Genomic DNA, 43,305 nt, shown 5'->3' with positions numbered 1-43,305 from the left:
GGTGACGCGCACCCCCGCGTGCACCCCCCAGTTGCCCGTTGGGGGGCCGGCGGGGGGGAGGGCCAGTCACCGGGGGAGCAGCTCCCGGTGATGCCGGGGGGGCGCGACGGACGGTTGTCCGTCGCGCCACCGAAAGGGGTGAACCGTCGTAACTTTCCCGCTCCAGTGGCGTTCAGTCGCGCTATGGGAGTGATCGGTTACGGAGAGTCGGGCCGGGGCCAGCTCCTTGCGAGCTGCGCGGCGGACCGCCGCGAGCGACGGCGACCCGGTCGCTGGGCCCGGAGGCCGCCGAGGAATTTCCGCGCAGGCAGCAACACGAGAGCGAGTGCATACAACCGGTCGGCACATGGGAAGAGATGGCCGGAACTCACTGACACCCCCGAGCCGTGCCCCTTCCGATTCAACTGGTGGGGTACACCCAGGCGTTGGGCCGGCATGCGATCCCGTCGATGTTCAGGGACTTGGTCTGCTGCTGCATCACCGGAGCGAGCGCTCCCGGCGTGCTGCACCTCACATGGTCATGGCCCAGCCGGTGACCGACCTCATGGTTGATCAGCATCCGGCGGTAGGCGAAGAGTTTGTCCGGACCGAACGTCGACGACCCCTGCGCCCAGCGGTAGGCGTTGATCATCACGCGTTCGGTCGCGGCGGAGTCGCACGAGACGTTGTCCTCCGTCGTGTCCAGGCCCGACTTCCGGCACCAGTCCCCGGTGGTCCCGGGACTGGCCAGGGTTATCACGAAATCGGGGTCGCCGGAGGAGATCCGCTCGAACGTCATGGCGCCGTCGTGCGCCCAGCTGCGGTCGTCGTTGAGCGTCTCCTGGACGGCTCGGGCGAAGAGCCCCGCGTCGAGCCCGAGGCCCTTCTCGACATCTATGCGGTAGCGGTACTTGTGCCCCCGGCCCGGGGCCTTCGCCGAGCCCGGAACCACCTCGAACTTCCCGGAGCCGTGGAGCTTCGGCGCGAGCGGATAGGCCTTGGCCATCTTCTCCGCGTACGAAAGGGGCTTGACCTGCGCCGGCTTCGGGGTCGACCGGTCGTCCGAGCGGGATGCGCCCTCGGTGCCGTCCCGGTCGGCGCCCGCGGACCGCGCGGTATCGGTGCCACCGTCGTCGTGGGCGACCTGTCCGGCCACGACCACCGCGAGCACGGTGGTCACCGCGGCGGCCGCGATGCCGGTGAACGTGCGGCCCCTGGTGCTCCTGGCGGACGCCGGTGCGCCGGTGTCACCGCTCGACGGCTGCTCGTCGTGCTCGCCGACCGAGCCGTTCGGATCGGCGGGCGGGGCGGGCGGGGCGGAGGGCCCCCGGGGCGCGGGCGGAGCGGGTGGCGCGTCGAAGGCCTCGACGAACTCGCGCCGCGGCCCGGGCACCAGCGGCCGGGCACCCGTCTGCTGAGCGCGCCGGGGCACCGTCTGCTGCGGGCCGGTCCCCCAGCCGCCACCGGGTTCACGCTGTTCGGGGTGGCCGCCGCGGACATGGCCGGTGTGCTGGAACGGGGCGTGCCCGTCCGTACCGGCCGGCGCATCGGCCGACTTCCGGCGCCGCCCGCTGCCGGGCCCCGGGCGGACGCCTTCCCGGCCGGCGCCCGCGTCCGCGAGGGCCTCGGTATCGCCCCCCGTGGTCGCGGGGCCCTTTCGGCTGTGTCGTCCCACGCCCCGGATCAGCTCCCGCCGAGTTCGTCGAGCAGATCCCGGAACGCCTGGGCGACCGCCTCCGGGTACTCCATCATCGCCACGTGCCCCGCGTCGGGCAGTGTCAGCAGTCGCGAATCCCGGAAGGCCGCGGACGCCCTGCGTGCCATCCGGTACGAGACGAGCTGGTCCCGTCCGCCGTACACGAGCTGGGTCGGTGCGAGCACCCGCTCGGCCTGGCGCCACAGCCCGTGCTGGCCGCCCAGCGTGTACGCGTCGACGATGCCACGTGCCGAGCGCGCCATCGCGTCCCAGAAGTACGGCAGTTCCAGCCGACGCTCCATTTCGGCCACCGCTTCGCGGAAGCCCGACTCGGAGACGCGCGCCGGATCGCCGTAACAGAGCGCCATGACACCGCGCGTGCGTTCTTCGGCGGTCCAGTCCCTGGTCATACGGGCGAACAGCTTGGCGACACCCGGAAGGGCGAGCAGTCCGGTCGGCGCGGCGGAACGCTGCACCCGGATCTCGGGCAATGCGGGCGAGACGAGAGTGAGGGTGCGTACCAGGTCGGGACGGACCGCGGCGACCCGGGTGGCCACGGCACCGCCGAGCGAATTACCGAAGAGATGAACCGGTCCGCGCTCCGCCGCGTCGAGGAGGCGGATCACGGCGCGGGCATGTCCGGTGACCGAGTAGTTGCCGTCGTCCGGCGGCGGCGAGTCCCCGAAACCGGGCAGGTCGACCGCCTCCCCGTCCACCAGGTCCTGGAGCAGTGGCATCAGCGCCGACCAGTTCTGGGAGGAGCCGCCGAGCCCGTGCACGTAGAGCGCGGGCGGCAGCCCGGTCCGCTCCGGCGGCCGGGTCCGGACGGTCAGCGTCAGACCGGGCAGCGCGACGGAGCGCAGCTCCTCACCCTCCGCGACCCTGACGGTGCTCACCGTGGGGGCCACCGCGGCGGCGGCGGCGCGCAGGCCCGGCAGCTCGGTCGAAGACATGCGGCAATGTTACGAGACGATCACACCACGATTCATGTGTTCGCTGTCACAGATCGCATAGCGGCTCGCAGGGGTAGCTCCTACGCTCGTAGCAAGGAAGGGAGTCACCATGACGGTCGACCCCAGCGACCCGGAGACCTTCGAGAACATCCAGCCGGACGAACCGGACCAGGAGACGCCCCGGGCGGACGCCGCCGAGCAGCGGACCGATCTCCAGCAGCGGCGCGACGAACCGCTCACGAGCATCGACCGGGACAGCGCCAATGAGGCGGATGCGGTGGAACAGGCTCGTGTGGTCGCACAGGATGAAGACGATTACCGCTGATTCGCCCCGCTTTGCCCTGGCAGTCGACGAATCTGCGGCTACCGCAGCCGTCCGGTCCGTGAAATTCTGCGTCCGCGCCGCGCGCACCCGGGTTACCCAAAAGTACGATGGCGGTACGGCGCAGCGTGCACGGAAAGGCTGTGTCCGATCACATATTTGGGAGGCGGCGTGACAGCCATCGAGCAGACCGAGGCGGCGCGTCCGCGAGGCACTCGACTGCCTCGCCGCGCCCGACGCAACCAGCTGCTGGGCGCCGCGCAGGAAGTATTCGTGGCGCAGGGGTACCACTCCGCGGCCATGGACGACATCGCGGAACGGGCCGGGGTCAGCAAGCCGGTGCTCTACCAGCACTTCCCGGGCAAGCTGGAGCTGTACCTGGCCCTGCTGGACCAGCACTGCGAGTCATTGCTCCAGGCGGTCCGTACGGCGCTGGCGTCGACGACCGACAACAAGCTCAGGGTCGCCGCGACGATGGACGCGTACTTCGCGTACGTGGAGGACGAGGGCGGCGCCTTCCGGCTGGTCTTCGAGTCGGACCTGACCAACGAGCCCGCCGTCCGCGAGCGCGTCGACCGGGTCTCGTTGCAGTGCGCGGAGGCGATCTCCGACGTCATCGCCGGGGACACGGGACTGTCCAAGGACGAGTCCATGCTGCTCGCGGTCGGTCTGGGCGGCGTCTCCCAGGTGGTCGCCCGCTACTGGCTCTCCAGCCGGTCCGCCATCCCGCGCGACACCGCGGTTCAGCTGCTCACCTCGCTGGCCTGGCGGGGCATCGCGGGCTTCCCGCTGCACGGCATCGAGCAGCACTGACGGCGGCGGCCGGGCCCGACCGCCGCCCGTGTTCGCTGCGGGCGTTGCCCACCGGCCCCTGACGGCTCCCCTCAGCGGGCTAATGTGTGCTGCGTACGGCGCGGTTCACCGCGCAGGGACTGACCGTCGGAGGGACATAGCCGTGGAGGTCAAGATCGGGGTGCAGCACGCGCCCCGGGAGATCGTTCTGGAGAGCGGGCTTTCCGCCGAAGAGGTCGAGAGCACGGTCGCCGAGGCTCTCACCGGTAAGGCGCAGCTGCTCAGCCTCACGGACGAGAAGGGCCGCAAGGTCCTGGTGCCGGCCGACCGGATCGCGTACGTGGAGATCGGCGAGCCCAGCACGCGCCGCGTGGGGTTCGGCGCGCTGTAGGGCGGCGCGCTCAGTGGTCGTGACAGCGGCCCGGTGGGGATCCCCCCGCCGGGCCGCTGTCCGTTCCGGCCCGCGCTCCGGTCCGCGGCTCCGTCCGTGCGCACCGCCCGCGTTTCCGCCCGTCGGGGCGATTCTGTGTGCGAACCCCGTACGAGGAGGGTTGCGTTCCGCCACCCTCGGGTAGTACCGCTAACGACCGATTTACCCGCCCCGCAACACGCGAGGTGATCATCTGTGATTCTGGAACCTCTCGGCTCCGTCGTGCTCGGACTCGCCCTGGCCTGGCTGGGGCTCCATTCGCTGTCCGATCGGCTCCCGTCCCGCCGTGCCGTCTTCACCACCGGCGCTCTGGGGGCCCTGTTCGGCGCGTTTCTCATGCACTCGGTGCTGGGACCTGGCCACTCGGTGGCCACACTGGTCGGCGCGGCACTGGTCGGGGCCGTGACGCTCTCGCTGCTGATCCGCCCCCGAGCCCACCGTCTGAGCCGCTCAGCGGCGGCCTGAGAGCGTCCGGCACCCGTGCGGACGGACGCCGGACTGCCCCGGGTGAAGGTGCTACGCGGCCAGGCCCAGCGCGGCCATCCGCCTGGTGTGCGCCTCGGTGATCCGCGAGAACATCCGCCCGACCTCCGCCAGGTCGAACCCGTCCGCCACGCCGCCCACGAGCATCGTCGACAGCGCGTCACGGTCGGCCACCACCCGCTGCGCCTGCGAGAGCGCCTCGCCCATCAGCCGGCGCGCCCAGAGCGCCAGGCGGCCGCCCACACGCGGGTCGGCCTCGATCGCGGCGCGCACCTTCTCCACGGCGAAGTTGCCGTGTCCCGTGTCGTCGAGCACGGCGAGGACGAGGGAGCGGGTGTCCGAGTCGAGCCGGGCGGCGACCTCGCGGTAGAAGTCACTGGCGATCGAGTCGCCGACGTAGGCCTTGACCAGGCCCTCCAGCCAGTCGGACGGAGCGGTCTGGCGGTGGAAGTCGTCGAGCGCCTTGGCGAACGGCTCCATCGCGCCGGTCGGCTCCACCTCGATCGCGGTCAGCCGGTCCGTCAGCCGCTCAAAGTGATGGAATTCGGCGGAGGCCATCTTCGCCAGCTCCGCCTTGTCGGCCAGCGTCGGCGCGAGCTTGGCGTCCTCGGCGAGCCGCTCGAAGGCCGCCAACTCCCCGTAAGCGAGTGCTCCCAGCAGGTCCACGACCGCTGCGCGGTACTGCGGCTCCACGGATGCGGTGGCCCAGTCCTGGGCGGCGATTCCGGTGAGCACGGGTGCTTCGTTGGCATTGTCAGGCGTCTCCATGAAGCGCAGAATAGCCCGCCCGACGGGGGGCGGAAGGGCCCGGCCGGCCAGTGACATCACACCGTTCCGATGAATTCGCCCGACACACATGCGCAAATCCGGGGTACAGTGGTATTGCGTCTACTCAGTATTTTGGGTTGTGACGCGAAATTGAATGAGGATGCCCGGTCGGTGGCCCGATCGGCTCCGACCCGACAGCCCTCCGCGCGGGGCGTACGACTCGTACGACCGCAGATGAGGGGCCCCCTCAGCGGCACGAGCGCTCGAGCGACGGCAGTGGTCCCGCGCCACCCGGCCCATCCACGGCCGGATGACCAACCCCGGCACGGTACGACCCCCAGCGTTCGCCTCGGACCGCGTCTCACAGAAGAGGCAGCACCCTGACTACGTTCCGAGAACTCGGGATTCTCCCCGAGACGGCCGAGGCCCTTGAGGCAGTCGGCATCGTGTCCCCGTTCCCCATCCAGGAGATGACGCTCCCCGTCGCGCTCTCCGGTTCCGATGTCATCGGCCAGGCCAAGACCGGCACCGGCAAGACCCTCGGTTTCGGTCTTCCGCTGCTGGAGCGCGTCACCGTCCTCGCGGACGTCGAGGCCGGCCGGGCCCGGCCGGAGGAGCTGACCGAGGCGCCGCAGGCACTGGTCGTCGTCCCCACCCGCGAGCTCTGCCAGCAGGTCACCAACGACCTGCTGACCGCCGGCAAGGTGCGTAACGTCCGTGTTCTCGCGATCTACGGCGGCCGCGCGTACGAGCCGCAGGTAGAAGCCCTGAAGAAGGGCGTCGACGTGATCGTCGGCACCCCGGGCCGACTGCTCGACCTGGCCGGACAGCGCAAGCTCGACCTCTCGCACGTGCGTGCGCTCGTGCTCGACGAGGCCGACGAGATGCTCGACCTCGGCTTCCTGCCCGACGTCGAGAAGATCATCACCATGCTTCCGGCGAAGCGCCAGACGATGCTTTTCTCCGCGACCATGCCCGGCGCCGTCATCGGTCTCGCACGCCGCTACATGTCGCAGCCGACGCACATCCGCGCCACGTCGCCCGACGACGAGGGCGCGACCGTCGCGAACATCTCGCAGCATGTCTTCCGGGCCCACTCGATGGACAAGCCGGAGATGGTCTCCCGCATCCTGCAGGCCAACGGCCGCGGACTCGCGATGATCTTCTGCCGCACGAAGCGCACGGCTGCCGACATCGCCGAGCAGTTGGAGAAGCGCGGTTTCGCTTCCGGCGCCGTCCACGGCGACCTCGGGCAGGGCGCGCGCGAGCAGGCGCTGCGCGCGTTCCGCAACGGCAAGGTGGACGTGCTCGTCTGCACCGACGTGGCGGCCCGCGGCATCGATGTCGAGGGTGTGACCCACGTCATCAACTACCAGTCGCCGGAGGACGAGAAGACGTACCTCCACCGCATCGGCCGGACCGGTCGGGCCGGTGCCAAGGGCATCGCGATCACGCTGGTCGACTGGGACGACATCCCGCGCTGGCAGCTGATCAACAAGGCGCTGGACCTGGACTTCAACGATCCGGTCGAGACGTACTCCACCTCGCCGCACCTCTTCGAGGAGCTCGACATCCCGGCCGGCACCAAGGGTGTCCTGCCGCGCGCCGAGCGGACCCGCGCGGGTCTGCGTGCCGAGGAGATCGAGGACCTCGGCGAGACGGGCGGCCGCGGCCGCAAGTCCTCCGCCGCCTCCGCGGCGCCCGCCGCCCGCGAGGAGCGTGCGCCGCGCACGCCGCGCCAGCGTCGTCGTACGCGGGGCGGTTCGGCCGTCCCCGCCGTCGGGGAGACCGCCGGCACCGCGGCCGTGGTACCGGCCCCGTCCGCCGAGGTGACCGACGCCCCGTCCGAGCCGCGTACGCCGCGCCGTCGGCGCCGCACCCGCGTCGGAGCCGCGGACGTCGCGGCCGAGGCCGCGGTGACCACGGTCGACGCTCCGGCCGCCGAGGCCGGGGACGAGCCGGAGGCCAAGCCGCGCCGTCGCCGCACCCGGGCCGCCGTCGTGAAGCCGGTGGCGGAGGAGGTCGACTTCCAGATCGCCCCCATCGCCGAGCCGGTGCCCGCGAAGACGGTGACCAAGCCGCGCCGCCGCACCCGTGTGGTCAAGCCGGCCGAGGACGAGGTCGATTTCCAGATCGCGCCCATCGCCGAGCCGGTGCCCGCGAAGACGCCGCGCCGTCGCACGCGTGCGGCCGCCAAGCCGAAGACGGAGGTCGTGGCGGAGGCCCCGGCCGCCGAGGGCGAGACGAAGCCGCGCAGGCGCCGGGCGCCGCGTGCGACTGCCGCCAAGGCCGAGGGCTGAGCGCGCGGCACCGCCTCCTCCGGGCTCGCCCCGGACCCCGCTCCTCCGCCGACCGGAGGTGCCTGATTTCGCCGGACGGGCTTGAGGGTTCCCTCAAGCCCGTCCGGCGTTCGAGGACCTGCTCTTCTGCCCGTCCGGCGTTGCAGGACATAACCTCGTCCCATGAGCCGGCCGCACACCTTCACCCCGCCCCCCTGCGCCCACGCCCACCAGCTCCGCACCGCGCGCGGGGACTTCGCCGTGCTGGACGCCCCGCCGCGCACCGCGCACCGCGGCACGGCCCTCCTGCTGCCCGGATACACGGGCAGCAAGGAGGACTTCATCGCACTGCTGGAACCACTCTCCGCCGCCGGGTACCGGATCGTCTCCGTGGACGGTCGCGGGCAGTACGAAACCGAGGGGACGGACCGTCAGGACCAGTACACACAGGTCGAGTTGGCCCGCGATGTGCTGGCGCAGGCGGCAGCACTCGACGTCGCCGACGAGGGCTCCGTACATCTGGTCGGGCATTCGCTCGGCGGGCAGATCGCCCGCGCCGCCGTGCTGCTCGACGCCTCGCCGTTCCGTTCACTGACGCTCATGTCCTCCGGCCCCGCCCAGGTCGCCGAGGCCCAGCGGCTCAAGGTGAAGATGCTGAGCGACGCGCTCGCGACGCTGAGCATGGCCGAGGTGTGGGAGGCGATGCGCGCCCTCGACCCGCCCGAGGACGCGACGACCGACGGCGAGGCGCTGCGCCGGCGCTGGCTGCGCCACCGGCCCGCCCAGCTGATCGCCACCGGCCGTCAACTGGCGACCGAACCGGACCGGGTGGCCGAACTCGCCGCCGTGGCGCTGCCGGTCCATGTGCTCTCCGGTGAGCGCGACGACACCTGGCCGGTGCCGCTCCTCGACGAGATGGCCCGGCGACTGGGGGCGCACCGCACCCGGATCGCGGGCGCCGAGCACTCCCCCAACACGGACCGTCCCGAGCAGACGGCGGCCGCGCTCGTCTCCTTCTGGGAAAGCCTGTAGGCGCCACCGTCGGAACTCGACGAGGCCGGGGGCGGGCGCCGTCACCGGAACTCAGTACTGGGCCTGCAGGTGCTGCCAGAAGCCGTCTCGCAGCGCCCGGCGCAGATGCGCATGGCCGCGCAGCGAGTGCTGCAGCAGCCGTTCGGCCTCGACCAGCAGGTCCTGGTCGACCGAGCCCGGCAGATACGGGTGGCCGGGCAGCAGATCGGCGAGGGACTCCCGGCCCCGGGCGGCCAGCCAGGCCGCGGCGATCTGCGCACCGACGAAGCGGACGTCTTCGCGCGAGGGCGCGGGGGTGTCCTCCTCGTAGGTGGTGACGGGGCGTCTGGTGACGTACGGGCGGCAGAAGTCCAGGTCGAAGGTGCGCTGGCTGTCGACCTCCCAGAGCAGCGGTTCGGCCTGATTGCGCCCCTCCCCGGCCTCGATGCCCCACAGGTGCACGCGGGCCCCGTACCCCTGCGCCGCCTCGACCGCGGACACCAGGTCCTCGTCGCCGCCGACGAGCGCCGCGTCGCTGATGGCGCGGTGCCGGGCGAGCGATTCGAGGTCGGTGCGGATGAGTGAGTCGACGCCCTTCTGCTGGTTGTTGGCATTGAGGTTGCCGAGTCTGACCTTGACGTCGGGCAGTTCGGCGATGGACTGCTGCTCGACGGTGTGAATGCGCCTCCTGGCTCCGTCGTACCAGTACACGCGCAGCAGTCTGCTGTCCGCGAAGATCGTGCGGGCCTTGTCGATGAAGGCCTCGATCAGCCCTTCCGCGTCGAGGTCGAAGGAGCGGCGGTCCTCGGTGCCGGTGACGAGCAGTCCGGCCGCGGCGTACACATAACCCGCGTCCACGAAGATCGCGTGGGTCGAGGGGGTCTTCGACACCTCGGCGAGCACGCGCTGGAGCAGCTCGTTGGTGCGGTCCAGGCGCTCGCCGATCTCTGCCTCGTTCATACGAGCCTCGTCGTGGACCTCGTCACCGGCGCGTGCTGGGTGACCTGCTGATACTTAGACATCCAAAAAATTTCCTTAGCGTAGGGAATGTTTGCCGGAGGCAAGCCGTTGTACACGTCGTGGAGCGCGGGACATCGCTGTCGAGCGCTCCCATCCTTGCGGACGGGTCATCCGTCCTCCCAGTAGTTCTCCAGCAGGAGGATCAGACGAAGGGAAGCCTTATGCGCTTCGAGATCATGCGACTCGACGATGTCGACGGTACCGCCGTGGACAGCACCGTCGTGGACGCCGCCTCCGTCAACCGGATCGTGCAGCAGGCCGCAGCCATGGGCCAGCGCATCTACATCCGCCCGGCCGAATCCTCGGCTTCGTAACGCACAACGACGTACAAAGACGAAGCGCCCTCGTACGGACGGTCCGTACGGGGGCGCTGTGGTGTCCGCGGGCGCCTCAGGAGTTCTGGATGACCTGGGTGACCCCGTTGATGATCTGCTGCACGGCGATCGCGGAGAGCATCATTCCGGCGAGCCTGGTCACCAGCACGACGCCGCCGTCCTTGATGACCCGGATGATCAGCAGCGAGTAACGCATGGTCAGCCAGAGCACGATGTGCATGGCGATGATCGCCGACCAGACCGAGATCTGGCTCCCCACGCTGTCGGCGTGCTGCACCGCCAGGATCACCGAGACGATCGCACCGGGCCCGGCGAGCAGCGGCATGCCCAGCGGCACGAGCGCCACATTGACGTCCTTCGTCTGCGTCGGCTCGTCGGTCTTGCCGGTGAGCAGATCGAGCGCGATCAGCAGCAGGAGGAGCCCGCCCGCGATCATCAGGGCGGGTACGGAGACATGCAGATAGTCGAGGATCTGCTGGCCGAGCACCCCGAAGACGGCGATCACGCCGAAGGCGACGGCCACGGCCTGCAACGCCATCCTGCGCTGCATCTTGGCGGGGCGGCCCGCGGTGAGGGCGAGGAAGATCGGGGTGATTCCGGGGGGATCCATAATCACAAAAAGCGTGAGAAAAAGGGATCCGAAGACAGCGACGTCGAACACAGTGAGCCTTGCGCGAGAAGAACGAGAAACGGTCTGGAGGAGCGCACCCCGAAACCGGGGCGGCGGCCCGGAGGCCGCGGGTGCGCGATGGAATGCGGAAGAGGGACGAGCGGCGGTACGCGTCGGACCGCCGGTGCCGGCCGCGGGGCTTCGGCCCCGGCCGGGACGCGTGCGGCGTTAGACGGGGCGGGGTCCGCCCGCGCCCGGCACCGGGAAGGCCCCCGTGGCGCGCCGGGTGATCTCGCCGTAGATCTCGGGGTCGGTGGTGCACTCGCCGAGCGCGACGGTCTTGCGGGTGCCGTGGTAGTCGCTGGAGCCGGTCGTCAGCAGCCCCAGCTCCCGGGCGAGGCCGCGCAGCCTGGCCCTGGTCGGCTCGTCGTGGTCCATGTGATCGACCTCGATGCCGTCGAGGCCCGCGGCGGCAAGCTTCGCGATCGACGACTCGGGAACCACCTCACCGCGCTTGACGGCGAGCGGGTGGGCGAAGACGGTGACGCCGCCGGCGGCCTTGACCAGCCGGATCGCGTCGAAGGGGTCGAGTTCGTGCTTCTCGACGTACGCGCGTCCACCGTTGGCGAGCCACTCGGGCGTGAAGGCGTCGGAGACGGTCTCGACGACGCCGAGTTCGACGAGCGCGGTGGCGATGTGCGGTCGGCCGACCGATCCGTCCCCGGCGATCCTGGCGACCCGCTCCCACTCGATCGGCACGCCGAGCGCCTGGAGCCTGCCCACCATGATCCGCGCACGCGGCACCCGGTCGTCCCGCACCAGCTCGCGTTCGCGCGTCAGCTCGGGCTCGTCGGGGTCGAAGAGGTACGCCAGCAGGTGCAGGCTCACACCGTCGATCCGGCAGGAGAGCTCGGCGCCGGTGACGAGGGTGAGCCCGTCCGGAAGAGCGGCGATCGCCTCGGCATGACCGCGCACGGTGTCGTGGTCGGTGAGGGCGACGACGTCGAGGCCCGCGGCGGCGGCATTGCGCACCAGCTCGGCGGGGGTGTCCGTGCCGTCCGACGCGGTGGAGTGGGTGTGCAGGTCGATGCGCACGACGCGTACTCCAGTGCTCGGGGCCGGACAGGGGGACGTTCAAGGATAACCGGCATCCGGACACCACCCGGCCGGGCTCCGTTCGCCCCGGCCGGTGCTGCGGCCGGAGGCCTCCACCGGCTCCCGAAGCCCGCCCGGGATCACGGGACAGCCCTCAGTCGAGCAGGCGCGGGGTGAGCGCCCCGCACGGCACGAGGTCCATCTCTCCCCCAGCCTCGCGCAGATCGGCGAGCACCAGCTCGTCGTACATCAGCAGCCCCGACTGCTCGGGCCAGACGATCGCCCAGAGCCAGAGCCCGCGAGCCTCGCCCGCGAAGACCGCGCGGTCCTCGGGAGCGCCCTTGACGTGCCAGAGCGGAGTGGGACGTCCGGCCGCGAGCATCTTGACGTCCGGCGGGCCGTCGACATCCAGATGCGGCCCGGGGTCGGGGCCGTCGATCCCGGCGTAGCGCGCCCCGAGCCCGACACCGAGCTCCTCGGTGACCAGCAGCAGCTCGCCCATGCCGCCGACGGGGCCGGGACCGGAGCAGGCGACGACGGTGGCACGGCCGCCGCTGCGCTCGTCACCGGCGCTCGCCACGCCCGTGAACAGCCAGCCCACCGGCAACGGCCAGGGCATCCACACCGGCACCCGGGCACGGCGCACGACCACGCCCAGCGCCTCGACGCTGGGCGGGACGACCGGTTGCAGCGGTTGCACACTGCCGTGCTGAGAGCACTGCCAGGTGTCGGCAAAGAGACCGGGCGCCCTGACCCGGCCTCCACACTTCGGGCAACTGGGTTCGCCCCTCATAGCGACCAACGGTCCTCCAGGTCAGCCGTCGCGTCAAGGATGATCACCCGTCCGTAGTGCGGCCCTCCCCTGCGGAATTAAATGTAACTTGCACTCATTAGTTCCTCTAACTTATTCTGTGCATAACACAACGATCTGGTGGAGAGCGAGAAGGCCCATGCAAGGAGAGGATCCGTTCGATCAGGGAGCGGGCAGCATCCTGCGCCAGCCGAAGGCCGTCTGGGCCACGGCGGGCGCCTCTGTCGTCGCGTTCATGGGAATCGGCCTGGTGGACCCGATTCTGCCGTCCATCGCCAAGGGCCTGGAGGCGACACCGAGCCAGGTGTCCCTGCTCTTCACCTCGTACTTCCTGATCACCGCCGTGGCGATGCTCGTCACGGGCTTCGTCTCCAGCCGGATCGGCGGCCGCAGGACGCTGCTGGCCGGCCTCGCGCTCGTCGTCGTCTTCGCCGCGCTCTCCGGCACCTCGTCGTCCGTCGCCGAACTTGTCGGCTTCCGGGCCGGCTGGGGCCTGGGCAACGCGCTCTTCGTCTCGACCGCGCTCGCCGTGATCGTCGGTGCGGCGGCCGGCGGCAGCGCGGCGGCGATCCTGCTCTACGAGTCGGCGCTCGGCCTCGGCATGGCCTGCGGTCCCCTGCTCGGCGCCCTGCTCGGTGATGCCAGCTGGCGCTACCCGTTCTTCGGCACGGCCGCGCTGATGGCGATCGGCTTCATCTGCATCACGCTGTTCCTGAAGGAACAGCCCAGGCCCGCCGGCCGGACGTCACTGCTCGACCCGATCAAGGCGCTCGGCCACGGCGGCCTGGCCTCCGTCGCGACCTCGGCGTTCTTCTACAACTACGCGTTCTTCACGATCCTGGCGTTCACTCCGTTCGTGCTCGACATGACGCCGTACAAGTCGGGTGCGGTCTTCTTCGCCTGGGGTCTGCTGCTCGCGGTCTTCTCGGTGCTCGTCGCCCCGCGGCTGCAGAAGCGCTTCGGATCGTTGAAGGTGCTCGGTGCCTCGCTGGTGCTGCTCGCCGCCGACCTCCTGGTCCTGGGGTACGGCAACCACAGCGCCGCCGTCGTCTGCACGGTCGTCTCCGGCGCCTTCATCGGCATGAACAACACCGTCTACACGGAGCTGGCGCTCGGTGTGTCGGACGCGCCGCGCCCGGTGGCGAGCGCGGGCTACAACTTCGTCCGCTGGTTCGCCGCGGCCGCCGCCCCGTACCTCGCCCCGAAGATCGAGGAGTGGAGCGACATCCACATCCCCTTCGTGGTCGCCGCGATCACGGCTGTGGCCGGCGCGGTCGTCGTCTGGATCCGGCGTACGGCGCTGACCCACGACGCGGAGGAACTGGAGCCGAAGCACGCCACCGAGGACGGCGTCACGGTCTTCGCCGACTGACCACGGCGCCGGCCCGGCCCCCGTTCCGCCCCGCCCGCGGCTCTCCCTCCTGGCCGCGCGGCGGGGCTCCCCCACGCCCGGCATGACGTGCGTCTCAGTCCAGGTCGACCGAGGCACGGAGCGGATCACGCAGATCCGTACCGCGCGAGAGCCACCGCTCCTGGAGTTCCTGCGCACCCCGGACCCGCTTCCACGCGGCCTCGTTGTGCGTCATCGGCAGCAACGGCAGGAACCGCACCGGATCCATGGGGCCGGCCGCCTCCGGACCGCCGTCCCGCCCCGGGCCGCCGGGCGTGGGCTCATTCGGATCCAGATCCTCGACCAGCCCGCCCGGCTCGGCGACCAGTACGGAGCTGAACGGCGCCCCGGGCCACAGCGGCTCACCGACGTCCAGCGAGGCGCCGGGCGCCACGATCAGCCCCTCGACCTGCGGGGAGGCCGCCAGCACCGCCAGCGGGCGCAGCACCTTGTCGGTGTCGGCGAGCCCCGCGCGTACGGAGAGGATCAGCTCGGCGCGCGGCCCCTTGACCGGGTCCGCGAGGGTCGCGGTCGGATCGGTCATCGGCTGCGCGGACATGCCGAGCGTGGCGTAGCGCACCACGTCGCCGTCGGCGAAACGGAGCACCTCGATGCGGTCCGTGCCGAGAAACGTCACCGCGGCGCGCGCGTCCGGTTCGCCGAGGGCCGTGAGCAGCCGGGCCTCGACCAGAGCAAGAATTTCTCCCATCCCGCGAGCATAGGACGCGTATGGAACGGGCAAAGTAAAGGATTGACCCTCGGACGGCTGATAGTCTTGGCCGCTGGTCGGGGCAGCACGCAGAAGCGTCGCTCTCAGCCCCGACGACACGTCATCCCCCACGGGGGACCGGCCGGAGGAGGTGGGGCTGCCATGGATCGAAGTCGACCGTGCAGTACCAACCGCTCTTCCGCACCTCACCTCTCTTCGGTGATCTGAAGCCTTCTCGGTCAAGGCCCATGGCATTGCGCACGACGGAAGAGCACTTCCCTTTTGCCTGTCTGTAGCGAACGCCGTCATCGCGCCGCCGCGGTGCCGCCCGCTTTGCGGACGTGAGCACACGTCCCCATTCCGGGCTGTTCCACGTGCCCGACGACGGCCCTCCGTGAAGGAGCCAGCCATGTCGATGATCCGCGACCTGCGCGCCGCCGTGCGCCCGTCCCTGCGCAAGAGCAACGCCCTGCACAACAGTTACGACACCACCCGGGACCCGTCCGTCTCCAGCGCGGTGGTCGACTGCGCGGTCTACCGCGACGGACGGCGCCTGGAGAGCGGCACCTGCCGCACGCCGCACGAGGCGATGCTCCAGGTGCGCGAGGAGGGCGGCTTCGCCTGGATCGGACTGCACGAGCCGACCGAGGAGGAATTCGCCGGGATCGCCCGGGAGTTCGGGCTCCACCCGCTCGCCGTCGAGGACGCGGTCCACGCCCACCAGCGACCGAAGCTGGAGCGGTACGACGACACGCTCTTCACCGTCTTCAAGACCATCCACTACGTCGAGCACACCGAGCTCACCGCGAGCAGCGAGGTCGTCGAGACCGGCGAGGTGATGTGCTTCACCGGCCGGGACTTCGTCATCACCGTGCGGCACGGCGGCCACGGCTCGCTGCGCGCGCTGCGGCACCGGCTGCAGGACGACCCCGAGCTGCTCGCCAAGGGGCCCTCCGCGGTCCTGCACTCCATCGCCGACCATGTCGTCGACGGCTACATCGCGGTGGCCGGCGCGGTCCAGGACGACATCGACGAGGTGGAGATCGAGGTCTTCTCCACCCCCACGAAGGGCAGCCCGCGCGGCTCCGACGCCGGCCGGATCTACCAGCTCAAGCGTGAGGTCCTGGAGTTCAAGCGGGCCGTGTCGCCGCTGCTGCGACCGATGCAACTGCTGAGCGAGCGGCCGATGCGGCTGATCGACCCCGACATCCAGAAGTACTTCCGTGACGTCGCCGACCACCTGGCACGGGTGCACGAGGAAGTCATCGGCTTCGACGAACTGCTGAACTCGATCCTCCAGGCCAACCTGGCGCAGGCGACCGTCGCGCAGAACGAGGACATGCGCAAGATCACGTCCTGGGCGGCGATCGTCGCCGTACCGACGATGATCTGCGGTGTCTACGGCATGAACTTCAAGCACATGCCCGAGCTGGGCTGGAGGTACGGCTACCCGATGGTGCTGGGGGTCATCGGGGTGGTCTGCTTCTCCATCCACCGCACGCTCAAGCGCAACGGCTGGCTCTAATAGAGTTCGGGTATGACTGCTGCTGACGTGCCGCTGGGCCGGGCTCTCGTCGAGGAGGCCACCAAGAAGTCCGGCCTCATCTGGGTGCGGGGCACCGGGCCCGCGCGGGCGCTGTGGCACGTGTGGCACGAGGGCGCGGCGCATCTGGTCGGCGACGGCCCCGGCGAGCAGCCGCTCCCGGCCGGCCTCGTCGACGGTTGTGCCGCCGAGGTGACCGTACGCAGCAAGGACAAGGGCGGTCGGCTGGTGGCCTGGACGGCCGCCGTGGCGGAGCTCGCACCGCACTCCGAGGAGTGGGAGGCCGCGGTCGCCGAACTCAAGGGCAAGCGGCTGAACGCACCGGACGCCGAGCGGATGACGGAGCGGTGGGCGCGCGAGTGCCGGGTGCTGCGGCTGACGCCCGGCACATTCCGTACGGAGCTTCCGGACGGCTCACTGGCCGCGGCGCCCCTGCCGACGTCCGCGACCACGCGACGACCGGTACCGGCCGGGCTGCCGCGGCTGCTGAAGCGGGGACGCAAGGGCTGACCCGGGTCCGGCGGGACCGGCACGGCGATCCGGACGCGGCGCTGCCGGGCGGGCCGGACGTGGTGACCGGAGCCGGGCACGACCGGTCGGTCGGGCCGGAACGGCCGGTTCGGGTGCCGCTCGGCCGACCTCAGGACGACGTCTTGGGCAGCTGCTGTCCGTAGTCGACCGTGTCCTCCTTCGCCGGGGCCTGGAGCGGGAAGTCCTTGCCCCAGTCCGACAGCGTCACGATCCCCCCGCCGGCGGCGCGCGCGAACCGCAGCGGATACGGCGCGCCCTCCAGCGAGACGTCGAGCATGCCGCCCTCGCCCTTGCCGCCCGTGATCTGAATGGTCCGGGTCGGTCCGACCGTCCCGCGGTCGCCCTTGTCGAGGGTGCCGTGCAGCGTGAGCAACCCGTCGAGCAGAGTCTTCTTCTCCGTGAAGCCGCGCAGCTGCCTGTACGTGGGGTCGCCCTCGGGCACCTTCACGTATTTGTCCTGGAGCTTGTCCGCGGCGGCCCCGCCCGCGTGGGTGCCGGCGCCGGGCTTCTCGTCGTGGCTCCAGAAGCCCGAGTCCGCCTTGAGGTAGAGATCGTCACCGATCCGCAGCAGCTCGAAGGTGCTGTCCTTCGAGACGACGGAGCCGGTGCCGCCCTTCTCCCTGAGCCGCATGTCGAGCTGGTAGGTGCCGCCCTTGCTGACCAGCTTCCCGGCGAGGCGCACCGCGTCGGCCGAGGCCGCGGCGGTCTGCGCCTTCTTCTCGATCTGCTCGGCGGTGAGTCTGCCGACCCCGTTGGTCCCCTTGTCCGGGTCCTCGCCCCCGCACGCCGTGAGGGCGGCGGTCAGTCCCGCGCAGAGCACAACGGCGAGGGCGGTCCGGCGTCGGGCCCGGACGGGCGGAACGGAAGCGGTCACGGGCGCACTGCCTCTCATCTGCATGGCGGGGTTGGCAGACGGCAGCGTACCCGTGCCGTTCATGCCTTCCGGCAGGGAGCCGTACGGACGGGTCCACCGGGGCAGCCCGGAGCGGTACGGGCTAGCCTGATCCCGTCATAACGGTTAATTAGCTGTCAAACAGACCGGACAGGGAAGTCGTACACGGAAGAAGGAGGCGCACCATGGCGGCAGGCGCCCCCCGGGTCTTCGTCTCGCATCTCGCCGGCGTGCCGGTCTTCGACCCCAACGGCGATCAGGTGGGCCGCGTCCGCGATCTGGTCGCGATGCTGCGGGTCGGCGGCCGGCCGCCCCGGCTGCTAGGCCTGGTCGTCGAGGTGCTCAGCCGCCGCCGGATCTTCCTCCCGATGATCCGGGTGACGGGGATCGAGTCCGGCCAGGTCATCACCACCGGCGTGGTCAACATGCGGCGCTTCGAACAGCGGCCCACCGAACGCCTGGTGCTCGGTGAGTTCCTCGACCGGCGCGTCCGTCTCGTGGAGACCGGCGAGGAGGTCACCGTCCTCGATGTCGCCATCCAGCAGCTTCCGGCCCGCCGCGACTGGGAGATCGACAAGTACTTCGTGCGCAAGGGCAAGGGCGGTGCGCTGCGCCGCAAGGGCGAGACCCTGACGGTCGAGTGGTCGGCGGTCAGCGGTTTCTCGCTGGAGGAACACGGGCAGGGCACCGAGTCCCTGGTCGCCACGTTCGAGCAGCTGCGCCCCACGGACGTGGCCAACGCGTTGCACCATCTGTCAGCGAAGCGACGGGCCGAGGTCGCCGCCGCGCTCGACGACGACCGACTCGCCGACGTCCTGGAGGAACTGCCCGGGGACGACCAGGTGGAGATCATCGGCAAGCTCCAGGAGGAGCGCGCCGCCGATGTCCTGGAGGCCATGGACCCGGACGACGCGGCCGACCTGCTGTCCGAGCTGCCCGAGGAGGACAAGGAGCGGCTGCTGACCCTGATGCGCCCGGACGACGCGGCCGATGTGCGGCGCCTCATGTCGTACGAGGAACGGACCGCGGGCGGCCTGATGACCACCGAGCCGATCATTCTGCGCCCGGACGCGACCGTCGCCGACGCGCTCGCGCGGGTCCGGCAGGCGGACCTGTCGCCGGCGCTCGCCGCCCAGGTGTACGTGTGCCGCTCGCCGGACGAGACACCGACCGGCAAGTACCTGGGCACCGTGCACTTCCAGCGGCTGCTGCGCGATCCGCCGTACGCGCTGGTCAGCTCGATCGTCGACAGTGATCTCGTCCCTCTGGCGCCGGACACCCCGCTGCCGGCCGTGACCAGCTATCTGGCCGCGTACAACCTGGTCTCGGTGCCGGTCGTGGACGAGAGCGGGTCGCTGCTCGGCGCGGTGACCGTCGACGACGTCCTCGACCACCTGCTCCCCGAGGACTGGCGGGAGACGGACTTCCACGGTGAGGAGGAGATCGCCAGTGGCCGGTGAGGACCGTGCGAAGGGAGTGCCGACGGGGGCCTCCGGCATCACGCGCCCGCCCCGTTCCCGGCTGGATCAGCCGAAGGCCCCGCGGCGTCGGCTGCTGCCCGAGTACGACCCCGAGTCGTTCGGCCGGCTCTCCGAACGGATCGCCCGGTTCCTGGGCACGTGGAGATTCATCGCCTGGATGACGCTGGTCATCATCGTCTGGGTGGTGTGGAACGCCTTCGCGCCCGTGGGGTGGCGGTTCGACGCGTACCCGTTCATCTTCCTGACGCTGGTCCTGTCGCTCCAGGCCTCGTACGCGGCCCCGCTGATCCTGCTCGCGCAGAACCGGCAGGCCGACCGCGACCGGGTCACCTACGAGCAGGACCGCAAGCAGAACGAGCGCTCCATCGCGGACACCGAGTACCTCACCCGCGAGATCGCGGCACTGCGGATGGGCCTCGGCGAGGTCGCCACGCGCGACTGGATCCGCTCCGAGCTGGAGGACCTCATGAGGGGCCTGGGGGACCGGCACACGCCGCTCCCGGCCGAGAGCGACGAGGACCACTGACGGGGTTACTCACGCGTAGCAGCGGGTGCCGCACGCCTTCGTGCCGCCCGCACCACCCTTTCAACGAGCGCCCCGCGCACCCGTACTATCAAGGTATGGCTACGGAAGACGCGGTGCTTGAGGCACTGGCGACAGTGAACGACCCGGAGATCCACCGCCCGATCACCGAACTCGGCATGGTGAAGTCGGTCGAGATCGGTGCTGACGGTGTGGTCGCTGTCACGGTCTATCTCACGGTCTCAGGCTGTCCGATGCGCGAGACGATCACCAAGAACGTGACCGACGCGGTGGCGAAGGTCGAAGGCGTCACCCGCGTCGATGTCACGCTCGACGTGATGAGCGACGAACAGCGCAAGGAGCTCACGTCCTCGCTCCGCGGCGGTACGGCGGAGCGCGAGGTGCCGTTCGCCAAACCCGGCTCGCTGACCAGGGTCTACGCGGTCGCGTCCGGCAAGGGCGGCGTCGGCAAGTCGTCGGTCACGGTGAACCTGGCGGCCGCGATGGCGGCCGACGGCCTCAAGGTCGGTGTCGTGGACGCGGACATCTACGGGCACAGCGTGCCCCGGATGCTCGGTGCGGACGGCAAGCCGACCCAGGTCGAGAACATGATCATGCCGCCGTCGGCGCACGGCGTGAAGGTCATCTCCATCGGCATGTTCACCCCGGGCAACGCCCCGGTGGTGTGGCGCGGACCCATGCTGCACCGGGCACTCCAGCAGTTCCTCGCCGATGTGTACTGGGGCGACCTGGACGTCCTGCTGCTCGACCTGCCGCCGGGCACCGGTGACATCGCGATCTCGGTGGCCCAGCTCGTGCCGAACGCCGAGATCCTGGTCGTCACGACCCCGCAGCAGGCGGCGGCCGAGGTGGCCGAGCGGGCCGGTTCGATCGCCGTGCAGACGCACCAGAAGATCGTCGGCGTCGTCGAGAACATGTCGGGACTGCCCTGCCCGCACTGCGACGAGATGGTCGACGTGTTCGGCACCGGCGGTGGCCGGAAGGTCGCCGAGGGACTGACGAGGACGACCGGCGCGGAGGTGCCGGTGCTCGGCTCCATCCCGATCGACGTACGGCTGCGCGAGGGCGGCGACGAGGGCAAGCCGGTCGTCCTGTCCGACCCCGACTCCCCGGCCGGCAAGGCGCTCCGCACCATCGCGGACAAGCTGGGAGGCCGTCAGCGCGGCCTGTCCGGCATGTCGCTGGGGATCACCCCGCGCAACAAGTTCTGAGTCGTTCAGAGGGCTGGGAGGGGCGGCTGGCCTGAACCGGTCACCGCCCCACCGCCCGGCGCTACGCGTACGCCGTGATGTCGCCGACCACCGAGAAACCCAGCCCGTACGCGCTCATCCCCCGCCCGTACGCCCCGATGTGCACCCCGCCGCGCGCCGACCCCGCCAGCACCCAGCCGAACTCGGACTCGCGGTAGTGGAACGGCACGGGAACGCCGTCCACCGGCAGCGACAGCACCGACCACGCGGGACCGTCCAGATCGTCGGCGAGCTCGAACGCAGTCTCCGTCTGCTGGTCCAGCCAGTCGTCACGCAGCGAGTGATCCATCTGCGGGGGCCATGTGCAGGCCAGCAGACCGGACCCGGCCAGCCAGGCCGCGGAGGAGACGGTGGTCGCGTCCAGCACCCCCGTACCGTCTCCGCTGTGCCGCACCGGGCTGCTGGCCACCGTCACGACGACGGCGAATCGTTGCTTCTCGGCACCCCCCTCGGCCCGTACCGACGGCTCGTCACCGTGCCCGACGGAGCCGTGCTGCACCGTGCCGTCCGCGGCGGTGCCCACCTGCATCAGCCGACGCGGGCCGGTGAATGCCTCGTCCAGTGCGTACCAGGGAAACGGAGCAGCCAGAAATCCGTCGACAGCACGCCGGGCCGCCGGCTTCCCCTCCGCGGTGGCTGTGTCCGGCGCGCCTTCCGCGCCCACCCGACTGGTCGTCTCCATCTGCCCGGCCGCCTCCTCGATCCCTGAGGTCCGGAGCGGCCCGCCCCCCACGGGCGTCCTCACAACCGGACAGATGGAGAATAGCCATACCGTCCGGACGAGTCGGGATTGACTGCGGTCAGGTGGCGTCGGCGTCGAACGGCGGGCGGTCGTCCTTCGCGGGCTGTTCACGCTTCTTGAGCAGGTCCGGAGTCCCGGCGGAGCCGTTGGCGGCGGTGCTCGCCGAGCCGCTCGACACGCCGCTGCGGGAGTCCGCGGACTCCACGGCAGCGCTTTCCCTGCCGTTCACCGCGTCGGTGACCTCTGCCAGGTCCTTGCGCAGGTCGAAGCTCTCGCGGATCTCCTTCAGCCCCAGGTCGTCGCCGCCGTCCATGAGCTGCTTGCGGACGAACGTCTTGGGGTTGAGGTCCTCGAACTCGAAGTCCTTGAACTCCGGGCCGAGCTCCGTACGGATGTCCTCCTTGGCACTCTCGGAGAACTCGCGGATCTTACGGATGAAGCGCGAGGCGTCCTGGATGACCTTGGGCAGCTTGTCCGGGCCGAAGATCAGCACGCCCAGGATCGCGAGCGTCACCAGCTCCAGTGGGCCTATGTCATTGAACACCCTGATGCTCCTCGTGTTCTCCGCGACCAGGTCGGTTGTGGTCCGGACCCGGCCCACGGTACCGGTCGAAACTACCCGCGCGGTAGCGTCCCGTGGCCGTCACGTGCCGGTTGCGGAGCCGAGCGTCAAAGAGATGGACAGGTCTTTACCACCACGGGTCAAGGTGAGGTCCAGACGGTCGCCGGGCCGGTGGGCGCGGATCTTCACGATCAGTTCCTCGCCACTGTGCACCCGCTGACCGTCGACCGCGGTGATGACGTCCCCCGGCTTGATCCCGGCCTCGGCCCCGGGCCCGTCGGCCGCCACCGCGGACTTGCCGGCAGCGCCCTTCGCGCCGACCTTGGCACCGTCGCCGGTGTACTTCATGTCCAATGTGACGCCGATCACCGGGTGGGTGGCCTTTCCGGTGTTGATCAGTTCCTCGGCGACGCGCTTGCCCTGGTTGATCGGAATGGCGAAGCCGAGACCGATGGACCCGGCCTGTCCGCCCTCGGTGCTCGATCCGTTGTCGGCTGCGCGGATGGCGCTGTTGATGCCTATGACATGGGCGTCGGTGTCGACGAGCGGGCCGCCGGAGTTGCCCGGGTTGATCGGGGCATCGGTCTGCAGCGCGTCGACATAGCTGATGTCGCTGCCGTCGCCGTTCTCGCCGCCCGCGGTGATCGGCCGGTCCTTGGCGCTGATGATGCCGGAGGTCACCGTGTTGGACAGGTCGAAGGGGGCACCGATGGCCACCACCGGGTCACCGACCTGCACGTTGTCGGAGTTGCCCAGCGGCAGCGGCTTGAGGCCGGAGACGCCGGTGACCTTGACCACGGCGAGGTCGTAGCCGCTGTCCTTGCCGACGACCTCGGCGCGTGCGGTCTCACCGCCGCTGAACGTCACGGTGATCTCGCCGGAGGACCCGGCCGGGGCGACGACATGGTTGTTGGTGAGGATGTGGCCGCGGTTGTCGAGAACGAATCCGGTGCCGGTGCCGGACTCGGTCGTCCCGCTGACGTGGAGGGTCACCACGCTGGGCAGGGCGCTGGCGGCGATCCCCGCGACGCTGTCGGGGGCGCGGCCGCCGCTGTTCCGGCCGGCCTGCGGAAGCTCGACCCGGGTGAGACCGCCGTTGCGCTCGACGTAGGAGCCGATGCCTCCGCCGATGCCGCCGGCCACCAGCGCGAGCAGCACCGCACCGATGAGGAGGGAACCGCGGCGGTTCTTCTTCCGGCCGTTGTCGGTCCCGAGCGGCGGACCCGGATGCGTCAGCGGCTGCCGGGGCGCACCCCAGGGGTCGTACTGGAGCCACTGCGTCGGCTGGGGCTGCTGGGGCTGAAGCACGGGCTGCGCACCCTGCGGGTGCTGGGACTGGGGGTGCTGCGGCGGTGAGTGCTGGGGCGGGGGTGTGAAACCCGGGGCCGCGGTGGTGGCGTTGGGGACGCCCGCCCCGTTCGTCGCCGCGTACTGCGGTGGTACGGGGGTGCCGTGCGCCGGGGTCGGGACCGGTCGCTGCACGGGCGGTGCGGGCGCCCAGGGGCCGGGTCCGCCGTACGGCGGGGTGCTGTACTCATCGGGCTCGTGCAGGGGCGCGGGCCGCGCGGCGGGCACGGATGCCACGGGCTCCACCGCCGGGGGCTGCACCACCGACTCGGGGGCCGGGGGCCGCGACGCCGGTTCGGCCGCCGGTGGCTGGAGCGGCGCGTCGGGCACGGGCGCCCGTGTCCCGCCCGCCGGGTCCGTCACATCGGCCGTCGCATCGGCCGTGGGCAACGCGTCCTCGACGGGGGACGGCTCGTCCGGCGCTGTGCGGGCGGTGCGTCCCGGCGCGGGCCGGCTCCACCACTTCGCCTTCGGCCCGGTGGACTTCCCGTCTTCCATGCTCTCCCCGCAACTGCCGCGACTGGCCTCTGCACCCCCCGGAAGGGACGTCCCTCCCGGAATTCCTCCCGGAATTCAACCAGGTTTGCGAAGGTCTGCGCAGACCCCGGTCAGCGCCGGGAGGAAAGCGGAAGTCCGCGATCGGCGGGGGTGGGGAGGGCGGAGGCCGACGGGGGCGTCCAGGACGGCTGCACGGAGGGCGACGGGGGTGGCGGGGCGAGCCGTCCGAGCACTCGGGCGAAGAGCGGGGAGGTGCCGGTCGGAGGTATCAGCGGTGGCGCCGACATATTGGTCAGGACCGGAACCGCGAAGGTGCTCTCCGTGAGGTTTCCGGAAGTGAGCAGCGCGGGGCCGGCGGAGAGCGCGGCCGGTGTGGCCTCCGGCACGGGCGGCGGCCCGGCGGCGATCGAGCGGTCGCCCGCCTCCGTCGCGGCGAGCGTGCCCTGGCCGCCACCGCCACGACGGCTCGCGGAGCCGGTGCTCTCACCGCGGGAAGACGTGTCGAGCGGGGTCACCGTGTTTCCGGTGCCCGCGGCCTGCACCGGGGGGCTGGAACCCGCGCCCGTCTGCAGGGCTCCGCCCAGCGCGATGGCCGCCAGCGATACGGCGCCGGCGGCTGCGAAGGCGAATCTCCGGCCGCGCCACGGCGAACGGTCCCCCTCGCGGCCCACCTCATGGATCCGGAAGCCCGAACGGGAGGAACCACCCGGCAGTACGGCGGTCGATCCGTGCGGGTCCGGGAGGAAGCCGAAACCGCCCAGGGGCGAATCGCCCGGCGGCTCCGTGCGGCTGCCGGACGGCTGGATCACGGGGAAGAGCCCGTCGGCGAAGCGCCCGGAGCCGAATGGTCTTCCCGGGCGGTCGTCGTCACCCCCCGGCCCCCCGGGAAGGCCCTGCAGCCGGGCGAGGAACCCCTCGGACGGCGAAGGAGGGGCGGACTGAGCGAAGACGCTCTTCAGGCGCCGCTGGGCGGCAGCCTCGGCCTTGCACTTGGCGCAGGTCGCGAGATGCGCGAGCACGCGCTCGCGGGCGTCATGTTTCAGTTCGCCGTCGACAAGCGCGGCGAGTCGGTCCCCCAGGTGCTGTTCCGCAGGGGTCGGACTTGTGCCACTCACGCCGTTCCGCCCTCCCCTGCCAGGATCGCGCCCGCCAGCGAGCGCTGCTCGGCACGGGCCTCGGGCGAACGGTGCCGCAGCGCCTTGCGCAGGTGCGAGCGACCGCGGTGGATGCGGCTGCGCACGGTACCGAGCTTCACGCCCAGCGTCGCGGCGATCTCCTCGTACGAGAGGCCCTCGATGTCACAGAGCACGACGGCGGCACGGAATTCGGGCGCGAGGGTGTCCAGCGCCTGCTGGACGTCCGCGTCGAAGTGGGTGTCGTTGAAGACCTGCTGCGGGGACGGCTCACGGCTCGGCAGCCGCTCGGCGGCGTCGTCGCCGAGGGAGTCGAAGCGGATCCGCTGCTTACGACGGACCATGTCCAGGAACAGATTGGTCGTGATGCGGTGCAGCCAGCCCTCGAAGGTGCCCGGCGTATAGGTCGACAGCGACCTGAACACGCGGACGAAGACCTCCTGGGTGAGATCCTCCGCGTCGTGCTGGTTGCCCGTCAGCCTGTAGGCAAGGCGGTAGACACGGCCGCTGTGCGTGCTGACGATCTCTTCCCATGAGGGTGGCGTCCACGCCTGGGAATCCGCATCCGAGGCGAACGTCGCGGTCGTTGCGGAGTCGTTGGAAGAACGGTCAGCAATGTTGGTCACGGATTTCGGCTCACCCGCCGACCTGAGGAAGCGCCGCAGCACTCCTCCCCGATCCACAGGCGCAGCCGCACCTCCCCTATCGGCTCTGGTGGTGTCCAGTGGAGCCCCTACCATAGCCACCTCGCCCGTTAGCTCCGGATAAGCCTTTTTCCTGCTGGGGCCGGGGATCGCCCCGGGTACCGTCGGCCCATGGCTCCCGGACCCGATCCGCGGGCCGATTCCATGCGCTTTCCCCTGCTCCTGCACAACGCCTGGTCCCATCAGCGGGTTCCCGGGTGCAGCGGATACAGTCACCGTTGCGCCAACTACGGGGACAGGAGAGGGTCATTACCGCCAACCGGCAGACGAGCTGGGCGTTCGCCGACGCCTTTGTCGCCGAGGACGAAGCATTGCGCTGGGCCCGGGACCGGGCCCGGGAGGCAGGGCTTCGCTCGGTGTCGCCAGGTACCGGCGCCGCGCTGCGCTTGCTCGCTGCCACGACGGACGCCAAAGCGGTGGCCGAAATCGGCACCGGGACGGGCGTGTCCGGACTCTATCTGCTGCACGGCATGCGGCCCGACGGGGTGCTGACCACGGTCGACCCGGAGCCCGAGCGCCAGCAGTTCGCCCGTGAGGCGTTCCGGGCCGCGGGGTTCGCCACCAACCGGGCCCGCTTCATTCCCGGCCGCGCCCTGGACGTACTGCCACGGCTCGCGGACGGCGGGTACGACCTGGTGTTCTGCGACGGCGACCGGCTGGAGAGCCTCGACTGTCTCGCTGAATCGTTGCGCCTGCTTCGGCCGGGCGGCCTGGTCTGTTTCGAGGGCGTGTTCGCCGACGGCCGTACGGTCGATTCCGCGGCACAGCCGGCGGAGGTGCTGCGGTTGCGGGAGCTGCTGCGCGCGGTGCGGGAGAGCCAGGAGCTGATGGCGACACTGCTGCCGGTGGGGGACGGGCTGCTGTGCGCGGTGCGGCGGGGCTGAAGGAGTGGCGGAGCCGAGCGGGGCAGGGCCCTCGTCCCGCCCGGGGCGTCCGGGCGGGATCTCCATCGCCGGACCGGCCCGCTTGCGCCGCGATGTTCCGACCGCCGGACGGGCCCTGCCACGTCGGGCGTGAACGCATCACTGCCCCGGCACGGACACCGTGCCGGGGCAGTGATGAAGTGTGGGCGCCTCTGCTCAGCCGACGACCTTCTTGAGGGCGTCGCCGAGTGCGTCGGCCTCGTCCGGGGTCAGCTCCACGACAAGCCGACCGCCGCCTTCGAGCGGAACGCGCATGACAATGCCCCGCCCCTCCTTTGTCACCTCGAGCGGGCCGTCGCCCGTCCGCGGCTTCATGGCCGCCATGCTCGTTCCCCTTCCTGAAACCAGCTCATCGCAACCGGCGGCCCCATGACAGGCGCTGTGTCACCGGCATCGAACACATTGCTTCCAGGCCATTATCCCGCATCACAGACCCCGATGACCAACATCGGTCTGCATCGCTTGCGCAACGCGCTTTCTCAAAACCACCCAATTCGGCGATCCAGCTGCGATACTCCGTCCCCTTCACCCCTCCATCGGGGCGCAATTGTTAGACGCAGGTCACATGTTCGCTCGCGCCCGAGTCGGCCATGCTTGCGTGGACAGGCATTGCCCGAGGCGCAGAGGGGACAGCGAAATGGCCGACCGGATGGCGGACAGCGTGCTCTACGAGGTGAGCGAGGGGCTCGCGACGATCACGATCAACCGTCCCGACGCGATGAACGCCATGAACACCGAGGCCAAGGTGGCGCTCCGTGACGCGCTGCGGTCCGCGGCCGCCGACCTCGACGTACGGGCCGTTCTGCTCACCGCGACGGGGCGTGCCTTCTGTGTCGGCCAGGACCTGAAGGAGCACATCGGCAAGCTCGACGAAGCCCGCGAGTCCGGCGGCGGCAATGCGCTGAGCACCGTGCAGGAGCACTACAACCCGATCGTGCGGGCCATCACCGGGATGCCCAAGCCGGTGGTCGCCGGGGTGAACGGTGTCGCGGCCGGGGCCGGTTTCGGGTTCGCGCTCGCCTGCGACTACCGGGTGGTCGCCGACACCGCCTCGTTCAACACGTCCTTCGCCGCAGTGGCCCTCACCGCCGACTCGGGCGTCTCCTGGACGCTGCCCCGGCTGATCGGGCAGAGCCGCGCCGCGGACCTGCTGTTCTTCCCGCGCTCGATCTCCGCGCAGGACGCCCACGAGCTGGGCATCGTGAACAAGCTGGTGCCCGCCGCCGAGCTGGCCGCCGAGGCGACGGCCGTGGCCCGCGCCCTGGCGTCCGGTCCCACGGTGGCGTACGCCTCGCTCAAGGAGTCCCTGGCCCACGGCACCACTCACACGCTGAGCGAGGCGCTGGAGAAGGAGGACGAGCTCCAGACGAGGGCGGGCGCTTCCGAGGACCACGCGATCGCGGTACGGGCGTTCCTGAACAAGGAGAAGCCGAAGTACCTCGGCCGGTAGCCACGGGGGCCGGTCGGGCCCCGGACGAGTCCTACGCCCCGGCTCCGCGCACCACGCAGTCGGCCAGGTGGTCGTCGACCAGGCCGCAGGCCTGCATCAGGGCGTAGGCCGTCGTGGGTCCGACGAAGCGCAGGCCGCGTTTCTTGAGGTCCTTGGCCAGCGCCGTGGACTCCGGGGTGACCGCGGGCACGTCTTCGACGGTGCGCGGGGCCGGGCGGGCGGCCGGGTCGGGGGCGTGGGACCAGATCAGCTCGTCCAGCTCACCGGCGTGCCAGTCGGCCAGCACCTTGGCGTTGGCGAGGGTCGCCTCGATCTTCGCCCGGTTGCGGATGATCCCGGCGTCGGCGAGGAGCCGCTCCTTGTCGGCGTCGGTGAACTCCGCCACCGCGGCGATCTTGAACCCGCCGAAGGCGGAGCGGAAGCCCTCTCGGCGACGCAGGATCGTCAGCCAGGAAAGACCGGACTGGAACGCCTCCAGGCAGAGCCGTTCGAACAGGGCGTCGTCACCGTGGACGGGGCGGCCCCATTCGGTGTCGTGATAGGTGAGGTAGTCCTCGGTGGAGAGCCCCCACGGGCAGCGCAGGCCGCCGTCCGGGGCGGCTTCCGGGCCGCCGCTCATCGCTGGGGCTCCTCTCCGTGCTCGTCGGGCCGTCGGACGTCCTGCCCCGGCTCCTGCCGAGGGTGCCGGCAGGGGGCTTCCCACGGTGCTCGCTCACGGTCCTCCGGTGGCTCCCACGCCGACTGTGGCCGGCCCTCCGGACGTTTGAGCAGATCCGGGCCGCCGACCGCGGTCGCCTGCGCCCCGGCCAGCGCCGACTCCAGCTCCGCGATGCGCGCGTCCCGCTCGGCGAGCTCCGCCCCGAGCCGGTCGAGTGCCTCGTCGACATCCGTCATGCGGTAGCCGCGCACGGCCACCGGCAACCGCAGCGCCTCGACGTCCGCGCGGCCCACCGGACGCGTCGCGGGCAGTGGGTCGGTCAGTTGTTCGGGCGCCACGTCCTGCAGGACGGCGCTCTTCCCTCCGCCGACCACCGCGAGGGTGACCGCGGCCACGACCACCACCATCGCCAGCAGCAAGAACCAGAACACGCGCATCTCCCCGGGAGCGGAAACCTGTCCGGCTCCGATCGTGCCATGCGGTACTGACAGCCACGGCCTCCCCCAGGACAGGGAGGCGACGCGGAACGTCCTCGACCGACGACAACGCCGGAGGCGGAGTCGCATGACGCCGGGATCCCGCTCGCTATCGTGCACCAGGTCGTTAGGGTCGCAGGCGACCCACAGGGCGATCTACCAGAGGAGAAACACGGGATGCGAAGCGGTGCGCTCAGGCTGGGCCGACGTGAATTCGGTGCGCACGAGCCGGTGATCATGGCGATCGTGAACCGTACCCCGGACTCCTTCTACGACCAGGGCGCGACGTTCCGGGACGAGCCGGCGCTCGCCCGGGTCGAGCAGGCCGTCGCGGACGGCGCGGCGATCGTCGACATCGGGGGCGTGAAGGCGGGCCCCGGCGAAGAGGTGACCGCCGAGGAGGAGGCCCGTCGCACGGTGGGGTTCGTCGCCGAGGTGCGGCGCCGCCACCCGGACGTGGTGATCAGTGTCGACACCTGGCGCCACGACGTCGGCGCGGCGGTCTGCGAAGCCGGGGCGGATGTGCTGAACGACGCGTGGGGAGGCGTCGACCCGAAGCTCGCGCAGGTCGCCGCGCGGTACGGCGCCGGTCTGGTGTGCACGCACGCGGGCGGCGCCCAGCCGCGGACCCGGCCGCACCGGATCGCCTACGACGACGTGATGGCGGACGTCCTGCGGGTGACGGTGGGACTGGCCGAGCGGGCGGTCGAGCTGGGCGTGCGGCCGGACGGCATCATGATCGACCCCGGTCATGACTTCGGGAAGAACACCCGGCACTCGCTGGAGGCGACGCGTCGGCTCGGCGAGATGACCGAGACCGGGTGGCCGGTCCTCGTCTCGCTGTCCAACAAGGACTTCGTCGGCGAGACGCTCGACCGGCCGGTGAAGGAACGGGTGATCGGGACACTGGCGACGACGGCCGTCTCCGCGTGGCTGGGGGCACAGGTGTACCGGGTGCACGAGGTGGCGGAGACGCGGCAGGTGCTGGACATGGTGGCCTCCATCGCGGGGCACCGGGAACCGGCGGTCGCCCGGCGAGGGCTCGCGTAGCCGGGACGCGGGCGGCGCAACAGGACGGGCGGCGGAGCAGGGCGGGCGGCCGCCCGGAGAGGGCCGGGCACCCGCCCCCTGCCCGGGAGGCCGCCCGGCCCCCGCTCCTCGATCGCCGCGGCGGCCCGGACTACCGGCCGACCTCCTTCGTCACGAGGTCGACCGCCTCGTCCACGTCGTCCGTGACGTGGAACAGCAGCAGGTCGTGCTCGGACGCCTTGCCCTGCGCCACCACCGTGTCCCGCAGCCAGTCCACCAGCCCGCTCCAGTACGCCGTGCCGAACAGCACGATCGGGAAGCGGGTGACCTTGCCCGTCTGGACGAGAGTGAGGGCCTCGAAGAGTTCGTCCAGCGTGCCGAGGCCGCCGGGCAGGACGACGAAGCCCTGGGCGTACTTCACGAACATCGTCTTGCGGACGAAGAAGTAGCGGAAGTTGACCCCGATGTCGACGTGCGGGTTGAGACCCGACTCGAAGGGCAGCTCGATGCCGAGGCCGACCGAGACGCCCTTCGCCTCCCGCGCCCCCTTGTTCGCCGCCTCCATCGCCCCGGGTCCGCCCCCGGTGATCACCGCGAAGCCGGCTTCCACCAGGGCCTTGCCGATGCGTACACCCGCCTCGTAGTCCGGCCCGCCGGCCTTGCTGCGGGCCGAGCCGAAGACGCTGATGGCGCTCGGCAGCTCGGCGAGGGCGCCGAATCCCTCGACGAACTCCGACTGGATGCGCATCACCCGCCATGGGTCGGTGTGCACCCACTCGGAGTCGCCCTCGGTGTCCAGCAGCCGCTGATCGGTGGTGCCGGGCTGTACCTGTTCCCTGCGGCGCAGTACCGGTCCGAGCCGCTGCTCCTCGGGGACGTGCGCTCCCTCGGGGTTGCCCATGATCCGCTCCCTCCGACGACGATCGATGGCCACCGGCGATGACCATCCGTGTCAGGTCAGGGTAGATCCACGGAGGTTACGGACAGGCGAATGCCGTGGGTCAGCCGGTGAGCCAGGAGCGGAGCCGCTCCTCGCAGTGGGTGATCCGCTCGACCACCACGTGCTCGTCGCGCTTGTGCGCGAAGAGCGGGTCGCCGGGGCCGTAGTTCACCGCCGGGACGCCGAGAGAGCCGAAACGGGAGACGTCGGTCCAGCCGAACTTGGGCCGGGCGGTACCGCCGACCGCCGCCATGAACGCCTTGGCCGCCGGGTGGGAGAGGCCGGGCATGGCCGCTCCCGAGTGGTCGTCGACGGTGAATTCGACGACGCCGCAGTCCGCGAAGACCTCGTGGACGTGGGCCAGCGCCTCCTCGGCGGTGCGGTCGGGGGCGTACCGGTAGTTCACGACGACGGTGCAGGCATCGGGGATGACGTTGTTGGCGACGCCGCCCTCGATCCGGACTGCGTTCAGACCCTCGTGGTACTCCAGCCCGTCGATGACCGGGCGGCGCGGTTCGTACGCGGCGAGCCGGGCCAGGACCGGAGCGGCGGCGTGGATGGCGTTGGAGCCCATCCAGCCGCGCGCGGAGTGGGCCCGCTCCCCCTCCGTGCGCAGGAAGACCCGCAAGGTGCCCTGGCAGCCGCCCTCGACCTCGGCGTCGGAGCCCTCCAGAAGGACCGCGAAGTCGCCCGCCAGCCAGTCGGGGTGGGCGTCGGCGATGTGGCCGAGCCCGTTGAGGTGCGCGGCGACCTCTTCGTTGTCGTAGAAGACGAAGGTGAGGTCGCGGTTGGGCTCGGGCACGGTCGCGGCGATCCGCAGCTGGACGGCGACGCCCGACTTCATGTCGGAGGTGCCGCAGCCCCACAGCACGCCGTCGTCGTCGAGCCGCGACGGGACGTTGTCGGCGATCGGCACGGTGTCGATGTGCCCGGCGAGCACGACCCGCTCGGCCCGGCCCAGGTTCGTCCGGGCCACGACGTTGTTGCCGTGCCGGTCGACGGTCAGATGCGGCAGGGTGCTCAGCGCCGATTCGATCGCGTCGGCGAGCTCCTTCTCCTGACCGCTGACCGAGGGGAAGTCGACGAGCCGGGCGGTCAGCGCCGGGCCGTCCAGGGTGAGGTCAAGCGTGCTTTCGGGCATGAACCGACCCTAATGGAAGGGGAACGGACCGGCGGGAACGGGCCGGAGGGACTGGGCCCTCGGCCCCTGCGGAGCACTCCAGTACGGTGGCTCCGTGCCCCGGACCGTCTCCCCCACCCGCCGACACACCAGCCGCAGCCGCCTCTCCCGTATCGCGGCCGCTTTTGTCGTGCTCGCCGCCCTCGGCGGCTATCTGACCGTGCAGTACATATCCGGCACCATGGTCCTCGAAGGGTGCACCGTGGAATCCGCCGACGGTTCGGCCGGCAAGGGCCGCACCTACCGGATGAGCCCGGAGCAGGCCTCGAACGCCGCGACGATCTCCGCGGTCGGCACCTCGCGCGGGATGCCGGAGCGCGCGGTGACGATCGCGCTGGCGACCGCGTTGCAGGAGTCCGGGCTGCGCAACATCGAGCACGGCGACCGGGATTCGCTGGGGCTGTTCCAGCAGCGCCCCTCGCAGGGCTGGGGTACCGGGAAGCAGATCCTCGACCCGGTCTACTCCTCGGGGGAGTTCTACCGGCATCTGGCCGAGGTCCCCGGCTATTCGCGGCTGCCGCTGACGGTCGCCGCACAGCGGGTCCAGCGCAGCGGCTACCCGCAGGCGTACGCGAAGCACGAGCCGGACGCGGCCTTGCTGGCGGCGGCGCTGACCGGCCGCACCCCCGCCGCGCTGAACTGCGCGCCGCCGCGGGCCACGGCCGCGACGGCCGATGCGGCAAAGGTGCGGGCGGAGCTGGTACGCGCGTTCGGCAAGGACGTGCTGCCCGCGAAGGCGCCGTCGACGAAGGACGGGAAGGGCGCGGCCGGTCCGGCGGCGACGAGCACGGTCTCGGTGCCGGTGCGGGCGTCCCGCGCCTCGGGGACCGTGGACCCGGCGCGGCGCGGCTGGGAGCTCGCGCACTGGGCGGTCGCACGGTCCGAGGCGCTCCGCCTGGACGAGGTCGCGTACGCGGGCCGGGTGTGGGAGGCCGGGTCGGGCTGGCGGACGGACCGTACGGAATCGGGCACCACCGAGGTCCGCATACGGCTCGCACACCAGTAGGGACGATCCCCCTCAGGCGTCATCCAGCCACTCCGGGACGGCCCGTCGCCCGGCGCCCTCGCCACCTCTCCCCCACCCCCGAATTCTCTTGAGGACAAAGGGGAGCGGCGGTTCATCGGGCCGTTCAGGAATGCGGCGTCTGCCCGGCTTCATCCGTTGCGGATTATGTGACGCATTGCCGACTCTTTGCCTCGTCCCACCGCAACCTCCCCCACCCTTTCGACGGTTGTCATTGCGTCCGGTCAACGGACTGACCGATTCCTCATCCCGTCGAAGGAGCATCATGTCCCTCCCCCTGACCCGCCGGATCGCCCGTGCCGCGCTGCTGATCGCCGCGGGTGCGGCCCCCGTGGTCGGTGCGGCCGGATCCGCAGGTGCCGCGGCGCTCCCGCAGACCCCGGAGCTCGGCGGCCTGACCACCGTCGACGGCACCGGCCTCGGCAGGACGGTCGACGGCGCGTCCCAGCAGGGCACCAAGGCGGCGGGCGAGACCGGCGGCAAGATCGTCGGTACGACCCTCCCGGCCGCGGACAAGACCGTCGGCAAGGCCGGCTCCCAGGCGGCCCCCGCCGTCCAGAACGCCGCCGGGGGTGCGGCGGGCAGCGCGGGCGAGGTCCTCGGCGGCGCCACCGGTGCCGCGAGCCGGGGCGGTCTGCCCACGAACGGCCTGCCGGTCGGCTGACCCGATCCGTCGGCACGACATACGCGCGGGGCCCCGGGAGTGCCCACTCCCGGGGCCCCGCGCGGGTGATCGCCGGACTGTCAGGCCAGCCGCTCGACCGCGGCCGCCACCCGCTCGTCCGTCGCGGTGAACGCCACGCGTACGAAGCGGTCACCGGCCGGCCCGTAGAAGTCGCCGGGCGCCACCAGAATGCCGAGTTCCGCGAGGTACGCCACGGTCTCCCAGCACGGCTCGTCCCGGGTCGCCCACAGGTAGAGGCTCGCCTCGCTGTGCTCGACGCGGAAGCCGTGGGCCTCCAGCGCCGTGCGCAGGGCCGCGCGCCGCTCCGCGTACCTGGTCCGCTGCTCGGCGACGTGCTCGTCGTCGCCGAGCGCCACGACCGTCGCCGCCTGGACCGGGGCCGGCGTCATCATTCCGCCGTGCTTGCGGATCAGCAGCAGCTCGCCGAGCACGGCCGCGTCGCCCGCGACGAAGGCCGCGCGGTACCCGGCCAGGTTGGACCGCTTGGAGAGCGAGTGGACGGCGACGATGCCCTCGTACGTGCCACCGCAGACGTCGGGGTGCAGTACGGAGACGGGTTCGGCCTCCCAGCCCAGTTCCAGGTAGCACTCGTCACTGAAGACCAGCACGTCGTGCTCGCGCGCCCAGGCGACGATCCGGGTCAGGTCGTCCTTGGCCAGGACGCGACCGGTCGGGTTGGACGGCGAGTTGAGCCAGAGCAGCTTCAGGCCGGCCGGGTCGAGCTCGGTCGGGTCGTCGTAGACCACGGGCTCGGCGCCGCAGAGCCGGGCGCCCACCTCGTACGTCGGGTAGGCCAGGCGCGGATACGCCACCTTGTCGCCCGCGCCGAGACCCAGCTGGGTCGGCAGCCAGGCCACCAGCTCCTTGGAGCCGACGACCGGCAGGACGTTCTCGTGCGCCACGGAGACCGCGCCGAGCCGCCGCTCCACCCAGCCCGTGATCGCGTCACGCAGTTCGGCGGTCCCCCACACCGTCGGATAGCCGGGGCTGTCCGCCGCGGCGACGAGCGCCCGCCGGATCAGCTCGGGCACCGGGTCGACGGGCGTGCCGACGGACAGGTCCACGATGCCGTCCGGGTGGGCGGCGGCCGTCGACTTGTAGGGCGCGAGCTTGTCCCAGGGAAAGACCGGGAGACGGGAGGAGACTGCGGACACGGATCTCTGCTTTCTCGTACGGGGGTTACGACCTCCCCACGATTGTCAGCGGCGTCGCGGTGCCAATCGTGGGCGAGGTCGTTACTCGGGCCGCTCGGCCGTGGAAACGCCTCGGTCCCGCACGGTGACGAGCCGTACGGGACCGGGGCGACGCACGTGCCTGCCGCTGACTACTGGTTCTGCGGCGGCAGCGCGGCGATGAACGCGTGGTCGCGTTCGATCAGGCCCAGCTTGGAGGCACCACCGGGCGACCCGAGGTCGTCGAAGAACTCGACGTTCGCCTTGTAGTAGTCCTTCCACTCCTCCGGGGTGTCGTCCTCGTAGAAGATCGCCTCGACCGGGCACACCGGCTCACAGGCTCCACAGTCGACGCATTCGTCCGGGTGGATGTACAAGGACCGCTGGCCCTCGTAGATGCAGTCGACGGGGCACTCTTCGATGCAGGCCTTGTCCTTCACGTCGACACAAGGCTGCGCGATGACGTAGGTCACGCTGTCGTTCCTCCTCGGTAGGGCGTTGGCTCTCGCGCGGGAGCGCGGCGTCGTCGATGCCCGCCCCTAGTATCTCCGTTCCCGGGCACGAACCGAACAGGAGGGGCTGAGAGAGCTGTGGAATTCACCATCGGCGGACAACTCGAAGTCCGAATTACAGCGGCTGACGTGGGCAAACGTGTATCAGTCCGGCGCGTGACCGAGCGTGGCCCGCAAGGAGCGAAGTTCACCGACACGGTTGGTGTTCTCACATCGTGGGACAGTGGTGTGCTGTCGATCACAACGAAGAACGGTGACTCCGTCCGTATCACGGAATCGACGCTGGTGGCGGGCAAGGTCGTACCCGCCGCGCCGGCCCGGCGGCGCGGCCCCGCGGCCTCCTTCGACGAACTCGCGCGGGTCTGTGCCCGCGCCTGGCCGCCGGTGGAGAGCGAGCCGCTGGGCGACTGGCAGCTGCGCGCCGCGAAGGGGTTCACCCGGCGCGCCAACTCCGTCCTGCCGCTCGGCGATCCGGGCATACCGCTCGACGAGGCACTCCGGCGCGTCCGGCGGTGGTACGAGGAGCGCGGTCTGCCCGCGTACATCCAGGCCGCGACCGGCGCCGAGGGCACCCAGGAGCGGCTCTGCGCGGAGCTGGAGGAGCGCGGATGGCTGCGTGAGGTGACGGCGGAGGTACGGATCGCCGCGGCGGCGCCGATCGGTGATCTGGACGCCGATGTGTCGGGGGTACGGCTGAGCCGGGATCTCGACGAGGCGTGGCTCTCCCGCTGTCAGCGCTTCGAGAGACCGGGACCGCACGTCCTGGAGGTGCTGCGCGGCGGCCCTTCGGTGTGGTTCGCCTCCGTGCCCGGTGACGCCGGGGATGCGGCGCCCGCAGCGATCGGACGGTGCGTGGTGGACGGGCGATGGGCGGGGTTCATGGCCGTCGAGGTCGATCCCGCGCAGCGGCGCCGAGGGCTCGCCACCGCCGTGATGACCGCGCTCGCCCGCAAGGCCCTGGGCGAGGGCGCGTCGGCGGCGTGGCTGCAGGTGGAGACGGACAACGAGGGGGCGCGGGCGCTCTATGAGGGCATGGGGTTCGCGGTCCATCATCGGTATCACCACTTCCGGCCGGCGTGACGGAGGCAGGCATCCCATGAACCCCGAGAGGGAGGATCCGCGCAGCCGGTTCGCCGAGGAGGCGCGCGCCGAACGGCCGGACCTCGCGTTGCTCTGCCTGCTGCTGGCCGCGGTGGCCGACCCCGCGCTGGACGCGCGGGGGATCGACGCGGCGCAGATCGAACTGGACGATCTGGCGGGCCGGCTTCCGTACGGGATGCGGGGCGGCCGCGAGTGGGCCTCGGCCCTGGCGGAACTGCTCGGCGAGCGGTGCGGCTTCGCGGGCTCGTCGGCGGACTACCACCGGCTCGGTTCGTCACTGCTCCACGAGGTGCTGCGGCAGCGGCGCGGGCTGCCGATCCTGCTGTCCGTGGTGTGGATCGAGGTGGCGCGGCGGGCGGGCGCGCCGGTGTACGGGGTGGCACTGCCCGGTCATTTCGTCGTCGGGTTCGGCGACCCGGCCGAGCGGGTGCTGGCCGACCCCTTCGACGGCGGCCGGCCGATGACCGGGCAGGACGCGGAGTTGCTGGTGGCGGGGGCGACCGGGGAACCGCTCGACGAGTCGATGCTGGTGCCCGCGCGGCCTCTGGAGATCGTGCTGCGGATCCTGAACAACATCAGGGCCTGGGCGGCGGCCCGTCCGGAACGGACGGATGTCGCGCTGTGGGCGGTGGACCTCTCGCTGCTGCTTCCCTCGCATCCGGCCCGGCTGCGCTACGAGCGGGCCCAGCTGCTCGTTCAGAGCGGGCAGTTCGCGCGCGGGGCCGCGGAGATGGAGGAGTACGCGGATGTGGTCGAGGGGGTCGAACCCGAGGCGGCGGAAGCGATCCGGCAGCGGGCACGGGCGGCACGGTCGTTGCTGAACTGAGGAGCTGCTGCGGGGTGAGCGGCGGCCACAGGGCGTCGAGCGCGGCCCGTGGCCGCCACGGAGTGCCGGGCGAGCTCGGTCACCATCTCGCGCCGGAAGACGGGCGCGGCGAGGTTGTGCGGCAACCGGGTCGCGCGGGCGGTGTCGGCGGCGCGCAGGCACTCCTCATGGCCGAGGCGAACGACATCGCCGTCGAACTCGACTTCGAGCGTCGTGCCCGCCGGTACCTGCCGGTCCCGTACCGCCGCCGCGATCACGGCCGCCATCTCCGCACAGCCCTTGAGCTCGGCTGTCTCCGGCTCCTCGGAGCGGTCGGCCCGGACCCCCGGGTACAGCTCTCCGACGGTGGACAGCAGCACGCCGTTCTCACCGAGGCCGGGCAGGACCTGTCCGATGTACCCGATGAAGGTGGGGTTGGGACCGACGACCAGCACACCGCGGGAGGCCAGCTGCTGGTGGGTGTGGAGCAGGTACGCGGCCCGGTGCAGGGCGGGCCGCCGGGGCCCGCGCGGCAGCCCAGGGTGCCCTACGACGGGGCGGAACGGGAGCCGCGCAGGTCCGGGCAGGTACGGGCACGGGCGGGAAGGCGCCGGACCGGCCCGGCACGCGGGCGGCGGACCCTGCCGGGCCGTTCCGGCCGTGCCGGGCCGGTGTCAATCCCCTGGTGCGGCGATCCTGCGTACCGTCTGCAGCAGGTACTCCTTGCGGTTGAGCGGATTGCGGTCGGTGCGCGGCCGGTCCGGGACCGTACCGACGACGGCCCGGTAGCAGTCGAAGTCGGACTCCAGGACCCCTTCGCCACGCGTCAGGGCCGGAAGCTGCTGTTGCAGCTCATGGATCCGGGCCGCCGGGATCTCTCCCTCCAGCACACACGCCGCACCCCGCACGGCCGGTGTGCCGGGGACGGCCCGCAGGTGTGCGAGTACGGGCAGGAGCGGGCCGAGCAGGTCCGCGGGGAATTCCAGGCGGAAGCGGTGCATCGGCTCGTACACCGTGGTGCCGGCCTGCTCCAGCGCGCTCATGAGGACCAGCGGGGTCAGATTGCGGAAGTCCCCGGCGGTACTCGACATGCTCTTGTCGAAGACGGCGTGGGAATGGCTCTGCCGGGGCCAGTAGCCGGAATGCGTCATGGTGACGACGCAATCGGTGACCTGCCAGCCGTGAATTCCCTGGCGCAGGGTCTCGCCGACGGTCTCCTCCACCGCCCTCATCAGGGAGAACGGCATCGATCCCAGTTCCACCTCCAGCCGGTATTCGATACCGCTTCCGATCGGGGCGGGATCGACGCGAAGGCCGATGGTCGCCAGAAAGGGATTGGGATCCTGGTCGCCGACCTCGTACGCCGAACCGCTGCCGTTCGGCCGCTCCAGACAAATGGTCGTGGTCTCGCGGAAGGTGACGTCGATTCCGAATTCATCGGCCAGCGTCGCCTGGATGACTTCCTTCTGCACCTCGCCGTAGAGCGAGACGGACACCTCTTTCCGGATGTCGTCCTGACGTAGATTGATCAAGGGGTCCTGCTCGGCGAGTTGCGCCAGCGCGAAATGCAGCTCGCCCCTGCTCGCCGGAGGACAGGGGACCACGACCGATTCCAGTGTCGGCGGGGCGAACCAGCGGTCCGGCACGCTCGTCCCCGGTTCGCCGACCGTATCGCCGATCCGGATGTCACCGAGGCCCCGGAGCTGCGCGATCCGGCCCGCGCCGACCGAGGGCTCCGATACGGCCGCACCGCGGTCGAAGACACTGATCCCGGTCACTTTCCCCTCGCCGCGCCCGTCGTCCCGCTTCCCTTCGCCCCGCTTTCCCCCGCCCTTCCCGTTTCCTTCGCCCTCTCCGTCGCCGTGCTTTCCTTCGCATCGGCCGAAGGGCAGCCGGTCGCGGATGCGTACCGTGCCCGAGAACATCCGCACGTACGCGATCTTCTCGCCGCCCGGACCCCGCTCCACCTTGAAGACGGTGCCCGTGACCGGCCCATCCGCATCGCCCTCGCTCACCGGCAGCAGCTCCTTGATCCCGTTGATCAGGGCGTCCACTCCGGCCCCGGTGATCGCCGAGCCGAAGAACACCGGATGCACCAGCGCCCGCCCGGTCTGCGCCGACAGCGCCTCGCGCAGCCTGCCGTACGGAAGGGCCACCGCGCTCTCGACGTAGGCGGCCAGCAGCGCGTCGTCGTGATCGGCGAGCAGCTCGGTCAGCCGGTCCGTGAAGTCCGCGTCGGCGGCGGTGTACGGCACGCAGCGGACGGCCCTGCCACCGGCCCCGTCGACCGATCCCATGGCGATGACGGCCGGGGTCAGCTTCTCGGAGATGGCGCGCAGGACGGATTCCTCCCGCGCGCCACCGCGATCGACCTTGTTGACGAAAATGAGCGTCGGAATGCGCAGGCGGCGCAGCGTCCGCATCAGAACGCGGGTCTGCGCCTGGACGCCCTCCACCGCGGAGACGACCAGCACGGCGCCGTCGAGCACATTCAGCACCCGTTCCACCTCGGCGATGAAATCCGGGTGCCCGGGTGTGTCGATCAGATTGATGGTGATGTCGTCGATGGCGAACGAGACGACGGCGGATTTGATCGTGATGCCGCGTTGCCGTTCCAGGGCCAGCGAATCGGTCTGGGTGTTCCCGTCGTCGACGCTGCCGATCTCGTCGATGACACCGGCGGCGTGGAGCAGCCGCTCGGTCAGGCTCGTCTTACCGGCGTCGACATGCGCCAGAATTCCCAGATTCAGCGTGTGCACGAAACTCCATGTATTCGAGAGCGGTGGCGATTTCCGTCTGAATGAACATGAGAGTTCCGCGCATGGTCTTCTCCTCGGCCGGTCGACTGCTGCGGGGAGTACAGCAGGTGTCTCCCCGCACGACAACCGATTTACCGGCGGCTTCACCGTCGGCGGTCGCTCACTCCGCTTCCGGGGCGGCGGCGGTGCTGGAACGGACGACGAGACGGGTGGGCAGTTCCAGGGCGGTCGGCCGCGGGCCGCGGCGGGAGAGCGGTCCGCGGACCGCCCGGCGGGCGGCGGGGTCGTTGGCGCCGCATTCGACGACACCGAGGTCCTCCGGCGACAGCCCGCCCTCCGTCCAGGCATCCCGGTAGCCGGTCAGCCTCTGGCGTACCACCGCGCCGATCACCTCGGCCATGGCCCGGCTCCAGGGAGCGGGCCGATACGGAGCCGGGCGGCGAGGCGGTCGACAAGCATCACGGCGCGGCGGTGGCCGTTGCTTTCGGCGTGTCGCCGGCCCGCAAGCACCGCCACGCGGATTCGAGGGGTGGTTGCCGACGGCACCCCATCGGACGTCACGCCTGGGCACCTCACCGTACGCACCGAGAGCACCATCCGAACTCCCTCTGCTCCAGGCGGTGTTCACGCCGATCCGAGCGATCGCCCCCGGCCGGGAGCCGGGCCGTCCGGCGGTGGCGCCGTGCGAGCAAACGGGTGGCAGGGCACCACCCAAACCTCGCGCGGCACCGCGTGCAGTCCAACGGGTGATTATCGGCACTTCGCCACCCGAAGGGCCGAGGGCGTAGCTCCAATGCGGCGCTCCCCGATGGCGCGGACCCGCACTTTGACTGACGGTGGATCACGTCGCCACTGCTTCACACTGAGTCGACAGCCGGTCGCTCTTCGCAGTCGCGGCGGAAGGAATGTGTTCAGATGCGCTCTGCCCGCACACTGTTCGCTTCGGCCGCTGTCACAGCGGTCCTCGCCATCACCGGCCCCTCCGCCTACGCCATGGTCACGGCGGCGGACTCAGGGCCCAACAACGGCGCAACGTCCTCGCGCGACGACCACGGACGGGACGAAGGCGGCGATCGCGGCGGAGACCGCGGCGGCCGTGACGAAGGCGGTCGCGGCGAAGACCGCGGTGGCCGCGACGAAGGCGGCGACCGCGGTGGAGACCGCGGTGGCCGCGACGAAGGCGGTCGCGGTGGAGACCGCGGTGGCCGCGACGAAGGCGGGCCCCGCGGTGGCGTCCACGCCGGTGGCGGCTTCATGGCCGGCATCAACGCCGGCGACGAGGGCGGCCGAGGTGGCCGTGACGAGGGTGGCCGCGGTGGCCGTGACGAGGGCGGCCGCGGTGGTCACGACGAGGGTGGCCGAGGTGGTCACGACGAGGGCGGCCGCGGCGGCGACCGTGGCGGCCGTGACGAAGGTGGCCGCGGCGGCGACCACGGCCGTGGCGAGGGCAAGCCCCGTGGCGGCGTCCACGCCGGTGGCGGCTTCATGGCCGGCATCATCGCCGGCGACGAGGGCGGTCGCGGCGGCGACGAAGGCGGTCGCGGTGACGACGAAGGCGGTCGCGGTGACGACGAAGGCGGTCGCGGCGGCGACTACGGCGGCGGCCGTGGCGACGACGAGGGTGGCCGTGGCGGAGACCGTGGCCGCGACGAGGGCGGGCGCGGCGGAGACCGTGGCCGCGACGAGGGCGGGCGCGGCGGAGACCGTGGCCGCGACGAGGGCAGGCCCCGCGGTGGCGTCCACGCCGGTGGCGGCTTCATGGCCCGGGTCACCACCAGCGACGAGGGCGGTCGCGGCGGCGACGAAGGCGGTCGCGGTGGCGACGAAGGCGGCCGTGGCGGCGACTACGGCGGCGGCCGTGGCGAGGGCAAGCCCCGTGGCGGCGTCCACGCCGGTGGCGGCGGGATGGCGATGACCGGTGGCAGCCTGGCCGCCGGCTCGGCGCTGCTGCTCGGTGGCGTCGGCGTCGGCGCGTACAAGCTGCGCCGCCGTCAGTCGTCGGGTGGCGCGATCGCCTGACCGGGCCCAGACCTCAGCCGGTCATCACACTGTCGCGGCCGTCGTCCCCCGGGGCGGCGGCCGCGGCGCCTTCGTTTCCCCACCGGTCGACACCGGCCGAGCTCCAGCTCCCCCTCCTCCGACACCGCGCAAGTGAAAGGCACGTTCCCATGGCCGCGCCGCAGTCGCCCGGTTCCACCCCCACCCGGCCCGCCCCCGGAACCACACTAGGCCGCGCCTTGATGTGGCCCGCCGTGACAGCCGGGCTCGGCATGCTCCTCATCTACAACTCCTTCGGCGCCTCGGTCGACGACAAAGCGCCGCCCCCGCCCGCTGCCGTCGCGCCCGCCATGCCCGCGCCCGAGATCCTCGGCTCCCATGCCGCGCCACCTCCCGTCACCCCGTCGGAGCCGCCCGTCGGCCCGGCGATGGCGCGTTCGGCCCCCACACGGCTGCAGATTCCGTCCATCGCCGTCAACGCACCCTTCACCGACCTGGGCATCGGCGCCGACGGCCGGCTGAACCCGCCGCCCGCCACCGACCCCAACCTCGTGGGCTGGTTCAAGGACGGCGTCACCCCCGGCGAGCGCGGCGCCTCGATCGTGGCGGGCCACGTCGACACGAAGACGGGTCCGGCCGTGTTCCTGCAGCTTCAGTTCCTCAAGCCGGGCGCCTCGGTCGAC

45 protein-coding genes (1 of these 45 cut by a window edge) are annotated in these 43,305 nt (G+C 71.3%); 21 read left to right on the top strand and 24 right to left on the bottom strand.

Annotation, left to right across the window (positions count from 1 at the left end; all coding sequences use genetic code 11):
• Nucleotides 1-400 precede the first annotated feature (400 nt).
• On the bottom strand, nucleotides 401-1,654 hold the full coding sequence (locus tag ACF1B9_RS06040; protein ID WP_391739298.1) for a DUF3152 domain-containing protein: 1,254 nt from the start codon (nucleotides 1,652-1,654) through the stop codon (nucleotides 401-403).
• Nucleotides 1,655-1,662: 8 nt separating this feature from the next.
• A complete protein-coding gene (locus ACF1B9_RS06035; protein WP_391739297.1) occupies nucleotides 1,663-2,628 on the bottom strand; it encodes an alpha/beta fold hydrolase in 966 nt (321 codons plus the stop codon).
• A 109-nt stretch (nucleotides 2,629-2,737) separates the two neighbouring features.
• Here ACF1B9_RS06035 and ACF1B9_RS06030 point away from each other — a divergent pair, with 109 nt between their 5' ends.
• The 4 genes from ACF1B9_RS06030 (at nucleotide 2,738) to ACF1B9_RS06015 (ending at nucleotide 4,637) form a co-directional block, all read left to right on the top strand.
• Nucleotides 2,738-2,953, top strand: a complete 216-nt coding sequence (locus tag ACF1B9_RS06030; protein WP_391739296.1) for a hypothetical protein — start codon at nucleotides 2,738-2,740, stop codon at nucleotides 2,951-2,953.
• Between the two features lie 168 nt (nucleotides 2,954-3,121).
• Entirely contained in the window at nucleotides 3,122-3,763 is a 642-nt protein-coding gene (locus tag ACF1B9_RS06025) for a TetR/AcrR family transcriptional regulator (RefSeq protein ID WP_239227244.1), read from the top strand.
• Between the two features lie 142 nt (nucleotides 3,764-3,905).
• Nucleotides 3,906-4,133: a DUF3107 domain-containing protein gene (locus ACF1B9_RS06020; protein WP_351201915.1), complete on the top strand. Its 228-nt coding sequence runs from the start codon at nucleotides 3,906-3,908 to the stop codon at nucleotides 4,131-4,133.
• A gap of 234 nt (nucleotides 4,134-4,367) precedes the next feature.
• Nucleotides 4,368-4,637, top strand: coding sequence for a hypothetical protein (locus ACF1B9_RS06015; protein WP_391739295.1), 270 nt, complete (start codon nucleotides 4,368-4,370; stop codon nucleotides 4,635-4,637).
• Nucleotides 4,638-4,688: 51 nt separating this feature from the next.
• On the opposite strand, the gene ACF1B9_RS06010 is transcribed toward ACF1B9_RS06015, so the two are convergent.
• The gene (locus ACF1B9_RS06010) at nucleotides 4,689-5,423 is read right to left on the bottom strand and encodes a ferritin-like fold-containing protein (RefSeq protein WP_391739294.1); all 735 of its coding nucleotides are present in this window, start codon (nucleotides 5,421-5,423) and stop codon (nucleotides 4,689-4,691) included.
• Nucleotides 5,424-5,893: 470 nt separating this feature from the next.
• On the opposite strand from ACF1B9_RS06010, the gene ACF1B9_RS06005 reads away from it, so the two are divergent.
• On the top strand, nucleotides 5,894-7,723 hold the full coding sequence (locus tag ACF1B9_RS06005) for a DEAD/DEAH box helicase (protein ID WP_391739341.1): 1,830 nt from the start codon (nucleotides 5,894-5,896) through the stop codon (nucleotides 7,721-7,723).
• 162 nt (nucleotides 7,724-7,885) lie between these two features.
• Complete coding sequence (locus ACF1B9_RS06000; RefSeq protein ID WP_391739293.1) at nucleotides 7,886-8,734, top strand: alpha/beta fold hydrolase; 849 nt, start codon at nucleotides 7,886-7,888, stop codon at nucleotides 8,732-8,734.
• A gap of 51 nt (nucleotides 8,735-8,785) precedes the next feature.
• Here ACF1B9_RS06000 and ACF1B9_RS05995 read toward each other — a convergent pair whose 3' ends face one another.
• Entirely contained in the window at nucleotides 8,786-9,673 is an 888-nt protein-coding gene (locus ACF1B9_RS05995; protein ID WP_376216101.1) for an NYN domain-containing protein, read from the bottom strand.
• A gap of 221 nt (nucleotides 9,674-9,894) precedes the next feature.
• Here ACF1B9_RS05995 and ACF1B9_RS05990 point away from each other — a divergent pair, with 221 nt between their 5' ends.
• Nucleotides 9,895-10,047 carry a hypothetical protein gene (locus tag ACF1B9_RS05990; protein WP_015611185.1) on the top strand — a complete coding sequence of 51 codons (153 nt, stop codon included), beginning with the start codon at nucleotides 9,895-9,897 and terminating at the stop codon, nucleotides 10,045-10,047.
• Between the two features lie 76 nt (nucleotides 10,048-10,123).
• Here the strand turns inward: ACF1B9_RS05990 and ACF1B9_RS05985 are convergent, their stop codons facing one another.
• The 3 genes from ACF1B9_RS05985 to ACF1B9_RS05975 form a co-directional block, all read right to left on the bottom strand.
• Nucleotides 10,124-10,729: a MarC family protein gene (locus ACF1B9_RS05985; RefSeq protein ID WP_093897497.1), complete on the bottom strand. Its 606-nt coding sequence runs from the start codon at nucleotides 10,727-10,729 to the stop codon at nucleotides 10,124-10,126.
• A 177-nt stretch (nucleotides 10,730-10,906) separates the two neighbouring features.
• Complete coding sequence (locus ACF1B9_RS05980; RefSeq protein WP_391739292.1) at nucleotides 10,907-11,773, bottom strand: PHP domain-containing protein; 867 nt, start codon at nucleotides 11,771-11,773, stop codon at nucleotides 10,907-10,909.
• 154 nt (nucleotides 11,774-11,927) lie between these two features.
• Nucleotides 11,928-12,566, bottom strand: coding sequence for a DUF6758 family protein (locus tag ACF1B9_RS05975; protein WP_391739291.1), 639 nt, complete (start codon nucleotides 12,564-12,566; stop codon nucleotides 11,928-11,930).
• Nucleotides 12,567-12,723: 157 nt separating this feature from the next.
• Here ACF1B9_RS05975 and ACF1B9_RS05970 point away from each other — a divergent pair, with 157 nt between their 5' ends.
• Entirely contained in the window at nucleotides 12,724-13,956 is a 1,233-nt protein-coding gene (locus ACF1B9_RS05970) for an MFS transporter (RefSeq protein WP_391739290.1), read from the top strand.
• 94 nt (nucleotides 13,957-14,050) lie between these two features.
• Here the strand turns inward: ACF1B9_RS05970 and ACF1B9_RS05965 are convergent, their stop codons facing one another.
• On the bottom strand, nucleotides 14,051-14,683 hold the full coding sequence (locus ACF1B9_RS05965; RefSeq protein ID WP_391739289.1) for a suppressor of fused domain protein: 633 nt from the start codon (nucleotides 14,681-14,683) through the stop codon (nucleotides 14,051-14,053).
• A 409-nt stretch (nucleotides 14,684-15,092) separates the two neighbouring features.
• Here ACF1B9_RS05965 and ACF1B9_RS05960 point away from each other — a divergent pair, with 409 nt between their 5' ends.
• The gene (locus ACF1B9_RS05960; RefSeq protein ID WP_391739288.1) at nucleotides 15,093-16,208 is read left to right on the top strand and encodes a magnesium and cobalt transport protein CorA; all 1,116 of its coding nucleotides are present in this window, start codon (nucleotides 15,093-15,095) and stop codon (nucleotides 16,206-16,208) included.
• Nucleotides 16,209-16,220: 12 nt separating this feature from the next.
• On the top strand, nucleotides 16,221-16,736 hold the full coding sequence (locus tag ACF1B9_RS05955) for a hypothetical protein (protein ID WP_391739287.1): 516 nt from the start codon (nucleotides 16,221-16,223) through the stop codon (nucleotides 16,734-16,736).
• A gap of 130 nt (nucleotides 16,737-16,866) precedes the next feature.
• Here the strand turns inward: ACF1B9_RS05955 and ACF1B9_RS05950 are convergent, their stop codons facing one another.
• Entirely contained in the window at nucleotides 16,867-17,631 is a 765-nt protein-coding gene (locus ACF1B9_RS05950) for a hypothetical protein (protein ID WP_391739286.1), read from the bottom strand.
• Nucleotides 17,632-17,834: 203 nt separating this feature from the next.
• Here ACF1B9_RS05950 and ACF1B9_RS05945 point away from each other — a divergent pair, with 203 nt between their 5' ends.
• The 3 genes from ACF1B9_RS05945 (at nucleotide 17,835) to ACF1B9_RS05935 (ending at nucleotide 20,885) form a co-directional block, all read left to right on the top strand.
• Nucleotides 17,835-19,109, top strand: coding sequence for a magnesium transporter MgtE N-terminal domain-containing protein (locus ACF1B9_RS05945; RefSeq protein WP_391739285.1), 1,275 nt, complete (start codon nucleotides 17,835-17,837; stop codon nucleotides 19,107-19,109).
• A complete protein-coding gene (locus ACF1B9_RS05940) occupies nucleotides 19,099-19,656 on the top strand; it encodes a DUF1003 domain-containing protein (protein WP_391739284.1) in 558 nt (185 codons plus the stop codon). The genes ACF1B9_RS05945 and ACF1B9_RS05940 overlap by 11 nt, the downstream gene beginning before the upstream one ends.
• 95 nt (nucleotides 19,657-19,751) lie before the next feature.
• Nucleotides 19,752-20,885 carry an Mrp/NBP35 family ATP-binding protein gene (locus ACF1B9_RS05935; RefSeq protein WP_391739283.1) on the top strand — a complete coding sequence of 378 codons (1,134 nt, stop codon included), beginning with the start codon at nucleotides 19,752-19,754 and terminating at the stop codon, nucleotides 20,883-20,885.
• 61 nt (nucleotides 20,886-20,946) lie between these two features.
• On the opposite strand, the gene ACF1B9_RS05930 is transcribed toward ACF1B9_RS05935, so the two are convergent.
• The 5 genes from ACF1B9_RS05930 to sigE all read right to left on the bottom strand — a co-directional run bounded on the left by ACF1B9_RS05930 (nucleotide 20,947) and on the right by sigE (nucleotide 25,946).
• Nucleotides 20,947-21,606, bottom strand: coding sequence for a hypothetical protein (locus ACF1B9_RS05930; RefSeq protein WP_391739282.1), 660 nt, complete (start codon nucleotides 21,604-21,606; stop codon nucleotides 20,947-20,949).
• A 118-nt stretch (nucleotides 21,607-21,724) separates the two neighbouring features.
• Nucleotides 21,725-22,210, bottom strand: coding sequence for a sec-independent translocase (locus tag ACF1B9_RS05925; RefSeq protein ID WP_391739281.1), 486 nt, complete (start codon nucleotides 22,208-22,210; stop codon nucleotides 21,725-21,727).
• 99 nt (nucleotides 22,211-22,309) lie between these two features.
• Nucleotides 22,310-24,073, bottom strand: coding sequence for a trypsin-like peptidase domain-containing protein (locus ACF1B9_RS05920; protein WP_391739280.1), 1,764 nt, complete (start codon nucleotides 24,071-24,073; stop codon nucleotides 22,310-22,312).
• Between the two features lie 110 nt (nucleotides 24,074-24,183).
• Nucleotides 24,184-25,188 carry a zf-HC2 domain-containing protein gene (locus ACF1B9_RS05915; RefSeq protein WP_391739279.1) on the bottom strand — a complete coding sequence of 335 codons (1,005 nt, stop codon included), beginning with the start codon at nucleotides 25,186-25,188 and terminating at the stop codon, nucleotides 24,184-24,186.
• The gene (gene sigE, locus ACF1B9_RS05910) at nucleotides 25,185-25,946 is read right to left on the bottom strand and encodes an RNA polymerase sigma factor SigE (protein ID WP_351075563.1); all 762 of its coding nucleotides are present in this window, start codon (nucleotides 25,944-25,946) and stop codon (nucleotides 25,185-25,187) included. The genes ACF1B9_RS05915 and sigE overlap by 4 nt, the downstream gene beginning before the upstream one ends.
• A 182-nt stretch (nucleotides 25,947-26,128) precedes the next feature.
• Between sigE and ACF1B9_RS05905 the strand changes: the two genes are divergently transcribed.
• Nucleotides 26,129-26,794 (top strand): O-methyltransferase, encoded by a 666-nt coding sequence (locus tag ACF1B9_RS05905; RefSeq protein ID WP_361449369.1) that lies wholly within the window; start codon nucleotides 26,129-26,131, stop codon nucleotides 26,792-26,794.
• Between the two features lie 195 nt (nucleotides 26,795-26,989).
• On the opposite strand, the gene ACF1B9_RS05900 is transcribed toward ACF1B9_RS05905, so the two are convergent.
• A complete protein-coding gene (locus ACF1B9_RS05900; RefSeq protein WP_003966491.1) occupies nucleotides 26,990-27,157 on the bottom strand; it encodes a DUF3117 domain-containing protein in 168 nt (55 codons plus the stop codon).
• A gap of 313 nt (nucleotides 27,158-27,470) precedes the next feature.
• Here ACF1B9_RS05900 and ACF1B9_RS05895 point away from each other — a divergent pair, with 313 nt between their 5' ends.
• The gene (locus tag ACF1B9_RS05895) at nucleotides 27,471-28,283 is read left to right on the top strand and encodes an enoyl-CoA hydratase/isomerase family protein (protein WP_391739278.1); all 813 of its coding nucleotides are present in this window, start codon (nucleotides 27,471-27,473) and stop codon (nucleotides 28,281-28,283) included.
• 31 nt (nucleotides 28,284-28,314) lie between these two features.
• Here ACF1B9_RS05895 and ACF1B9_RS05890 read toward each other — a convergent pair whose 3' ends face one another.
• Entirely contained in the window at nucleotides 28,315-28,902 is a 588-nt protein-coding gene (locus ACF1B9_RS05890) for a DNA-3-methyladenine glycosylase I (protein WP_391739277.1), read from the bottom strand.
• Nucleotides 28,899-29,372, bottom strand: a complete 474-nt coding sequence (locus ACF1B9_RS05885) for a DivIVA domain-containing protein (protein WP_391739276.1) — start codon at nucleotides 29,370-29,372, stop codon at nucleotides 28,899-28,901. Before ACF1B9_RS05885 ends, ACF1B9_RS05890 begins: the two co-directional genes overlap by 4 nt.
• 222 nt (nucleotides 29,373-29,594) lie before the next feature.
• On the opposite strand from ACF1B9_RS05885, the gene folP reads away from it, so the two are divergent.
• Nucleotides 29,595-30,467, top strand: coding sequence for a dihydropteroate synthase (gene folP, locus ACF1B9_RS05880; RefSeq protein ID WP_391739275.1), 873 nt, complete (start codon nucleotides 29,595-29,597; stop codon nucleotides 30,465-30,467).
• A 130-nt stretch (nucleotides 30,468-30,597) separates the two neighbouring features.
• Here the strand turns inward: folP and ACF1B9_RS05875 are convergent, their stop codons facing one another.
• On the bottom strand, nucleotides 30,598-31,347 hold the full coding sequence (locus ACF1B9_RS05875) for a TIGR00730 family Rossman fold protein (RefSeq protein WP_351075578.1): 750 nt from the start codon (nucleotides 31,345-31,347) through the stop codon (nucleotides 30,598-30,600).
• Nucleotides 31,348-31,447: 100 nt separating this feature from the next.
• Nucleotides 31,448-32,527: a succinyl-diaminopimelate desuccinylase gene (gene dapE / locus ACF1B9_RS05870; protein WP_351075580.1), complete on the bottom strand. Its 1,080-nt coding sequence runs from the start codon at nucleotides 32,525-32,527 to the stop codon at nucleotides 31,448-31,450.
• A gap of 94 nt (nucleotides 32,528-32,621) precedes the next feature.
• Here dapE and ACF1B9_RS05865 point away from each other — a divergent pair, with 94 nt between their 5' ends.
• Together ACF1B9_RS05865 and ACF1B9_RS05860 are read left to right on the top strand one after the other, a co-directional pair.
• Nucleotides 32,622-33,572, top strand: a complete 951-nt coding sequence (locus ACF1B9_RS05865; protein ID WP_391739274.1) for a hypothetical protein — start codon at nucleotides 32,622-32,624, stop codon at nucleotides 33,570-33,572.
• Between the two features lie 283 nt (nucleotides 33,573-33,855).
• Nucleotides 33,856-34,254: an ATP-binding protein gene (locus ACF1B9_RS05860; protein WP_391739273.1), complete on the top strand. Its 399-nt coding sequence runs from the start codon at nucleotides 33,856-33,858 to the stop codon at nucleotides 34,252-34,254.
• A gap of 80 nt (nucleotides 34,255-34,334) precedes the next feature.
• Here ACF1B9_RS05860 and dapC read toward each other — a convergent pair whose 3' ends face one another.
• Nucleotides 34,335-35,429 (bottom strand): succinyldiaminopimelate transaminase, encoded by a 1,095-nt coding sequence (gene dapC / locus ACF1B9_RS05855; RefSeq protein WP_391739272.1) that lies wholly within the window; start codon nucleotides 35,427-35,429, stop codon nucleotides 34,335-34,337.
• Nucleotides 35,430-35,599: 170 nt separating this feature from the next.
• Complete coding sequence (gene fdxA, locus ACF1B9_RS05850; RefSeq protein ID WP_018956287.1) at nucleotides 35,600-35,920, bottom strand: ferredoxin; 321 nt, start codon at nucleotides 35,918-35,920, stop codon at nucleotides 35,600-35,602.
• A 117-nt stretch (nucleotides 35,921-36,037) separates the two neighbouring features.
• Here fdxA and ACF1B9_RS05845 point away from each other — a divergent pair, with 117 nt between their 5' ends.
• Entirely contained in the window at nucleotides 36,038-37,039 is a 1,002-nt protein-coding gene (locus ACF1B9_RS05845) for a GNAT family N-acetyltransferase (RefSeq protein WP_391739271.1), read from the top strand.
• A 16-nt stretch (nucleotides 37,040-37,055) separates the two neighbouring features.
• Nucleotides 37,056-37,886: a transglutaminase-like domain-containing protein gene (locus ACF1B9_RS05840; protein WP_391739270.1), complete on the top strand. Its 831-nt coding sequence runs from the start codon at nucleotides 37,056-37,058 to the stop codon at nucleotides 37,884-37,886.
• Between the two features lie 653 nt (nucleotides 37,887-38,539).
• On the opposite strand, the gene ACF1B9_RS05835 is transcribed toward ACF1B9_RS05840, so the two are convergent.
• The 3 genes from ACF1B9_RS05835 to ACF1B9_RS05825 all read right to left on the bottom strand — a co-directional run bounded on the left by ACF1B9_RS05835 (nucleotide 38,540) and on the right by ACF1B9_RS05825 (nucleotide 42,514).
• On the bottom strand, nucleotides 38,540-40,624 hold the full coding sequence (locus ACF1B9_RS05835; RefSeq protein WP_391739269.1) for a GTP-binding protein: 2,085 nt from the start codon (nucleotides 40,622-40,624) through the stop codon (nucleotides 38,540-38,542).
• 160 nt (nucleotides 40,625-40,784) lie between these two features.
• Entirely contained in the window at nucleotides 40,785-41,024 is a 240-nt protein-coding gene (locus tag ACF1B9_RS05830) for a hypothetical protein (protein ID WP_391739268.1), read from the bottom strand.
• A gap of 611 nt (nucleotides 41,025-41,635) precedes the next feature.
• Nucleotides 41,636-42,514 (bottom strand): hypothetical protein, encoded by an 879-nt coding sequence (locus ACF1B9_RS05825; protein ID WP_391739267.1) that lies wholly within the window; start codon nucleotides 42,512-42,514, stop codon nucleotides 41,636-41,638.
• A gap of 278 nt (nucleotides 42,515-42,792) precedes the next feature.
• On the opposite strand from ACF1B9_RS05825, the gene ACF1B9_RS05820 reads away from it, so the two are divergent.
• Nucleotides 42,793-43,305 carry the 5' portion of a class F sortase gene (locus ACF1B9_RS05820; RefSeq protein ID WP_391739266.1) on the top strand. Its footprint extends 213 nt past the window's final position, so 513 of the gene's 726 nt are visible here — the first part of the coding sequence; its start codon is at nucleotides 42,793-42,795; the stop codon falls past the right edge of the window.

The organism is Streptomyces sp. NPDC014727, from assembly GCF_043083485.1.
In the GTDB taxonomy this organism is placed as follows: Bacteria; Actinomycetota; Actinomycetes; order Streptomycetales; family Streptomycetaceae; genus Streptomyces.
Note: the sequence above shows the minus strand (reverse complement) of the source record. Positions and strands in the feature narration are given on the sequence as shown.

What these genes read in the sequence shown, in the direction of transcription:
- ACF1B9_RS06035 (WP_391739297.1), bottom strand. Translation starts at nt 2,628, where the DNA reads ATGTCTTCGACCGAGCTGCCGGGCCTGCGCGCCGCCGCCGCCGCGGTG.
- ACF1B9_RS06030 (WP_391739296.1), top strand. Translation starts at nt 2,738, where the DNA reads ATGACGGTCGACCCCAGCGACCCGGAGACCTTCGAGAACATCCAGCCG.
- ACF1B9_RS06010 (WP_391739294.1), bottom strand. Translation starts at nt 5,423, where the DNA reads ATGGAGACGCCTGACAATGCCAACGAAGCACCCGTGCTCACCGGAATC.
- ACF1B9_RS06005 (WP_391739341.1), top strand. Translation starts at nt 5,894, where the DNA reads ATGACGCTCCCCGTCGCGCTCTCCGGTTCCGATGTCATCGGCCAGGCC.
- ACF1B9_RS06000 (WP_391739293.1), top strand. Translation starts at nt 7,886, where the DNA reads ATGAGCCGGCCGCACACCTTCACCCCGCCCCCCTGCGCCCACGCCCAC.
- ACF1B9_RS05995 (WP_376216101.1), bottom strand. Translation starts at nt 9,673, where the DNA reads ATGAACGAGGCAGAGATCGGCGAGCGCCTGGACCGCACCAACGAGCTG.
- ACF1B9_RS05990 (WP_015611185.1), top strand. Translation starts at nt 9,895, where the DNA reads ATGCGCTTCGAGATCATGCGACTCGACGATGTCGACGGTACCGCCGTG.
- ACF1B9_RS05975 (WP_391739291.1), bottom strand. Translation starts at nt 12,566, where the DNA reads ATGAGGGGCGAACCCAGTTGCCCGAAGTGTGGAGGCCGGGTCAGGGCG.
- ACF1B9_RS05970 (WP_391739290.1), top strand. Translation starts at nt 12,724, where the DNA reads ATGCAAGGAGAGGATCCGTTCGATCAGGGAGCGGGCAGCATCCTGCGC.
- ACF1B9_RS05965 (WP_391739289.1), bottom strand. Translation starts at nt 14,683, where the DNA reads ATGGGAGAAATTCTTGCTCTGGTCGAGGCCCGGCTGCTCACGGCCCTC.
- ACF1B9_RS05960 (WP_391739288.1), top strand. Translation starts at nt 15,093, where the DNA reads ATGTCGATGATCCGCGACCTGCGCGCCGCCGTGCGCCCGTCCCTGCGC.
- ACF1B9_RS05955 (WP_391739287.1), top strand. Translation starts at nt 16,221, where the DNA reads ATGACTGCTGCTGACGTGCCGCTGGGCCGGGCTCTCGTCGAGGAGGCC.
- ACF1B9_RS05945 (WP_391739285.1), top strand. Translation starts at nt 17,835, where the DNA reads ATGGCGGCAGGCGCCCCCCGGGTCTTCGTCTCGCATCTCGCCGGCGTG.
- ACF1B9_RS05935 (WP_391739283.1), top strand. Translation starts at nt 19,752, where the DNA reads ATGGCTACGGAAGACGCGGTGCTTGAGGCACTGGCGACAGTGAACGAC.
- ACF1B9_RS05930 (WP_391739282.1), bottom strand. Translation starts at nt 21,606, where the DNA reads ATGGAGACGACCAGTCGGGTGGGCGCGGAAGGCGCGCCGGACACAGCC.
- ACF1B9_RS05920 (WP_391739280.1), bottom strand. Translation starts at nt 24,073, where the DNA reads ATGGAAGACGGGAAGTCCACCGGGCCGAAGGCGAAGTGGTGGAGCCGG.
- sigE (WP_351075563.1), bottom strand. Translation starts at nt 25,946, where the DNA reads ATGGTAGGGGCTCCACTGGACACCACCAGAGCCGATAGGGGAGGTGCG.
- ACF1B9_RS05900 (WP_003966491.1), bottom strand. Translation starts at nt 27,157, where the DNA reads ATGGCGGCCATGAAGCCGCGGACGGGCGACGGCCCGCTCGAGGTGACA.
- ACF1B9_RS05895 (WP_391739278.1), top strand. Translation starts at nt 27,471, where the DNA reads ATGGCCGACCGGATGGCGGACAGCGTGCTCTACGAGGTGAGCGAGGGG.
- ACF1B9_RS05890 (WP_391739277.1), bottom strand. Translation starts at nt 28,902, where the DNA reads ATGAGCGGCGGCCCGGAAGCCGCCCCGGACGGCGGCCTGCGCTGCCCG.
- folP (WP_391739275.1), top strand. Translation starts at nt 29,595, where the DNA reads ATGCGAAGCGGTGCGCTCAGGCTGGGCCGACGTGAATTCGGTGCGCAC.
- ACF1B9_RS05875 (WP_351075578.1), bottom strand. Translation starts at nt 31,347, where the DNA reads ATGGGCAACCCCGAGGGAGCGCACGTCCCCGAGGAGCAGCGGCTCGGA.
- dapE (WP_351075580.1), bottom strand. Translation starts at nt 32,527, where the DNA reads ATGCCCGAAAGCACGCTTGACCTCACCCTGGACGGCCCGGCGCTGACC.
- ACF1B9_RS05860 (WP_391739273.1), top strand. Translation starts at nt 33,856, where the DNA reads ATGTCCCTCCCCCTGACCCGCCGGATCGCCCGTGCCGCGCTGCTGATC.
- ACF1B9_RS05840 (WP_391739270.1), top strand. Translation starts at nt 37,056, where the DNA reads ATGAACCCCGAGAGGGAGGATCCGCGCAGCCGGTTCGCCGAGGAGGCG.
- ACF1B9_RS05830 (WP_391739268.1), bottom strand. Translation starts at nt 41,024, where the DNA reads ATGGCCGAGGTGATCGGCGCGGTGGTACGCCAGAGGCTGACCGGCTAC.